Source organism: Micromonospora sp. NPDC048835 (genome assembly GCF_040649995.1).
In the GTDB taxonomy this organism is placed as follows: domain Bacteria; phylum Actinomycetota; class Actinomycetes; order Mycobacteriales; family Micromonosporaceae; genus Micromonospora.
The window spans coordinates 1-57,671 of the sequence record NZ_JBEZGM010000017.1 but is presented as its reverse complement, the minus strand read 5'-3'; the positions used below and the strand labels follow the sequence as shown (position 1 = coordinate 57,671).

The window sequence follows — 57,671 nt, the reverse complement described above, 5'->3', positions numbered from 1 at the left end:
GCCGGTAAGCGAACTCGTCGACCCGGTCAACCGGCTGCAGGTCCGCCACCCCAGCGGCTGGATCGGGCCGGCGTTCTCGGCGCGCGGAATGCTCGTCTGGGGTTTCACCGCCGGGGTGCTCGCCACCCTGCTCGAAATGGGCGGCTGGGCCCGTCCGTGGTCGCGCAGCCGGGTGGTGGAGCTTCCGCCGACCGGGGCGACGCCGGCCCCGTCCGCCGGCACCGACGAGGCTGACGAGAACGCCCTACGCTGACCGCGCGGTCACCTTCCGCAAGCGATGGTCATCCGGCGGGCACACTGCCCGTACGCTTGACCCGTGTCCGTCGTGGATCTCGTCCTGCTCATGCTCATGCTCGTGTTCGCGATCAGCGGATACCGCCAGGGTTTCGTCATCGGCGTCACGTCGTTGTCCGGCTTCTTCCTCGGTCTGCTGCTGGGGCTCCAGCTCGGGCCGATGTTCGCCAGACAGTTCGTGGACGCCGGCACCCGCGTGTTGATCTCGCTGGTGGCCATCTTCGGGCTGGCGGTGGTCGGGCAGGCACTCGCCGGCTGGCTCGGCTCGCACCTGCGCAAGACGATCACCAGCGACGTGGGCAAGCGGGCCGACGACGTCGGCGGGGCGTTCGTCTCGCTGTTCGCGGTGCTCCTTCTTGCCTGGCTGGTCGCTGTGCCGCTCGGCTCGTCCTCGGTGCCCTGGCTCGCCGCGTCGGTCCGCAACAGCGCGTTGATCACGGTGGTCAACCAGATCCTGCCGGAGCGGGCCCATCAGTTGTCCACGGCGTTGGAGGACACCGTCGACACCGACGGGTTCCCGGACGTCTTCGGCGACCTCGCGCCCACCCGGGCCCGGCAGGTCGACCCGCCGGATCCGGCCCTGGCCGGCTCGCAGGTGGTGGTCAGTGGCAAGCAGTCGGTCGTCAAGGTGCTCGGCTCCGCGCCGAGTTGCTCACGCCGGATCGAGGGTTCCGGCTTCGTGTACGCGGACGACCGGGTGATGACCAACGCGCACGTCGTGGCCGGCACCCGGTCGGTCGCCGTGGAGTTGGGCGGCGAGCGCTACGACGCCAAGGTGGTGGTCTACGACCCGAACCGGGATCTGGCGGTGCTGCTCGTGCCCGGGCTGCCCGGCCCGTCCCTGCGGTTCGCCGCAGGCAACGCGGGTAGCGGCTCCGACGCCATCGTGCTCGGCTTCCCGCTCGACGGCCCCTACAACGCGCAGTCGGCGCGGGTCCGGGACGTCGACCGGATCAATGGCCCGGACATCTACGCCTCCGCCAAGGTGACCCGGGAGGTCTACACGATTCGGGCGCTGGTCCGCAGCGGCAACTCGGGCGGTCCGCTGCTCTCCGCCAACGGTCTGGTGCTCGGCGTGATCTTCGCGGCGGCGTCCGACGACCCGAACATCGGCTTCGCGGTGACGGCGGCCGAGGCCCGCCCGGTGGCGTTGGCCGGGGCTGAACGCAACCGGCAGGTCGGCACCGGCGAGTGCACCTGAGCGGCGCCGCGGGGTCAGCTCAGCTCTGGGCCGGCAGGGTGGGACGCCCGACGGTCGGCAGCTTCGCGCGCCCCCACCGCAGTCCTCGGTCCAGCACGGCACGAGCCATGATCGCGACGCAGGTGCCTCCGTTGATGAAGGACGCGACCACGTCGCTCGGGTGGTGCATCCCCCGGTACATCCGGGTCAGGGCCACCCCGAGCGGCACCATCAGCAGCAGCGTCCACCAGGCGACCTTTGCCCCGGTGCTCCGTGCGCGCAGCGCCATCAGCACGGCGATGCCCACGTAGAGCGCCACCGCCGCCGAGGTGTGCCCGGACGGGAAGCTCGACGTGGGCGGCGAGACGTCCATGTGCTCCACGGCCGGTCGCCGCCGGTCGATCGCCATCGTGGTCAGCAGGAAGACCAGCGCCTGAGCGGTCACCGCCGCGCACAGGAACAGCGGTTCCCGCCAGCGCTTCAGCCAGAGCCGTAGCGCCAGGGCCACCAGCACGGTGACCACGACGATCATCTGGGTGCTGGCCAGTGTGCTGAACACCAGCGAGACGTTGTTCCACCCACCGGTGCGGTCGGCGGCCAGTTCCCGGTTCACCGTGTCCTCCACGGTGAACGGCCAGATGCTGGCGAACACCCGGGTGACAAGCACCCCGAGCAGCACCATGAGCCCCAACAGGAGGGACACCGGCAGCAGCACCCGCCGGACGATCTGGACCGCGGTCTCGGACATGGGTCGGCCAGTACCCTGCCGGCCGCGTCGTCACTCCTCAGGCGGCACCCGGATGCCGCTCGACCTCGGGAGCGACGCCGTCACGGGTCGGCCGGACCGGCCGGAGACCGGTGTCTGCCCGCCAACTGGTGAACGCGGCGGTGGTGGCCGCGACCACCGCCACCCCGAGCAGCCAGCCGCCCACGACATCGCTTGTGAAGTGCACGCCGAGCGCCACCCTGCTCAGCCCGGTCACCACGGTGAGCAGCACCAACGAGACCCAGAGCGCGGCCCGCGCCGCCCCCCGCCCGGCGTACGGGAGGAGCACCAGCAGCAGCACCCCGGCGGTCAGGGTGGCGTTCAGCGCGTGCCCGGAGGGGAACGAGTAACCGGCGGCCCGGGCCACCGGGTCCAGCAGTTCCGGCCGGTCCCGGCCGACAAGCAGCTTGAGCAGCGGACCGACCAGGCCGCCGACGACCATCGTGGTGGCCGCCCAGAGCGCCAGCCGGCGGGCTCCCCGGCGCAGCAGCCAGACCACCAGGAGCAGGGTGACGGCGCGCAGCGGCATCGGTGCGAACACCTCGCTCCAGACCCGCATCAGCGCGACCCAGGCCGGGTGCTCCTGTGCATAGCCGTGCAGCGCGTCGGTGACCGTCGTGTCCAGCCGGTGCAGCGGTGCCCAGGCACCGAGCACCAGCAGTGTGAGCAGCGCAAACGGCACCAGCACCAGGAACGCCGCCGCTGCGGCCAGGGTGAGCCGTAGGCCCAGCGCGTGATCCGGGTCGAATCGGCGGTGCCGCCAGGACGGCTTGCCGGCGGGGACGAGGGTGGGCGGCCGGTGCGTACTCATGGGTCCGTTCTACCCGGCCGGGCGGTCGATCAGGCCTGCCGGCCGCTCGTGGTCAACGGGGCCGCTGGCGGAGCCGGCGGACCATCAGGGCCGCACCGCCGAGCAGCGCGACGAGGAGCACGACCCTGATCCACAGTTGCTCCGGCGCGGACGTGTCCTGGCCGCCGGCAGCCCGAGCCGTCCACCGGCTCTGCTGACCGGACGCGGCGAGACCGAGTGGGTCGCTACCGGCACCGGCCACCGGATCGTCGTCGACCGAGCCGGGCGCCGGACCGAAACCGCTCACCCCCGGCGACGTCTGGTCGTCGAGCGGGTTGACCGTCACCGGCGGCACCTGAGCGGTCAACGCGGCCACCGGGTCGACCACCCCGTACCCGAAGCGGTCGTCCCGCCCGGTCGGGCCCAGGTCCCGGGCGGTGGCCAGCAACCGGTTGACCACCTCACCCGCGGGCATCTGCGGGTAACGGGACCGGACCAGCGCGGCGGTCGCGGCCACCAGCGGCGCGGCGAAGCTGGTGCCCTGCACCCGCCAGTACCCGCCGGGGGGCTTGGCCCCGACCAGCCCGCTTGCGGGAGCGGTGAGCACCGTGGCCCGACCGGTGATCGACCCGGACCACAGATTGTCGCTGCCGCGTTCGAGACCGGCGACGGCGATCACCCCCGGCTCGCGGGCCGGGTACCAGACCTTGGAGTTGGTGGAGGTGGCCAGGTTGCCGGTGCAGGCGACCACGACCACGTCCCGGACGAACGCGTAGTCGAGGGCGGCGGCCAGGGCCGGGCTGTCGCCGCTGCCGCCGAGCGACAGGTTGATGACGCGGGCGCCGTTGTCGACAGCCCAGCGCACCCCCTGGGCGACGATCAGGGCGTCGTCGTAACGGTTCTCCTCGTCCAGCACGCGGACCGGCAGGATCCGGGCGTCCGGTGCCAGGCCGACCACACCCCGCTTGTCGTCGCTGCGCCCGGCGATGAGGCCGGCGACGGTGGTGCCGTGGCCCACCGGATCGGGGCCCGGGGCGCCGCCGTTGGCCACCAGATCCTTGCCGGGCAGCACCTGGCCGACGAGGTCGGGGTGGTTGCCGTCCACCCCCGAGTCGACGACCGCGACGGTCACGCCCCGGCCGGTCGAGCTTCGCCACGCCGTCTCGGCCTGCAACTCGTCAAGTTGCCACTGCTCATCGCGGACCTGGTCGGTGCGGGCGAAGGTGTCGCCGGGGGCGAACGCCATCGGCGCGCCGGCGAGCTGTCCGCCGTACGTGGGCGTGGCGACGGGCACGGCCGCCGCGGTCGGGGCCACGACGGCGAGCGCCGCGGCCACGCCGAGCAGCGCCCGGCCGGTCGCTCGTCGGGCCGCTGACGGACCGCCGTACCGCACCCCAGTCACATCCTCAGCCATTCATCCCGACGGAACCATGACGATCGGAGATTACCGGTTTCCCCACCCGTCACGGGAAGAACCGGCGAGTCAGGTCACTGTGGCGGTAATTGCGCCAACTGAACGAGGCGTACGCCCTCCCGCCGGGTGACCAGCCGACCACGCCCGGGCGGCAGCGGTCCGGGCCGCACCGGCCCGACCAGTGCGCCCTCCTCGGGGCTGCCCGCCATCACCAGGCCGGCGGTGGACAGCTCCCGCAGGCGCTGCACGATCGGCTCGTACTGCGCCCGGCCCGCCCCACCGGACCGGCGGGCCAGCACCAGGTGCAGCCCGATGTCCCGCGCGTGCGGCAGGTGCTCCTCGAGCGCCCGCAACGGGTTCGCCGGCCCCGCCGCCACCAGGTCGTAGTCGTCCACGAGCACGAACAGCTCCGGCCCCGACCACCAGGACCTGTCGCGTAGCTGTTGCGGGGTGACCTCCGGCCCGGGGGCCCGCCGCTCCAGGTAGCCGGCGGCCGACTCGATCAGGTCGGCGGTGTGCGCGGCCGCGGTGCCGTACCCGATCAGGTGTGGCGTCTCGATGGCGCCGAGCAGGCTGCGCCGGTAGTCGACGAGGATCACCCGGGCCTGTTCGGGGGTGAACCGGGTGATGATCGAGGTGGCCAGTGCGCGCAGGAACGACGACTTGCCGCACTCCGAGTCCCCGAAGACCACGAAGTGCGGCTCGGTGGCGAAGTCGAGCAGCACCGGGCGCAGGTCCGCCTCCGCGATGCCGATCGGCAACCGCAGCCCGGTCGCCGATGCGAGGTCCAGATCGGTGTACGGCAGCACCGGCGGGAGCAGCCGCACCCGGGGCGCCGGACGACCCGTCCACCCGTCGGCGGCTCGCTTGACCAGATCGGCGGTGTCCCCGCTGGCGGCACCGAGCTGCGGCAGCGCGGTGAGGAAGTGCAGGCCTTCCGCGGTCACCCCACGGCCGGAGCGCTCCGGAACGTTCGCGGCCGCCCGCCGGGCCACGAGCGAGTCGGACGGGTCACCGAGGCGCAGCTCCAGCCGTGAGCCGAACAGGTCCCTGATCGCCGGCCGGAAGTCCAGCCAGCGCAGCGCGGTGGCGACCACGTGCACCCCGTACGACAGGCCCCGGGTGGCCAGGTCGGTGACGAGGGGCTCCAGATCGTCGTACTCGCCGCGGATGGTGCTCCACCCGTCGATCACCAGGAACACGTCGCCGTACGGGTCGGCGCCCGGCTGACCGGCCATTCCCGCCGCCCGCCGCTGCCGGTACGCGGACATCGACTCCACGCCCAACTCCGCGAAGCGGCGCTCCCGGTCGACGAGCAGGGTGGTCATCTCGCCGACGGTGCGTCGTACCGCGGTCGGGTCGGCGCGACCGGTCACCCCGCCCACGTGCGGCAGGTCCCGCAGCGCGGCCAGCCCGCCGCCGCCGAAGTCGAGGCAGTAGACCTGCACCTCGGCCGGCGTGTGGGTGAGCGCCAGCGCGCAGATCAGCGTGCGCAAAGCGGTGGACTTGCCGCTCTGCGGCGCCCCGACCACCGCGACGTGCCCGGCGGCGCCGTCCAGCGCCAGCCAGAGCAGGTCCCGGCGCTGCTCCAACGGCTTGTCCACGACCGCCATCGGCACCCCGAGTGCGCCGTGCAGCTCCGGGTTGCCCACGGTGAGCCCGCGCGTCGGGTGCACCTCGACCGGCCCGAGCAGCTCGTCCAGGGCCGGCGGCGGACCGAGCGGCGGGAGCCAGACCTGGTGCGCCGGCGGGCCCTGGCCGACCAGCCGGTCCACCAGCAGGTCGAGCAGCGTCCCGCCGCCCTCCTCCTCGGCCACCACGGGCACGACCGGGGCTGCCGGCTCGGGCACCGGCACGACGTGGGTGGTGAAGGTGAGCAGCCGCGCGCCGCCCTCGGCGGTGACGCCGCCCGGGGCGGCCCGACGCCGGACGGCACCGGAGACGTACGCGGCCTTGAAACGGGCCAGCGGGTCGGTGCCGGCGCGCAGGTAGCCGTGGCCCGGCGAGCGGGGCAGCTCGTGCGCGTCGGCCACGCCGAGCACCGTCCGGGACTCCAGCGCGGAGAAGGTGCGCAACCCGATCCGGTACGACAGGTGGGTGTCCAACCCGCGCAGCCGGCCCTCCTCGAGACGTTGGCTGGCGAGCAGCAGGTGCACGCCGAGCGACCGGCCCAGTCGACCGATCTGCACGAACAGGTCGATGAAGTCCGGCTTGGCGGAGAGCAGTTCGGAGAATTCGTCGCAGATCAGCAGCAACGACGGCAGCGGGGCCAGCGGGCTCCCGGCCGCCCGGGCCCGCTCGTAGTCGCGCACGCTCGCGAAGTTGCCGGCCCGCCGCAGCAGCTCCTGGCGGCGGACCAGCTCCCCGTTGATCGCGTCCACCATGCGGTCGACGAGCGGCAATGCGTCGGCCAGGTTGGTGATCACGGCGGCGGTGTGTGGCAGCCGGTCGAACGAGGCGAACGTGGCGCCACCCTTGAAGTCGACGAGGACGAAGTTGAGCTGCTCCGAGCTGTGCGTGGCGGCGAGCCCCAGCACCAGCGTGCGGAGCAGCTCGGACTTGCCGGAGCCGGTCGCTCCGATGAGCAGGCCGTGCGGGCCCATGCCGTCCTGGGCGGACTCCTTGAGATCCAGCTCGATGGCACCGCCGTCCGTGCCCACCCCGATCGGCACCCGCAGCCGGTCCCGGGCCGAGCGGGGCAGCCAGCCCTGTTCCGCCGTGAAGCTCTCCGGATCGCCGAGACCGAGCAGCTCGGGGAGGCCCAGGTCGGCCTGGAACGGGGCGTCCGGCCCGCGGGCCGTGCCGGCGAGCCGCAACGGCGCCAACCGTCGGGCCACCGCCTCGGCGTCGGCCAGGTCGAGCTGGTCGGCGGTGCCCACCTCGGCGTGCCCGTCGGACGACCACGAGTGCAGCCGTCGGCCGTGCAACTCCAGCAGCAGCGCGTACCGCTCCAGCAGTCGGGGCGGCGGGGTGTCCAGGTCCAGCACGGTGACCGCGTCGATGCCGCCGTCGCCGGTCAGGTCACTGGCACCGGTCAGGTCACCGCCGTCGAGCACCACCACCACGTGCGGACCGTCGGTGGCCGGGCCGGACGGGCTGAACCGGGACCGGGTGGCCAGCACGTCGGCAAGCAACGACTCCAACTCGGCAGCGGAGCTGGTGACCAGCCGTACCGGGCCGAGCGCGTCGGTGCGGCCGGGGTGGTGGGCGTGTGGGAGCCACTTCACCCACTCCCAGCAGGCGCGGCGTTCCGGCCCGGCGCAGACCGCGACGAGCAGCTCGTCGGGGGCGTGGAAGACCGCCAGCTGGATCAGCACGGCCCGGGTCAGCGCCTGGGCGGCCGGGTCGCCGGTGGGTGGTCCGCCGGTGGTCGCCGTGGTCGCCCGGCCGCGGCCGGCGGGACGCACGTGCACCCGGGCGAAGCTGCGCAGCGACAGCGCCACCGGCAGGTCCGGCACCACGGAGTACGAGTCGAGGAAGCGGCGGAGCGCGCCCGCCGTCATCGGCTCCAGCTCCTCCAGCGGACGGGTCACCGGTGGGACGAGTGGGGTGGCCAGGGTCTGCGGCCCGACGGCGACCCGCACCACGGCGAAATCCGGGTCGGCGGGGCGGCGCTCCCAGACCCGGTGGCTGTCCACGGTCGACCAGAGCCGGGCCGGATCCGGGTGCCGGTAGTAGAGCCCGGCACGTTGCTGGCCCGCGGTCCGCCGGACCCGCCGTCGCAGGGTCGCCAGGTGGCGCAGGTACTCCCTGCGGGCGGCCATCATCTCGGACTTCTTCGGGGTGCCGGAGGCGCTGCCCCAGGACGTCACGAGCATCGCCAACGAGGAGAGCCCGAACATTCCGCCCACCACGTACGAGTAGGCACCGCCGCCCCGACCGAACATCATCGCCATCGCGACCGTGCCGCCGAGCATGGGCAGCAGCATGAGCATCTGCTGCCACCGCCCGCCGGCCACCGCGGGGATCTCCGGCGGCGCCTCGACCGCCAGCTCACCGGCGGGGATCTCCGGTGCCGGTCGGCGCGGTGGGCGCTTGATGACGACTGTGGCCACTCGGCCTCCTGACTGCGCTGGGTAACCCGAGCCTGGCTCATGGTAGGTAAAGTCCTGTCGTCCGCGCAGCCTCCGATCCCCCTCGATATGGAGACCAGTCGATGACTACCGGGCTGGCACGCGTCACCATCAGCGCGCCGCAACGACGGGTGGACGTCGCCCTTCCGGAGCAGGTACCCCTGGCCGAACTGCTGCCCGACGTGCTCCGGCACGCCGGGGTGGGGTTGGCCGACGACGGCGAGCAGCACGGCGGTTGGGTGCTCCGCCGTACCGACGGGGCGTTGCTGGTGACGGCACAGGCGCTGCTGCCGCAGGGGGTCCGCGACGGCGAGGTGCTGCACCTCGTACCGGCCCGCGCGCACTGGCCCGAGTTGGAGTACGACGACGTCATCGAGGCGATCGCCGACGGTGCTCGCCGCCGTGGCGGCGCCTGGTCACCCACCGCCACCCGGACGGCCGGTCTGGCCGGTGCCGCCGTACCGCTGGCGGTCGGACTGCTCGCGCTGTTCGCCGGGGGGCCGACCCACCGCGCCGGTTGGCTGACGGCCGCCGTGGTGGCGGTGGTGCTCACCGTGGCCGGCACGGTGGCCTCCCGCGCCAACGGCGACGGCACCGCCGGCGCGACGCTCGGCGGCTACGCGCTGCCCTACGCGTTCACGGCCGGTGCCCTGGCCGTCGGCTCCGGCGACCCGGTCGGGCCGTTCGGCCCGGCGCGTTGGGTGGGCGCTGCCGAACTGCTCGCCGGCTCGGTCGCGCTGCTGCTGGTGGCGTTGATCGGTCTTCTCGGGGTGGCCAGCCGGCTGCGGGTCTTCGTGGCAGGTGGCACGGTCGGCCTGATCGGCGCGGGCGCGGCGCTCGGCGGGCTGCTGACGACCACCGCCGGTACGGCGGCGCTGCTGCTCAGCGCGCTGGTCTTCGCCGTCGGCGTGATCCCGCTGCTGGCCATCCGGCTGGGCAAGCTGCCCCTGCCGCCGGTCACCCTGCCGCCCTCGACCCCGGTGCAGGAGCCGGAGCGGGCCCGGGATCTGCCCGATCGGGGCCGGGTGTACGCGGCGGTGATCCGCACCGAGGAGATGCTCACCGGCATGCTTATCGGTCACGCCCTGCTGACGGTGGCCACCGCGGTCGTTCTCGTGGTCGCCGGTGGCACGGCCGGCCGGGTGCTGGTGGCGGTCACCTCGGCCGTGCTGCTGCTGCGCTCGCGGCTGTTCGTGGCGCTGCGACACCGGGTGCCGACGGTGCTCGCCGGGCTGGCCGGCTACGCGGCGCTGGGTGCCGTGCTTGTCGATCGGGCCGACGAGACCGGGCGGTTGGTGCTGGTCCTGGGCGGGGCGGCGCTGGCCCTGGTGGCGGTCGCCAGCGGCACCGGGTACGCCCGTCGGCCGGTCTCGCCGTACCTCGGGAGGGTCGCCGACCTCACCGACACGGCCCTGGTGGTCGCCGTGGTCCCGATCGCCTGCGCGGTGCTCGACCTGTACGACAGGGCCCGAGGGTTGCTCGGTTGAGCGACCCTCGGGCCCGGTGCGTCAGCGCTCGTCAGTGCAGGGACTCGCCGCGCGCCTCGGCGTCGCGGGCCCGCTGGTAGGAGGCGTGGATCTCGGCCTCGGCCTCGGTGCGGCCGACCCAGGTCGCGCCCTCCACCGACTTGCCGGGCTCCAGGTCCTTGTACACCTCGAAGAAGTGCTGGATCTCCAGGCGGTCGAACTCGCCCAGGTGGTGGATGTCGCGCAGGTGCTCCTGGCGGGGGTCCTCGTAGGGCACGCAGAGGACCTTGTCGTCCCCGCCCTTCTCGTCGGTCATCCGGAACATGCCGATGGTGCGGCAGCGGATCAGACAGCCCGGGAAGGTCGGCTCGGGGACCAGCACGAGGGCGTCCAGCGGGTCGCCGTCCTCGCCCAGGGTGCCCTCGATGAACCCGTAGTCGGCCGGGTACTGGGTGGAGGTGAAGAGGGTGCGGTCCAACCGGATCCGGCCGGTCTTGTGGTCCACCTCGTACTTGTTCCGGTGACCTTTGGGGATCTCAACCGTCACGTCGAAATCCATCTGCACGCTCCCTCGTCTGCCCACGCTGGCTAACGGAACCACTGGCGGCCCCCCGGACAGGTGAATGCCCACCCGCCGACTCCGGCCGCCGCATAGTCTTCGGACCGAAGTAGTGTCACCCAAGCCGATTTTCGCTGGGGGAGGAGGGGGTCGTGGGGAGGGAAGATTCACACTACCGCCCGGACGGGGGCTCCGGGCACGGTACCGGACGATCCGGCTCCGGCAGTGCCAAGGGTCGGGTCCCGGTGCCCGAGGCCCACCTCCCACGGGCCCCCGAACCACCGACCCCGGCAGCGGAGACGGTGCCCGAGCGGCCCCCGCCGCTGCCCTGGCGCCCACCGGCCGGCCCGGCGTCGCCCCCGCCGAACAATGGTCGGTTCCCGACCACCGGCGGTGAGCGGCCGGTGAGCGGCCCGCCGCGCGGCAGTGCCACGGTCCCGGTCAGCCCCGCGCCGCTCAGCCCGTCGTTCGATCCCGGATCGGCCGCCGCCGCCGGGGTCCCCCCGGTGGGGCCGCCGATCTCCGCGTTGCCGGCAAACGCCGCACCCGCACCCGCACCCGCCACGCCCGGCCGCCGGAGGCGGCTGCCGGTGGTGCTGGCCGCCGTGCTCCTGCTGGTGCTCGCCAGCATCGGAGTCGTGATCACCCGTCCCGGTCCGGTCGCCGGGTGGCTTGGCGACGACGCCGGTTCCGGTCCGAAGGCGGCCGGCGTGACCCCGGATCCCGCCCCGGCGGACGTGCTTGCCGGCCCGGACCCGAACGCCCCGGTGCCCACCCCGGACGGGGTTCGTGCCGTGCTCGACCCACTTGTCGGTGTCGCCACCCTGGGTGACCGGGTGAACGTCTCGGTCGCCGACGTGATCACCGGCCAGACGCTGTTCGCCAAGGGGGCGGACGACGGCACCGTCCCCGCCTCGGTGACCAAGCTGGCGACCGCGGTGACCGTGCTGGCGGCCCGAGGGCCCGGCTACCGGATTCCCACCCGTGCGGTGGCCGGCGCGAAGGCCGGCGAGGTGGTGATCGTCGGTGGCGGCGACCCGACCCTCTCGATCGACAAGAAGGGCTACTACCCGGGTGCGGCGCGCCTCGACGAGCTTGCCGCGCAGGTGCGTACCGCGCTCGGCGGCACACCCCCGACGAGTGTCACCGTCGACGGCTCGCTCTACTCCGGCCCGGTCTACGGCCCTGGCTGGGACGACGACATCCCCACCGGGGGGTCGGGTGGCGCGGTGACCGCGTTGATGACCGACGGCGCGCGTACGGACCCGGGCGTCGAACACGGGTCCGCCCCGCGGTTCGCCGAACCGGACCTGGCCGCCGGCAAGGCGTTCGCCCGGTTGCTCGGGGTGCCGACCGACACCGTGAAGCGGGGTACGGCTCCGGCGCAGGCGGCGGCCGGCGCCAACCCGGCACCGGGCGCCGAGCTGGGTGCGGTGCAGTCTCCGCCGTTGATCCGGCTCGTCGACGTCATGATCAGCGAGAGCGACAACCTGGTGGCCGAGGCGCTCGCCCGGCAGGTCGCGCTGGCCCGCAACCAGCCCGCCTCGTTCGACGGTGGCGCCGCCGCCATGGACGCCGAGGTGGCCGAGCTGGGCCTGCCCGCCGACGAGATCAGCGTCTCCGACGGCAGCGGCCTGTCCCGGCGTAACCGGATCAGCCCGTCGCTGCTGACCGACCTGATCCGGTTGGCCGCCAGTCCGGACCATCCGGAGTTGGCAGGCGTCTTCGGTGGTCTGCCGGTGGGCGGTTGGTCCGGGACCCTGAACGAGCGCTACCGCAACGCGGCGGGCACCGCTGCGGGGGCGGGCAGCGTCCGGGCCAAGACCGGCACCCTGACCGGTGTGCACTCCATCGCGGGCCTGGTCACCACCGCCGATGGGCGGCTGTTGGCCTTCGCGGTGCTCACCGACAAGGTGCCGGGTGACCGGGAGACCGCCCAGCCGGCGCTGGACCGGATCGCCGCCGCGCTGGCCGGCTGCGGCTGCGGCTGACCGTCACGGGCCGGGCTGCCGGGCACGCCATCGGCGTCGATCGAGGGCGCGAGCCCGGGCCGGGGTGTCGCGGCGCGGGTACGGTGGGTTCATGGCGCAGTTCGTGGACTGGGATCTGGCCGCCGCTACCGCGGGGGCGTTGAGCAAGTCTGGCCCCCGCGTGTCGTACGCCGAAGCCACCGACGTGGTCGGCGACCTGCGCCGGCTGACCGACGAGGCGGCCGGGCACGTGGCCGACTACACGGGCCTGCGGGCGCAGGTGTCGCATCCGCCGGTCCGGGTGGTCGATCGCCGCGACTGGGCCGCGACGAACATCGCCGGGCTCCGCGAGGTGATCACCCCGCTGGTGAGCCGGCTCTCCGGCGACAAGCAACCGGGCGCGTTGACCGAGGCGATCGGGTCCCGCCTGACCGGGGTGCAGGCCGGCACGGTGCTGGCGTACCTCTCCGGCCGGGTGCTCGGGCAGTACGAGGTCTTCTCGGCCGAGCCGGGCCAGTTGCTGCTCGTCGCACCGAACATCGTCGAGGTGGAGCGCAAGCTCGGCGCCGATCCCCGCGACTTCCGGCTCTGGGTGTGTCTGCACGAGGTCACCCACCGCACCCAGTTCACGGCCGTGCCGTGGATGCGGGCCTACTTCCTCAGCGAGGTGCAGGCGTTCGTCGACGCCTCGTCCAGCGGCAGCGAGCACCTCGTCGAGCGGATGCGGCGTGGGGTGGCCACGTTGTCCGAGGCGGTTCGCGACCCGGACAGCCGCACCAGCGTGCTGGACATCGTGCAGACCCCGGCGCAGCGGGCCGTCCTGGACCGGCTCACCGCGTTGATGACCCTGCTGGAGGGGCACGCCGAGTTCGTGATGGACGGCGTCGGCCCGCAGGTGATCCCGAGCGTGGAGCGGATCCGGGCTTCGTTCAACCGACGCCGGGAGGCGGGCAACCCGCTGGAGAAGGCGATCCGCCGGCTGCTCGGGGTGGACGTCAAGATGCGCCAGTACGCCGAGGGGCGCAAGTTCGTGCACGGGGTGGTGGAACGCGTCGGCATGGACGGTTTCAACTCGATCTTCAACTCCCCGCTGACGTTGCCTCGACTGTCCGAGTTGGGCGACCCGGACGCCTGGGTCGCCCGGGTGCACGGCCCGGCCGGCACCATCCCGGCCGCTGGCTGATCACCCGCCGGTGGCCGCGCTCGCTCCGCCGGTGGCCGCCGTCCGGGTGGCGGTCCGCCGTGCCCTGGCCGGCCTGCCGTCCGGCGGTCCGGTGCTGGTCGGCTGCTCCGGCGGTGCCGACTCGCTGGCCCTCGCGGCGGCCACCGTGTTCGTGGCGCCCCGGCTGGGCCGCACCGCGGTGCTCGTCAGCGTCGACCACGGCCTGCAGGACGGTTCCGCGGAGCGTGCCGAGGCGGTGGCCGCCTGGGGGCGGGAGATCGGGTTCGCGTCGGCGACGGTGGTCCGGGTGGAGGTGGCCGGGCGTCCCGGCGGGCCGGAGGCCGCCGCCCGCGAGGCCCGCTACCAGGCGCTGACCGAGGTGGCGCGGCAGCAGAACGCGGTAGCGGTGCTCACCGGGCACACCCGCGACGACCAGGCTGAGACAGTGTTGCTCGCGCTCGCCCGGGGCGCCGGCCCGCGAGGGTTGGCCGGGATGCCCTCCCGGCGGGACCTGGGCGGGGTACCGCTGCTGCGCCCGCTGCTGGACATCGGTCGGGAGCAGACGCGCGCCGCCTGCGCCGTGCTCGGTCTCACCCCGTGGCACGACCCGCACAACACCGATCCGTCGTACGCCCGGTCGCGGGTGCGGGCCGACCTGCTGCCGGCGCTGGTGCGGGCGCTCGGACCGGGTGTGGTGGACAACCTGGCGCGTACCGCCCGGCTGCTTGCCGCCGACAACGCCGCGCTCGACGAGTTGGCCGGGACGGCGCTGGCGGCGGCCCGGTGCCCCGACCGTGGGCTGTCCGTGCCGGCGCTGCTCGGCCTGGCTCCCGCCGTACGCGGCCGGGCGTTGCACTCCTGGGCCCGCGAGCTGGGCGCGCTGCCCGGTGCCCTGTCGCATCGGCACGTCGCCGCTCTGGACGCCCTGGTGACCGACTGGCACGGTCAGGGGCCGACCGACCTGCCCGGCGGCATCCGGGTGCTCCGCCGGGCCGACCGGCTGACCCCCGTCGTCCCCGGCTGAGACCTCTGCTCAGCTGCTGTGCGCCCGGTCCCGGAAGGTGGTCCGGTAACCGTGGGGGGTGGCGCCGACCCGGCGGGTGAAGTGGTGGCGCAACGCGGCGGCGTCGCCGAAGCCGGACTGGTCGGCGACCGCCTCCACGCTCAATGGGGTCTCCTCGAGCAGCCTCCGGGCGAGGAGCACCCGCTGGTTGGTGAGCCAGTCGTGCGGGGTGGTGCCGGTCTCGGCGCGGAACCGGCGGGCGAACGTGCGGGGCGCCATGCCGGCGCGGGCGGCCAACTCCTCCACGGTGATCGACCGGTCCAGGTGACCCATCAGCCACTCCAGCACCGGCTCCAGGGTCGGCGCCTCGGGCGCCCTCGGGATGGGCGCCTCCACGTACTGGGACTGGCCGCCGTCGCGATGCGGTGGGACCACCATCCGCCGGGCCAGCCGGGTCGCGGTGGCCGAGCCGTGCTCCTGGCGGATCAGGTGCAGGCAGGCGTCGATGCCGGCCGCCGTTCCGGCGCTAGTGAGCAGTCGACCGTCCTGGACGTAGAGCGAGTTGCAGCGCACCCGGGCGCGCGGGTGTCGCCGTTGCAACTCGTCCACGTACCGCCAGTGGGTCGTGCACTCGCGGTCGTCGAGGAGACCGGCCTCGCCGAGCAGGAAGGCTCCGGAGCAGACGCTGAAGAGGTGCGCGCCGCGGGCGTCGGCCCGGCGTAGCGCGTCGAGGACCGGCCCGGGGACGCTCGTGCCCTGGCTGTGCGCGGGGATGGCCACCAGGTCGGCCTCGTCGACCGGACCGAGGTCCGCGTTCGGGGTGAGGTGGAAGCCGGACGAGGTACGCACCGGAGCGCCGTCCGGGCTGCACACCTGGAAGCGGTAGGCGGGGAAGTCGTCGGCCGTGCGGTCGGTGCCGAACACCTCGGCGAGTACGCCGAGCTCGAAGGGCGCGACCTGATCGAGGGCGAGTACGGCGACCGAACGCAGCATGTGACGAGGGTAACCCGACAGGTGGCAGGAAATCGATGACCAATGGCATTCCTGCCACTGTCCGGTCGGGTCGAGTGGGCGCAGACTTGTCTCAGTCCGGTGCGCACCGGCGGCGAAACCGACAGCAATCATGCGAAAGTGAGCGCCGCCATGGAGTTCCTGCTCTTCCTCCTGTTCCTCGTCCTGCTCGTCGCCGCCTCGGCCGCCGGGCTCACCACCGACAGTCACGATTCGGCCGACTGGAAGCCAAGCGACGGTGGTCGCCGCTGGCGGTCCCGCACCAACTGATGTGTTAAGCGCTGTTTGCCCAGAAAATCCTTGGCGGGTCCGCGCCAAAAGGTGCGGCCCCGCCGACGGAGGCCATCCGACGTACGGCAGGCTAGGAGTCATGGCTGACGGCTCCTGGTACGACGCCGACATCGACCACGTGATCATTTCTGAGGCGCAGATCCGCGAGAAGACGGCGGAGCTGGCCAAGCAGGTCTCCGCCGACTACTCCCACGTGGGTGACGGGCTGCTGCTGGTGTGCGTACTCAAGGGCGCGGTGATGTTCATGGCCGACTTCGCCCGGGCGCTGGGCCGTAACGGTCCGCCGGCGGAGCTCGACTTCATGGCCATCTCGTCCTACGGCCAGGGCACGACCTCCTCCGGGGTGGTCCGCATCCTCAAGGACCTGGACCGGGACATCGCCGGCCGGCACGTGGTCGTCGTCGAGGACATCGTCGACTCCGGGCTCACGCTCTCCTGGCTGCTGCGCTACCTCGAGTCGCGCTCGGCCGCGAGCGTCGAGGTGGTCGCCCTGTTCCGCAAGCCGGACGCGGTGAAGGTGCCGGTCCCGGTGAAGTACGTCGGCTTCGACATCCCCACCGAGTTCGTGGTCGGGTACGGCCTCGACTTCGGTGAGCGCTACCGGGAACTGCCGTACGTCGGGGTGCTCAAGCCCGAGGTCTACGCCCGCTCCTGACGACGGGCCCGACCCCCGGGGCGGCCCACCGGTCGGCATGAGCCCGACTCGCATCGGCATCCATCAAGCCGACGTTCAGCGCGCTCTCAGCTGATGCGGTTACCGTGTACCACGGTGGCCCGGAGGTTACTCCGCGCTCGAACCCCTCGATCGCGTGACCGGCGCTCGGGTGGCCGAGCCGGACTCCCCGCCACGCCGGCTTCCACCCGGGCTCGCCGTACGTTGGCTGCGGGGCTGGTGGGCCTGCCCACGGTGTGCGTCGTCGATGTCGAAGGCGCGCCGAGTGTGCGGGTCCGCAGTTTCGCTGCTGGCGTACCCGGTCTTTCGAAGGTGCACGACTGCGGGGCTCGCAAGCTCACTCCTCGCGTACACCGCTGTGATTGTGTACGACTGCGGGGCTCGCAAGCTCACTCCTCGCGTACACGGTGTACCGTCGAATGACCGCGGCGCGGCAGTTTTCGCGCCTCGGGGTCGAGGCCGGCCCGCACGGCGGCTCCGGCCGCCGCTCACCGCGGCGACACCATCAGACGGTCAGGACGTCGATCAGGAGGATGCGGGCGCCCCGGCGCTCGACAACAGTATGGAACGTACGCGTTTCTTCCGCCGACCGGTGGTCTGGATCATCCTGGTCATCCTCGGCGCCGTTGTGCTCAGTCAACTGTTCACCAGTGGTCCCAGCTACCACCGGGTGGACACTTCCGTTGCGCTCGACCAGCTGCACACCGCCAAGATCAACAAGGTGGTCTTCCAGGACAAGGAGCAGACGCTCCAACTGGACCTGGCCCAGAAGACCAAGTTCGGCAAGACCGAGACCAACAAGATCGAGGCACAGTTCCCGTACCAGGCTGGCGACCAGATCTGGAACGAGGTGCTGGACGCCAAGGCGGCCAACCGGGTCACCGGCCCGGCCGACGCCAAGGTCTCGTCGGACAGCATCTGGGTGAGCCTGCTGGTCAACCTGCTGCCGATCGCGCTGCTCGTGCTCCTGCTGCTGTTCTTCATGTCGCAGATGCAGGGCGGCGGCTCCCGGGTGCTCAACTTCGGCAAGTCCAAGGCCAAGATGATCACCAAGGACACTCCGAAGACGACCTTCGCGGACGTCGCGGGTGCCGAGGAGGCCGTCGAGGAGCTGCACGAGATCAAGGACTTCCTGCAGAACCCGGCGAAGTACCAGGCCCTGGGCGCCAAGATCCCGAAGGGCGTGCTGCTGTTCGGCCCGCCCGGCACCGGTAAGACGCTGCTGGCCCGCGCGGTCGCCGGCGAGGCCGGCGTGCCCTTCTACTCCATCTCCGGCTCCGACTTCGTCGAGATGTTCGTCGGTGTCGGCGCCAGCCGGGTCCGCGACCTGTTCGAGCAGGCCAAGACGAACGCCCCGGCGATCGTCTTCGTCGACGAGATCGACGCCGTCGGCCGGCACCGTGGCGCCGGCATGGGTGGCGGCCACGACGAGCGGGAGCAGACGCTCAACCAGCTGCTCGTCGAGATGGACGGCTTCGACACCAAGGGCGGGGTCATCCTGATCGCCGCCACCAACCGGCCGGACATCCTCGACCCGGCGCTGCTGCGCCCGGGCCGGTTCGACCGACAGATCCCGGTGGACGCCCCCGACATGGAGGGCCGTAAGGCCATCCTGCGGGTGCACGCCAAGGGCAAGCCGTTCACGCCGGACGTCGACCTCGACTCGGTGGCACGACGCACCCCGGGCTTCAGCGGCGCCGACCTGGCCAACGTGATCAACGAGTCGGCCCTGTTGACCGCCCGTAAGGACCAGCGGGCGATCTCCAACGACTCGCTCGAAGAGTCGATCGACCGGGTCATCGCCGGTCCGCAGCGACGGACCCGCGTGATGAGCGACCAGGAAAAGAAGATCACCGCGTACCACGAGGGTGGGCACGCGCTTGTCGCCTGGGCGCTGCCGCACGCCGCGCCGGTGCACAAGGTGACGATCCTGTCCCGTGGTCGCTCGCTGGGCCACACCCTGGTGCTCCCGACCGAAGACAAGTACACCCAGACCCGCGCCGAAATGATCGACACCCTGGCGTACGCGCTCGGCGGTCGGGCAGCCGAGGAGCTGGTCTTCCACGAGCCGACCACAGGTGCCGGCAACGACATCGAGAAGGCCACCCAACTGGCCCGCGCGATGATCACCCAGTACGGCATGAGCTCCAAGCTCGGTGCGATCAAGTACGGCACCAGCGGGGACGAGCCGTTCCTCGGCCGCAACATGGGCCACGAGCGGGACTACTCGGACTCGGTGGCCGCCGAGATCGACGGCGAGATGCGGGCACTGGTCGAGCTGGCGCACGACGAGGCCTGGGAGATCCTGGTGGAGTACCGGGACGTCCTGGACAACATCGTGCTCGAGCTGATGGAGAAGGAGACCCTCTCCACGGCCGACATGGCGCGGATCTGCTCCCGGGTGGTCAAGCGCCCGCCGCTGGCGCCGTACAACGGCTTCGGCAAGCGTCAGCCGTCCACCGAGCCGCCCGTGCTCACCCCTGCGGAGAAGGACAAGCTCAAGGCGCAGGCCCAGGCCGACGGCGCGCAGGCGTCGGTCGGCGGCGGGACACCGTCGAACAACTCGGACGGCACGCACTGAGCAACGACCCGACGGCCAGCTCCCCGCACCGGGAGCTGGCCGTCTCCGCGACCGAACCCGACGGCGACGACGACCTGGACTACGTCGCCGCGCGGCTGATCAGCGGCAAGCTGACCGGTCGCCCCGTCGAGGACGCCGTCGACCTCGGCCGGATCGAGAAGGCCGTCCGCGAGATCCTGATCGCGGTCGGCGAGGACCCGGACCGCGACGGGCTCCAGCAGACCCCCGCCCGGGTCGCCCGCGCGTACGCCGAACTCTTCGCCGGCCTGCGGGTCGACCCGGCCCAGGTGCTCAGCACCACCTTCGAGGCCAACCACGAAGAGCTGGTAATCGTCCGCGACATCGACGTGATGAGCCTCTGTGAGCACCACCTCCTGCCCTTCCGCGGCAGCGCGCACATCGGCTACATCCCCGGCCCCGACGGGCGGATCACCGGCCTGTCCAAGCTGGCCCGACTCGTCGAGGTCTTCGCCCGCCGACCGCAGGTGCAGGAGCGGCTCACCTCGCAGGTCGCCGACCTGCTGATGAGCAAACTCGCACCACGCGGCGTCGTCGTCGTGCTCGAGTGCGAGCACATGTGCATGGCGATGCGCGGCATCCAGAAGTCCGGTGCCAAGACCATCACGTCGGCCGTACGCGGCATCCTGCAGTCGGACTCCAAGTCGCGGGCCGAGGCGATGGCGCTGATCATCCCCCGCTGACCCCTCGACGCAGCACGGCCGGCCGGGCGGCTCAGCTCGCGAGCAGAGCCAGCAGCAGGCCGGCCGTGGCCAGCACCGCCGGCACCAGGCACACCAACGCGCCGAAACGCACCGTACGGTCCAACCGTTCGGTGGGGCTGACCCGGAACAACCGCCCGATCCCGATCCAGCCAGCCACGAACGCGACCGCCGGCATCGGCAGCCCGCAGATCAGCGCCGCCACACTTGCCGGCCCCACCCCCGTCGCCGCCAGAACCACGACCTGGATCAGCGGCACCACCAGCGCGAACGGCCCGTACACCAGGAGGTTGCGCGGTCGCGCGGGCCAGGACCCCGGCCGGAACCCGCGGCGCGCCGCAAGCGCCGCGTCCGCGGCCTCGGCCCAGCCTCGCCCGGCCCGCAACGCCGCCAACACGGCCGCCGGACCACCCGCCATCGACCGGGCCGCCTCGGTCAGTTCCGGCGGCGACGGAACCAGAGAGATCGCCGGTACGCCCAACTCCCGCAGCCGTTCCTGCTGACTCGCCAACCCGGTACGGACCACAGTCAACTCCTCCCGGGCGGCCTCCGCCGACCGGGCCTGCTCACCGGCGGCGGCGGACGCGCTTCGGCGTACCCCGTCCAACTGGCGGGCGGCCGCAAGATACTCCACCCAGGCCGCGCCGGGTTCGGCCGTCGGCGGGATGGCGTCCACTGGCGCCGCCGCGGCGGCCCGCTGCCGCCCCGGCCCGGTCGCCGTCGCGTTCGGATTCACCTCGACACCCTCCACCCGCGCCACCCGATCAGCCGGCCTCGTCGGCGAACGGCACCAGGACCGTGCCCCGCTCGTCCGGGCCGTCCCAGAGCACCGCCCGGTCGGGGCGTGCCTGCCACTCGACCGGCCGACCGAAGACCGCGGTGAGCTGCGCGACCGGCACATCCAGCACCGCCACCGCAGCCAGCTTGTCGACCTCGCCCGCCGGCTCGAACAACGCGGCGAACGGCGGCACCGCCCGCCACCAGCCCAGCAGGTGTCTCCCCGCCGGAGGCCCGTCCCGCAGGAGTGACCGCAGCCGGTCCACCGGCAGCTCCCGAGGACCCGGCCGGTCCAGCCCGAACACCACCAGATACGTCGGCAGTTCGTCGGCCTCGTCCGCGAGCAGCGTGGGAAGATCCACCACCTCGGCCGGATGCCGGGTCGCCAACTCGGCCGTCAACGCCTCCGCCAACGCCCGGGCGCCCGGGTCCGGTGCTGCCACCAGGAAGCGGGCGCTACCCGGTGCGTGGTGAGCCGCAGTGCTCCGCGCCGCCGTCGCCAACAACCCGCCCGCCGCAGTGCCCGAGCCCAGCACCGCGAGGTTGCGGCCGGCCGCCGGCCCCAACGGTACGGCGACAGTCGCGCGGCCCACGCCCACCGCCCGACCCAGCAGAGCGGCCGGCCCGTGCGCCTGCCCCGCCAGGGCCGCCCGCTGGCGCGGATCGTTGCCCAGCAGCGGCCGGGCCCAACCCGCGAAGACCACCGGCGGCACCGACCCGGACGGTCGGGCCGCCCACAACTCGTGCCGCAGCTCCGCCACGACCTCCGGATGATCCTGCGGGTCCGGGTGACGGATCAACCGTTCGTGACCCCGGATCGCGCCCCGAGGGCCGCCCAACCCGCCCGCCGTGTTCACCACCGCGCTGCCCACCGGCAGACCGGCCGCCGAGTCGTTCGTCGGCTCCAGCACCGGACTGCCTCCCGGCAGCGCCACCCGAACCGGGAACTGCCCGAGCACCGAATCCCGATGACCGGCATCCGCGCGGGTACTCAACCCCAGCTCGCCCGCGCCGGCCAACACCAGGTGCACGCCGTACGCCCGACCGGCCCGGGCCAGACCATCCACACTCGCCGCCACCTCGGTGGCCAGCCGGTCCCGCTCAGCGAAGAGCAGCGGCACATTGTCCACCACACAGACGATCCGCGGCAGCGGCTGGTGCTGACGCAACTCCGCGAAGCGTTGCCCGCCGGCCCGCGCACCCGCCTCCGCACGCCGCTGGACCTCGGCCGTCAACTCCTCGAGCAGATCCCGCACGTACTCCCGGTCCGCGGCCATCGCGGCCGCGCGCACCTGCGGAACCCACGAACGGTCCCGCTCGGTCTGCAGGAACTCCACGAAGGACTCGCCGTCGCCGAGATCCGCCAGGTACAACACCAGATCGTCCGGGCCGTACCGGGCAGCCAGGCCGAGCAACGCGGTGGTCAGGAACGCGGCACGGCCCGCCGCGGACCTGCCACTCACCAGCCAGTGCGGAGTCAACTCGGTGAAGCCCAACGGCACCGACCGGCCCCCGGCATCGCCGACAGTCGTGGTCAACCCGTCGGCCGAGTCCGACTCCCACAGCCGCTCACCGGTCGGCGGAAGCAGAGCACCCAACGCCAACCGCGAACCCGCCTCCACCTGCTCGGCGAGCCGCCGGCAGACCGCGTCGACAAGCTCCGCCGGCGGGTCCGACTCGACGAAGACCGGCGAGTTCAGACCACTCGGCGGATCAGCGCCCGGCCCGGCGAACGACGCCCCCGGCGGGTCACCGAGCAGCGCGTACGAATTACGCAGCGCCAGCGGCGTGGTGCGCGGCAGCGGTGCCCGAGCCGAGTACGGGCCGGCCGGCGGCCAACCCGCCACCACCAGATGCAGACCAGCGGCCGGCCCCTGCTCGGCCAACGCCTCGATCCGCGCCAGATCGGTCGGGCCGGTCGACTCCGGCAACGCGGCCACCACCAGCAACAACGTCCGATCGTGCCGCCGCCGCCCACTCGCCCCCGGCGTGACCCACTGCTCCGCCTCGGTCAACACCGCACGCAGACCGGCCACATCCACCGCCGGCGGCGGCAGCAGACCAGCATCCGCGAGGGCCCCGAACGGCGTCAACGCCGCCCCGGTGGCATCCACCGCGCGAACCAGCAGCGAACCCGCCGGTGCCGCACCCAACAACCGCAGGAGTACGGCCCGGAGCAACCCCGCCACCCGCGGCTCCCGAGCATCAGCGTCCACGCTGAGGTGACCCGTGCCGACAAGAGGCACCAGCGCGGGGAAACGAGCGTCATCCAACGGCGCCGCAGTGCCGACCCGAACGAACAGTGGCGGACCATCACCCGCCGGCGAGTCCACGGTGAGCGAGTCCAGTGCCGCACCCGACCAACCCGGAGCCACCGACGCGGCAGCCGTCCGGAGGCGATCGGCCACCTCGTACTGTCGACGTTGATCCGCCGGAGCCGGCCGCGTCTCATCCAGGATCCCGGCAGCTGCGGTAGCGACGGCCGTAGCCCGACGATGCAGGGCTGCGGCGCGGTTCGTGCGAGCCTTCGGACCGGCCACCGCGTCCACCCCCTCTACCCGAGGTTGGCAACCCCTCCCCGAGCAGAGACGGTATCCCAGCCGAGGGCGCACCTCCGGGAGGTGCCCCGGCGCTGCGCCGGTGTTGTCGTGGATCTCACCAGTGGAGAGGGGTCCGTCACGATCCGCTGGATCTGAGGCATTGGCTCCGGAGCGTCCAGCCGATAACTTCAGGAGGTGGAATCAGTGCAGCCCCCCGCCGGTTCCCAGGTCTCCCGCGTACCGGCCCAGCGGACACCGTCCGAGCAGCTGCCGCCCGCCCCGGCACCGCCGGCACCGCCGCCGCCCCGCCGCCGGATGCGGACGGTGCTCACGGTCGTCGCTGGCGTGCTGGCCCTGCTCTGCCTCGGCGGGGTCGCAACGGCCTACGTCTGGTACACCCGCGCCTCGACCCCCGACCGCAGCACACCGGACGTGGTGGTGGCCAATTACATTCAGTCATTTCTAGCAGATCGGAATGACGCGAGAGCGAGCGAATTCACCTGTAAGGGTGGTGCGGATATCGACGACCTGCGGCTTCTCCGGGAGGATTTGGAAGCGCGTGAACTTCGGTTCACTGCGAAGATCTCCACAAGTTGGGAGAGTTTCGCTGTTCAGCGGCAGGGTGATTCGGCCAACGTGGAAGTTGACCTTGTACTGTCGGCTTTTGTGGATGGGATATCGCAGAGTGATCGCCAGCGGTGGCGATTTGAAACACGGCATGAAGACGGCTGGCGGGTCTGTAAGGCGAATCGATCTTGAGAAAGACTACTCAATCCAAAGCAGATGAACTGGCACCTCCAGAGTGGTGGGTGACTGGCCACGCCCGGCCCAGCGATACCACTCGACCTCCGGTGTGATTCGCACGCAGATGTCGCCTTCGGCACCCGAGTAGGTCTCGGTGACCGCTCGAAGGTCGCGGTGCTCCAGTCCGCCCTCGACGTGTACCACCCGCCGTCCGGTCACCGCGTCCGCTTCGAAGACCGGCGTCGGGGCGGGGTGCGCCGGACCGTCCAGCGAGACCAGTCGAATGCCCGTACGGACGCTGTCGGCCTGCGGCCGGGTGCCGACGGTCTCCACCCAGACCCGCTCAACCGGAACCAGCGGCGCGAACACCTCGACCTGTTCGGCCTCTGCCCGGTACCACTCGTGCTCAGGTATTACCGGCACGTAGGTCCGGGCGCTCTGCACCACCCGGTCGTCCGCGCGCAGGTCGCCACGCCACCCCAGTCCTGGCAGCCCGACCAGCACCCGCCGCCCGCGTAGCTCGACCCGCTCCGTCGCGGGAACGATGGCCAGCGGTCGCGGCGGCTGCGGCGCCCAGTCGGGATGGTCGGCGAACGGGTCGGGCAACGGTCCGGTCATACCCGTGGTGCCCTTACTCGGCGGCGCGCAGCGGGGCACCCCGCTCGCGCATGAAGGGGGCCGGGTTCACAGCGCCGGAGGCGTTGCGGTTGTTGCGCAGGTGCACCTCGAAGTGCAGGTGCGGGCCGGACGAGTTGCCACTGCTGCCGACCTTTCCGATTACCTGCCCGGCTGTCACGGTCTGATTTTTTTTGACAAAGGGCTGCACCACCATGTGGCAGTACCGGGTGATGTAGCCCCCGGCGTGCAGCAGGTCGACGAACCAACCGCAGCCCCCCTTACCGGGGAACCCGTCCACGTTGCAGTCCTGTCGGCCGCGGTGGTCCTCGTCGCAGGTCGAGACCAGCACCCGACCGGTGGCTGCCGCGCGGATCTCGGTGCCCTTGGCCGCGCCGATGTCGACCCCGTTGTGGCTGGGCCGGCTCGCGGTGCGGAAACCGGAGCCGACCCCGCCGGGGATCGGCGCGGTCCAACCGGAGGCGGCGATCTTTCCGCGCTCGGCTGCGTTGCACACCGCCTTGCCGTTGATCTCGACGGTGCGGGCCGCCCCACCGGCCAGCGCGTCCACGAGCCGGCTGGCCACCTCTTCGTGTTTGGCGTACGCGTCCGGGTATGCGCTGACCTGCACCCGCTGCGCGACCACGGTGAGCGGCCGGCCCTCCCAGTTCTCCACCTTGACGAGCTTCTCGTAGAACTCGCGGGCCGCGTACGCGGGGGTCAACCGCTCGGCGACGGTGCCCCACCCCGGCCGCTGCTGGAACAGGCCCAGCGAGTCGTGGTCCGCGCCAACGCCCTCGTGCGGTAGGGCCAGGGACGCGGATACCCCGCTGTTCGCCAGGTTGCGCAGGGCGGACTCCTGCATAGCGGTGGCGAGTGCGACCACCCAGCCTCGGGACGGTACGCCCATGTCCTGACCGACCTTGATGATGATCGCGGCATTGCGGACCTGGGTGTCGCCGTACTCGGTGAACCGCGGCAGCTTGCCCGCGATGTTCACCGCTCGGACCGGTCCGCACTCCATGCTTGCCATGGCGTCGCCGTTCTCGGCGTCGTCGCCGCCAAGCCCGGTGAGGAAGAACGCCGCAGTCCCGCCGGTACAGCAGAGCAGGAGCAGCACCCCGGTGAGCACCGAGGCGATCACGCCGAGCCGGAGAGGCCGACGGCGGGTTCGGGCGCTACCAACGTCGTTCATGGCCGCTCCCAGTCCAGAACGTCTACCAGCCAACCTTCGTCGGAGGTGACCAGCTCCAGCCGGAGCCCACCCGTATCGAGGGGAAGGAGCAACTCGACGAACGTTTCGGTCCGCTCTCGCATGGCTGCCGGACCGGTGACCTTCTCGGCGGGCACGCTCGCGGGCTCGGCACCGCTCAACTTCTCTCTGAGCGCTGGCGTGATGAGTGGCCGTAGGCCAGCCTGCCACTCTTCAGTGGTCATCCCCGGGCGGCCCAGCCAGGCCTTCGCGAAGCGGTCGGCGGTCTGTTCTGGCGTTCGGGCGCCGGGCGACGTCACGGGGGACGGCGGGGCCGCGCTGTTGAGTAGACCGTCGTCGCCAGCTGTCGGGTCCACGGTGATGATCGGTCCATCTGGACGGTTGCTCAGCCCGTCGGCGGAGTCGACCGGGCTGGAAACCAGCCGGGCGGCCCCGAGCACGCCGACGACCACCACCCCGATCGCCAGTGCAATGCCCAGCCGGGACCGCAGCGCTCGGGTGAAGAGGAACTCCAACGCCCGTCGCATGACCGTCACCTCGCCTCTGAGCGCACCCGGGGTCCGGTGCGATCCGGTGCTCGCTCGGTGGATCCCGGCCGGTAGACCACGAACGACGGGTTCTCAGCCGGTACATCCGGCTCGGTCCAGGTCGCCGGCTGTCGACGTCGGGGCTGTGGAGCGACCCGGCGGCTGCGACCCTTGCTCTCCTCTGTCGACGCCTCGTCGGGCCGCTCTCGGCCGTCGGGGCGCACCGCCTCTCGCCGGCTCTCGGCAGCGGCGGTCGGCACCGGAACCGGATCCTCACGCCGCGCCTCCGGACGTAGCCGGGTCTGCTCGGCGTCGGGGGACCGGCGACGTCCGCCCAGCGGCTCTGCAGTGCCGCCCGGCTCGGCCACGTCCAGCCGGGCGGCGGTCCGCATGTCGCGGAAGAACCGGCGGTGCCATGACCCCGCCGAACTGACCGCTTCGCTGCTGTCCTTTCCGCCGAGTTGGGTGATCCGCCGGTACGGCCGCAGCAGCAGCCACCCGACCACTCCGCAGAGCCAGACCAACACGACCTGAAGCCAACCCGGCATGGTGGGTGTGCTCATGATCAGGTCGACGGCGAACAGATAGATCGCGGCCCCGGTGCCGAAGATGGCGATGTTGAACAGCGCGGCGACCACGGCATTGGCCAAGCGGCGCAGCCCGGCGCTGGCCGGACGAAGGAGGCCGATCGTGCCGAGAATCGGGGCAGCGATAACCGCCCACCGGAAGATCAGGAAACCGAGCAGCACGAGTACCGACGCGGTCAGGTCGAACATCGCGAAGAGCACAGCGGCGAGTACGGCGATGAACCCGGAGCCAATCCGATCCATGTCGCGGGAACCCGTCAGGAACTCGTACGCCTCCGGGTCCTCAGTCTCGATCTGCTCCGCGATCGTCATCCACTGCCGCTGCTTTGCCTTGATCACTACATCACGGGTGGCGGGATTGGAGCGGACTGATTCCGCCTCACCCCAGCTCAGCGACTTGGCGTCGTAGAGCGCCCGCCCGTATTTTTTGGCGGTCTCGCTGTCGGCTGAGCCAAGCACGCCACGCAGCCAGTTGCGGTAGAGCATTGATTCAGTAGCGGTATCGCTGGCCCGCACGGCCGGCGGGCGCTTGTCGACGCAGGCGTCCGGATTCGGAAGAACACACTTATCCGTTGGGATGTCTTTTGACGCCGGACCTAGAGCGTCATGCACGACACCGAGTGAGGTGATCAGGGTGCCGTCGGCGATGTTCGCCGACTTGACTGGCCAGGCCGCCAACGCGGTGACTGCCACCATCACCAACAACGCCCACCCTGCCGTCGTCATCGCATTGCTCATGTCCGACTGACGGGACCGCCAGAGCAGATAGAGGCCCACCACACAGAGCGTCACGATTCCGAAGACACTGAATACCTTCTGGTAGACGGCCTTGGTGGCCTTCTCCACCAGCGGGTCGGCCCAATTCCACATCGAGCGGGGGTCCCACGCTCGCTCCCGCAATGCGTTCGAGGCGCCTACCACCGCTGTGGCGATCATGAGCTCACCGTTGGCAACGGTGGTGGTGAATTTGTAGTCGGGGTGGAGGATGGCAGAGGCGCAACCGCCGTCCACCCGGTACGTGTTAAAGCTGTAACCGCCGTAGCCATAGTCGCTGTAGATGCCCTTTGGCCCAGGCAACTTGGACGAGTCCGGACGGGATGCGAACCAGCCTGCGAGGCCAGAATCCGGGGCGGACGGTACGGGGGGCTTCCGGCACTCGATTTCTCCCTCGCCGACCTGCTTCAGCTTCGCTAGGCAGGCGCGGAAGTCGGCTTGCCATTCGGCGGTCGTGCAGAGGTCGGCGCGGGCCTGGGCGGCGGGCGGTGCGGCGGCTGCGGCCTCCGCGCCGATCAGCGGCCAGGTGAGGGTGGCCCCGGCCAGTACGCCAAGGGCGAGCAGGAACGAGACGGTCCTTGCCCAGGCCCTAGCCATGTCACGCCTCCAGATCCGGGAGGGGGATGCTCGGCAGGACTCCGGCAGCCGCGGCGATCGCGGCGGGCGTCGTGTCGAGGTGGTCCAGCAGCCCTTCGACGTACGAGACGTCGACTCGGACCTTCTGCACCCGGCCGTCGACGTCGCGCATGACGAACTCGCGGAAGCCGAGGCGGGAGGCTGAGTTGGTGTCGGCGGCGGAGAGCGAGGCGAGCGTGGCCTCGTATCCGTCGTTGACCGGCACCCGCAGTAGCCGGAGGGCTTCGGAGGCGATCTCGGCGTCTTCGGCGATGCGGCCGACGAAGACGGTGGAGACGAGGTTCTGTACGTCGAGGCCGAGGATGTCGCGGGGGTTCTGGGAGGCGACGAGCGCGGCGAGGTTCCACTTGCGGGAGTCGCGGGCGAGTCGTACCAGGAAGGAGCGCCCGGAGCGCCAGCCTTCCATGAAGTGCGCCTCGTCGAGACCGACGAGCTTGCGGGACGACATCGATCCGCCGTAGCAGCGTCGGACGGCGAGCCGGTGCGCGGTGTGCAGCATCGGCAGGGCCAGCGCCTCCTCGGCGGACCAGTACTCGCGTTCGATCTTGAGGTCGGGCAACCGTAGGCCGGCCATGGTGATCACGGTGAGTGCCGCGTCGGCACCGAGCAGCCCCTCCGGCGGTCGGCCGAAGAAGAGCATGGCCAGCGGCATCTCGGCGGTGTCCAGCAGCAGGTTGGCCAGTTCCTTGCCGGCGTCGTCGTCGAGTCGCCCGAGGCAGCTCACCACGTCGTCGAGGGTGGAGGTCTCCTCGGCGGGAACCTGGCGCACGGCGTGCCGGAAGAGGGTGGCGGTGGACGCCTCCCTGGCCACCTGCGGTGGAACGAGCATCATGCAGATGTCCTGGACCAGCATCCGCCGCTCGGCTCGGGCGTTGGAGACCGCGATCTCGAACTCCCGGTCACCGGCGGCCCCGCTGCCGAACTCGGAGCGCAGCGGCGTGGGGATGAGCGAGTAGGGTGCCAGGGTGCCGTGCTCCGAGCCGGTCAGGTTCAACACCCGGGAGTACGGCCGAAGCTCGGGCATCGCGCAGAGGCGGGCCAGTGGGCCGGACGGGTCGAGCAGGGTCACCTGGACACCTCGGCGGGCGGCCAGGTAGCCCAGGGCGCCGAGCAGGGTCGACTTGCCACCACCCGGTTCGGCGACGAAGACCGCGAGCCCGGAGCGTTCCCGGACCTCCATGGGGAAGTGCAGGTCGAGGAAGACCGGGCGGCGGCAGGTGCCGGCGGTCCGGCCGATCAGGTCGCCCCGCCGGTCGCCCACGTTCGATGCGGCCTGGGGCAGCGCGGCGGCGAGCAACGGCACCGGCATGCGCCGGACGTAGCCGGTGTTGGCGATCGGCTCGCCGGGAATGAACTCGCGGGCCAGCCAGTCCTGGTTCTTCGGGTGCTGTAGCGAGATGCGCAGCTCCCGGGAGTAGAGCTGGATGAGCCGGCGGGCCCGCTCCAGGCACTCTTCCCTGGTCCGGCCGCCGACGGCGATCCGGTGCCAGCCGTGCGCACGGGCCGAGTCGACCGGCAGACCGGTGGTCATCTCGTCACCGATCACCAGCGCGCGCTTGGCCAGTCGTTCCAGCTCAGGAGGCGCGTCTATGCCGTGCTCGGCGTAGTCGAGCTGCTGCGACCGGATCATCCGCAGCCGGTGTTCGAGATTGCGGAAGGAGTCGTTCGAGCCGAGGATGTCGACGCGGGTGGAGATCTCCATCGGCCAGGGCAACCGCTCGTGGAAGTGCAGCCAGGGCTCGTGTCGCTCCGGGATCTCCAGCGGCTCCATCCGGCCGACGGCGAGCACGGCGACGTGCCGCTCCTCACCGGTCATCCGGTTGACCAGCTTGACCGTCGAGCCGTACGGGGTGCGGTAGCGTTCGACCTGCTCGGTCATGGCGAGCAGGTCGCCGCGCTCCCAGCGCCCGTCGGTGACGGGGGAGAGGGTGCTCGGGGGCGACATGCACAGCGCCACCGAGCGGTAGAGCAGCCACTCCAGCTCCTGGGCGGTGACCCGCCGCCCGCGCATGCCGAACGCGCCGAGCACCTCGTCGAACTGCTCGACGGTGCGGCCCAGCTTGCGGCGTTCGCCGTCGGCGGTGCCCCGGCCGAAGGTGCGCAGCAGCCGCTCGGTTAGCGAGTCGCCGAGGGAACGGCGGGCGAAGGTGACACCCAGGTAGGTCTGACCTTCGGCGTGGTTGACCGCCATCAGGTGCCGTTGGGCGGCGACCAGGTGGTCGGCCCAGCCGGTGGTGCCGGGCACGTCGGGAAGCGGCGCGGAGGTGTGGGTGTCGATGGTGCGTGCCCACTCGTCGGCGGGGAACGGCCGGGTGGTGCGGCGCAGGTGCAGTCGGAAGCCGGCCAGGCCGGCGTACTGCTCGGAGATCGCCGACAGCAGCGCCTCGCGTTCGGCGTCCGGCCGGAACGCCCAGCGGACCTCGGGCAGCCAATACCAGGCCGTGACGGTGTTCGGTGTAAAGGTCAGGTGGCCGGCGATCTCGGTGATGGCCAGCTCGACCGACGGGTCTCGATCTCCGAACTTGATCTTCGGGGCCCGGACCCGGGTCGGCTTGATCGGCCGGTCCGGTCGACTCGCCGTGCGCTGTCGGGGTGCGGCGACCTCCTTGCCGGTGCTCCGGGGTCGCTCCGGGTCGGTGGCGCGTCGCGCCGTGCGCTCGAGGGCTGGCCGATCCGCCGATGCGATCATGGCCGGTTGCTCCGGCAGGGCCGTGGCCCGGCTGGCGGCGGCCGTCGGCTGGGGCTGCGCCTGCACCGCCGGTCGGGCCGCCGGCGTGGCTGAGGCGCGGCCACCCGGCGCGGTGCTGGCGGGTCGGCGGGCGGGTGCGGCGGTCGCGGACGGACTGGCGACGGACGGATCGGGCTCATCGGACGGACGCAGCAGGGGCCGTCGATCGCCGGCCTGGTGCGGCACCCGGGAGTCGCCGGCCGGGTGGCCGCCGCCGTGTCGTGGCTCGACGGCTCGGCCGCTGCCGCCTGACTCGTCGGAGGGCGTCCACGGGGGTTCCACCTCGGGGGCCGGCCGGGCCGGAGCGGCGGCTGGCGGCTGATGCGGTATGGCCGGCTGCTCGCGGGTGCTCGGGCCGGCGGTGACGGCTCGGGCGGTGCCGGGGCGACCACCGCCGCCGAAGAGGTCCAGGAAGGGGGAGTCGATGTCGGCGTTCTCGCCGGCCGACACGGCGGTGGGCTCGGCCGGTGGCGTCCGACGGGAGACCGGTCGGGGCGCCTGGAACACACCGACGGCGCCGTGCCCGGGCGACGTCACCAGGGCGGGGTCGAGGGCGACCTCGTCCTCGCCCTCGGTGTAGTCGAACGAGTGCGCTCGGTGACCGGCCGGCGCACCCGGGCGGCCGACCGGGGAGCCCGGCGTGGAGGAGCGGCTCATGCGAGCGCCTCGACGACCGTCGGTTGAACCGTGCCCGCGCCCCGCGACGAACCGATCGACGTACGTCCGGTCATGCCAGCTCCTCCCGAATCCTGATCCGGCTGCCGACCAGGCGCGGATCGCGCTGCTCGACGGCCGGCTCCCGGGTGCGTCGCCAGTCGGTCAGCGCGGTGCGGATGACCACCCGCGCCGGCCGATCGGGGTCGACGTGCCGGAAGATGAACGACGTGGTCACGATGGCGAGCGCGATCTCCCAGGCTGGGAAGAGCTCGACCGTCAACGTGAACAGCCAGTGGATGAACATGTAGAGGGGGACCAGCAGCATGAAGAGCCCGTACTGGGCGTAGGGCAGGTGGACCGGAAGGGTGTAGCCGGGCGGCCCGAGGTAGACCAGGCGGGCCCGGTAGATGTCGTCGTCGGTGCGCAGCCGCATCTGGTGAACGCGCCTATTCGAAGATCAGGTCGATCAGGTAATCGCCGACGAAGAAGAGTGTTGCCGCCCCGGCGATGAAGGCGAGACCGACGATGGCGATCGCGGAGCTGGTCAGCACCTTGGAGATCTCGCCTCGGCTGGCACGGCCGATGAAGATGACGCCGAGGACGGCGAGCAGGATCGGCGCGATCTTGCTGGCGAAGAAGGTGACCACACCGTTGGTGTCGATCCCCTTCGGTGCCGGCTCAGCGAGCGGAGCCGACGCCAGGGTGGAGAGCGCGTGGGCGACGCCGGACGACGCCGTCTCCATGAGCTCGAAGGCGATCACTGGAACCTCCCCATAACGCGGCCGGCGATGCCGCGGCGGTGCAATAGGCGAACCTGGCGGGAAAAGTGCTCCACAGGGCACAGCGTTCTTGACCCTGTGTTCGTTACTCACCACAGAGCGTGGCGAGGTTTGGGCGGTTTTCCCCCGCTTCGGCCCTCCCTCCATGCTTCGCCATCTCGATGCTGGCCAATTCCAAAGCGTACGGGCCGCCCCGGATTGCGACAAGCTGTGAAGGGCCTGCCCGATGCTGCCCGAATGACCGATCGTACACCTGTTCTAATCGCCACGTCAGGGATGGTGGCGCGGAGCCGACCCGGGCCGGCCGGTAGCGCCGCCGCGCCCGGTACCGTCTAGCCGTGACCGATCTGGTGCGGGCCTCGGGCCCGGTGGTGATGGGCGTCCTCAACGTCACACCGGACTCCTTCTCCGACGGCGGACGGTACGCCGACCTGGACGCTGCCGTCGGACACGGCGTCCGTCTGCGTGACGCCGGTGCGCAGCTTGTCGACATCGGCGGCGAGTCGACCCGTCCGGGCGCCGAGCGGATCGACGCCGCGACCGAGGCCGAGCGGGTGTTGCCGGTCATCCGTGAGCTGACCGCGGCCGGCGTGGCGGTGAGCGTCGACACCAGCCGCGCGCGGGTCGCGGATGCGGCCCTGGCCGCCGGTGCTGCGGTGGTCAACGACGTCTCCGGTGGCCTGGCCGACCCGGACATGGCCCGCGTGGTCCGTGACGCGCACTGCCCCTGGGTGCTGATGCACTGGCGGGGGCACTCCCGAGCGATGCGCGAGCTGGCCACCTACACCGACGTGGTGGTCGACGTCCGGACCGAACTGGCCCAACGGATCGACGCGGCGCTCGCCGCCGGGGTGGCCGCCGACCGCCTCATCATCGACCCCGGGCTCGGTTTCGCCAAGACGGCCGCGCACAACTGGGAACTCAGCGCCCGCCTGCCGGAGCTGCTGGATCTCGGCTACCCGCTGCTCTTCGGCGCCAGCCGTAAGTCGTACCTCGGCGGGTTGCTCGCCGGCCCGGACGGCACGCCGCGACCGACCGCCGAGCGGGAAGCGGCCACCGTGGCCACGAGCGTGCTCGCAGTCGCCGCCGGCGCCTGGGGCGTACGCGTGCACGACGTGCGGGCCACCGCCGACGCGCTCGCCGTGTGGGCCGCGACCGGCAGCCCCCGCCTGGCAGCGACGCACGACAGGCGGCGAGCGCACCACGATCACGAACATGGGGTACGAGGATGACGAGGGACCGGATCGAGCTGACCGGGCTGCGGGCGCACGGCCGGCACGGGGTGTACGACTTCGAACGCGCACAGGGGCAGGACTTCGTCGTCGACGCCGTCCTCGAACTTGACCTCGGCCCGGCCGCCGCCACCGACGACGTCACCGCCACCGTGCACTACGGCGAGCTGGCCGAGAGTCTGGTGGCGGTGGTGACCGGCGAGCCGGTCAACCTGATCGAGACCCTCGCCGACCGGCTCCTCGCGGTCTGCCTCTCCGACGAGCGGGTCGACACCGCGACGATCACCGTGCACAAGCCGGAGGCGCCGGTGCCGCACACCTTCACCGACGTGGCCGTCACCATGACCCGGACGCGTGCCAGGTGACCCGGGCCCTCCTCTCGCTCGGCAGCAACCTGGGCGACCGCCTGGAGCACCTGCGGACGGCCGTCGCCACGCTCGGCGACGCGGTACTCGTGCTCTCCGGGGTGTACGAGACTCCACCGTGGGGCGACACCGAGCAGCCCGCGTACCTCAACGCGGTGGTGCTCGCCCAGGACGAGAGCGCGACCCCGCGCGACTGGCTGGAACGGGCCCGCGACGCGGAGCACGCGGCCGGCCGGGTCCGCGACCCGCGGCGGCGGTTCGGGCCGCGCACCCTCGACGTGGACGTGATCATGGTCTGGGGTGACGACGACGAGCCGGTGCTCAGCGACGAGGAGGAGTTGACCCTGCCGCACCCCCGGGCGCACCTGCGCGCCTTCGTGCTGCGTCCGTGGATCGACATCCAGCCGTACGGTCGACTGCCCGGTCACGGCTGGCTGACCGACCTGCTGACCGCCGGCCCTGCGGCGGACGACGCGTTGCAACTGCTTCCCCGGCCGGAGTTGGCGTTAGAGTCGACGGCATGACCGAGCGGAACCGGCCGGCATGACGCAGGCGAAACCCCCACCCCGCGGGTCGGGCCCGGATCGGTCCCGGATGGGCCCCACCCGCATCTCGACCCTGGTCGTGGCCGGCCTGGCTGCGGCGGCGGTTGCCTGGCTGTTGATCAGCAGCCTCTACTACAGCGGCATTCCCCGGCTGCCCTGGCTGCCGGTGGTCACGCTGGCCGGGCTCGCCGTGCTGGAGGCGTACGCCGCGATCAACACTCGAGGTCGGATCGAGCGCAAGCCGGGCCGGGACCCGGTCAATCCGCTGATGGTTGCCCGCTTCGTGGTGCTGGCCAAGGCGTCGGCACTTGCCGCGTCGATCTTCGCGGGCTTCTACGCGGGGCTCACCGGCTGGCTCTTCGTGGAGACCACCCGCGCCGCGCTCGACGACCGACCGGCCGCCGGTGGGGGCCTGCTCGCCTCGCTGGCCCTGGTCGGCGCGGCCCTCTGGCTCGAACGTTCCTGCCGCGTGCCGGAACGTCCGGACGACGAACGCGAGCAGGACCCACGGGAGAGTCGCCCCGGCCAGCGCTGAGCAGGGGGTTACGCCCGGCTCCGGGCGCGGGTACGGTGCCTGCGATCGGAGAGCAAGGGCCGCCCAGGGTCCGTCCGCGCGCCGGACTGGGGACGGCCGGCCACTGGGAGGCGGCGTCATGGGGTACGAAGAAGCGGGCCGGGACCGGTCGCCCGAACCCTCGTCGGGGGTGCCGGCCGCCGTACTGGAGAACGTCTTCGACGACCCCACCCATGGTGAGCCCGGCCGGGACCGGATCGGCGTACACCTGGGGTGGGAGCTGCTGCTGCTGGCCGGGTTGGCGGCCGTGAGCTGGTTGCTCTGGCAGGAGGACCCGGCCGCCGTGCGCGACGGCAACCTGCGCACGCTGCTGATCGACGCGGTCGGGCTGGGGCTGCTCGCCCTGGCCGCCGGTCTGAGCCTGCGTACGGCCGCACCGAACCTGGCCATCGGCCCGGTCGCGGTGGCGGCGGCCCTGCACTACGCCGAGCAGGGTGATCGGGGCCTGCCGGCGTCGATCGGCCCGGCCGTGGCGGTCGCCGCGCTGGGTGGGCTCGTGCTGGCGCTCGCCGTGGTGGTGCTGCACGTGCCGGGCTGGGCCGCCAGCCTGGCCGGCGCCGCCGCGGTCGTGGTGTACATCGAACGCCGGTCGGCGCCGGTGCTGGTGCAGGGCGACTACGACCCGTCCAGCAGCGCCGGCTACCTCTTCGCCGGCTTCGCCGCGGTGGCCGTCCTCGGCGGCCTGTTCGGCGCGATCCGGGCGGTCCGTCGACTCGTCGGCAGGTACCGGCCGATCGCCGATCCGGCCCGTCGGCGGGGCGCGGTTGCCGCTGTGGTGACGGCCGTCGCGCTCGTCGTCTCCACGGTGCTGGCCGCCCTCGCCGGTGTCCTGCTCGCCGCCAACGACCCCGGGCCGGTGGCACCCACCACGGGGCTGGACTGGACGGTGCTGGCGATCGGCGTGGCGCTGCTCGCCGGCACCAGCGCGTACGGCCGCCGGGGCGGTGTGTTCGGCATGGTGCTGGCCGTCGGCCTGGTCACCGTCTTCCAGGTGTACGCGCCCGAGCGCGGGTGGACGCTGAGCAACTGGGTGGTCGGCGGGGCCGCGCTCGGCGTCGGGCTGCTGGCGACCCGGCTGGTCGAGACGCTCGGGCGGCCCCGACCGGGCAGCCCCGAGCGGCTCGAACCGGTAAGCGACGGCACGATCAGCTCGGGCTGGACCATGCCGCATCCACAGCCGGTCGACAACTGGCCTCCGACCGTGCCGACCCAGGCCGCGCCGCAACCCGTCGACCCGTGGCGGGACCCCCGGTGGGAGGACGGCCCGCGGCGGTGGGACACCGACGAGCGGTGAGCCGCGTCGCGTCCGCCGAGCCGGAGCTGATCTCGACCGTTAGGCTCGGCGACATGACCGACACACCTGCCGCCACCCCCGGCGGAACCTCGTTCCAGGAGCTCGACGCGCTGTCCACCGAGGAGCTGCGGGAGCGGGCGTTCGCCCTGGCCCGGGAGCGTCGGGACGTGGGGTTCTACTGGTCGGTGCTGCGGCACCTGCCGAACGCGGACGAGGCCACCGTGCTCGACGGCGCGCCGAACTCGATCGGCCCGACGATCGACGAGGCAAACGCGCTGTGGCGGGAGCTGACCGGCCACGGCTACGAGGAGTCGGCGCCGCTGCTGCGGGCCGCCTTCATCGACTACCTGATGAAGCACTGAGCCGCTCGGGCCAGCCCAGGTCGGCCCGAGCCACCGGTTCGGGGCCTGGGCGGATCACGTCGTTCCTGCACCGCTCCGGCCCGGTCAGCCGCTACGGCACGGCCGCCGGCACCGGCGCGCTCGCCGTGTTGCTGCTTGTCGGGATCTGCGGCAGTCCGGCGTACACCGGCTGGGCCGCCACCCTGACCGACCCGGAGTCGGCCGGCGCCTTCTACGCGCGCCTACTGGCGTGGCCGGCCTGGCGGCTCGACGCGGACGGGCAGGCCGGCGGGTTGTTCGCCGCCGACCTGCGGGCCGTGCTGCTGGTGGTCCTCGCGGTGACCCTGCTCTACCTGTTGCCCGCCGCCCAGGTCGCCCGGGTGCCCGGCCCGGTCAGCCAGTTCTTCTCGGGCTGGGCCGCCTACGTGCTTGCCGGCGGCCTCGCCGCCGTGCTGGCGGCGCTGCTCGGCCCGGCACCGTCACTGCTGGGCGCCCTCCAGGACGCCAGCGCCGGTGCCGGTTACGGCTTCCTCACCGGTTGGATCATCGGCATCGCCAGCCTCGGCGGTCGGGCCTGACCCGACCGAGGCAGTCGCGCCTGACCCGAGAAGGTCGCGCCTGACCCGGGGTGGGGTCAGCTCGTCGGGCGGCCCAGGTCGAGGAGACGTTGACGGCTGAGCGCGCCCACCGGCCGGCCGGCATCGGTGACGAGGAGCCGGTCCCGGCCCGAGGTGAGCAGGGCCGCCAACGCGTCGTACGCGGTGCCGTCCACCGCGACCGTGGGCAGGTCCGCTGCGGCGTCGTCGGGCACCGGCTCCAGCGCCTCCCGGTCCAGTGGGGTGACCGCCAGCCGGCGGATGCCCCGGTCCGCGCCGACGAACTCGCGTACGAACGGGGTGTCGGGTGCGCCGAGCAGCGCGGCCGGTGTGTCGTACTGCTCCAGGTGCCCACCCTCGGAGAGCACCGCGATCCGGTCGCCGAGTCGGACCGCCTCGTCGAGGTCGTGGGTGACCAGCACGATCGTCTTGCGCACCTCGGCCTGGAGGCGCAGGAACTCCTCCTGGAGGCGGGCCCGGACGATCGGGTCGACAGCCGAGAACGGTTCGTCCATCAGCAGCACCACCGGGTCGGCGGCGAGCGCGCGGGCCACCCCGACCCGCTGCCGCTGGCCACCCGACAGCTCGTGCGGGTAGCGACCGCCGAACTCGGCCGGGTCCAGCCCGACCAGATCGAGCAGCTCGTCGACCCGGGCGCGGGTCTGGCCCTTGGGCCAGCGGAGCAGGCCCGGCACGGTGGCCACGTTCGCCCGTACCGTCTGGTGTGGAAAGAGACCGACGTTCTGGATGACGTACCCGATGCGACGGCGCAGCCGCACCGGGTCGACGTCGGTGACGTCCTCGTCGCCGAGTGTGATGCGACCGGCGGTCGGTTCGATCAGGCGGTTGATCATCCGCAGCACCGTCGACTTGCCGCAGCCGGACGGGCCGATCAGCACCACCAGCTCGCCGGCCCGGACGTCCAGGCTGAGGTCCCGGACGGCCTCGGTGCCGTTCGGGTAGCGCTTCTGGATGCCGGTCAGGGAGATCGACGCCGCGCGAGGGGATTGGGTCACGTCGGCAGCCTCCGGGGTAACGTCCACGTATGTCCTTCCGCCTGAGCTACCGGGCCGACCCGGGTAACCCCTGGTTCTCCTGGCAGTACGTGCGGGACAACTCTGACACGATCCTCGCCGCCGTGCGCGAACACGCCTCCCTCACCGGGCGAGCGGTGTTGATCGCGGTGCTGATCGCCCTGCCGTTGTCCGTGCTGGCGTACTGGGTCCGTCCACTCGCCGGTCCGATTCTCGCCGTCAGCGGGGTGGTCTACACCATCCCGTCGTTGGCGCTCTTCGCGTTCATCGCCCCCTACCTGGGCACTGGAACGACCACCGTGCTTGTCGGGCTGGTCCTCTACGCGCTGCTGCTGATCGTGCGCAACGTGGTGGCCGGCCTCAACCAGGTGCCCCCGGAGGTCCGCGAGGCCGCCGAGGGCATGGGTTACGGCCGGTGGCGGCGGCTGTTCCGGATCGACCTGCCGCTGGCGTTGCCGGGCATCGTGACCGGCGTACGGCTGGCGACCGTCTCGACGGTGGCGCTGGTCACGGTCGGGGTGCTGGTCGGGCACGGCGGCCTCGGGCAGTTGATCTTCGCGGGCTTCCAGAACAACCTCTACAAGGCCGAGATCATGACCGCCGCCCTGCTCTGCGTGGCGCTCGCGGTCGTGCTCGACCTGCTGCTCATCCTGGTCGCCCGACTGGTGACCCCCTGGTCCACCCGGAGGGCACGGTGACCGTCGCGGCGAACCCGATCGGGCAGGCGATCACCTGGATCAACGACCCACTGAACTGGACCAACCCGGGCGGCATGCTGGACCGGCTCGGTGAGCACCTGACGATCTCGGCCCTCGCGGTGGCGCTCGGCTGCCTGGTGGCCTGGCCGCTCGGGCTCTGGCTGGGGCACCTCGGCCGAGGCGGCGGCCTCGTGGTGCTGATCTCAAACGCCACGCTTGCCATCCCCACCCTGGCGTTGCTGACCATCCTGCCGGTGGTCTTCGCCAGCGGCTTCGGTAAGACGCCGGTCGTGGTGGCACTCGCCGTCTTCGCGGTGCCGCCGCTGCTTGCCAACGCGTACACCGGGGTGCGGCAGGTGGACCCGGAGGCCCGCGACGCGGCCCGGGGGATGGGTCTGTCCGGTGGGCAGTTGCTGCGCCGGGTGGAGTTGCCGCTCGCGGTGCCCTATCTGGCGGCCGGCTTCCGCACCGCGGCGGTGCAGGTGATCGCGACCGCGGCGCTGGCGTCCTTCGTCAACGGCGGCGGCCTCGGCCAGATCATCCGGACCGGCTTCGGCATCGGTATCGCGGCCGGCGGGGGGCAGATCGTCGCCGGCGGGGTGCTGGTGGCCGGGCTGGCGCTGCTGGCCGAGGTGGTCCTCGGCGGTGTCGAACGGCTGGTCACCCCCAAGCCCCTGCGGCGTGGGCGGCAACGCTCCGGGCGGCCCCGCGCCGCAGATGCCACCGGGAGCGCCTGACCCGTCCGGGTGAGCCCACGTCGAGCCGCCGACCCCCGCCCGTCCGGTCGGTGACGATGAGGTGACGAAGTCCATCCCAGGTTGTCGGTCGGCCGCGGACCATGTTGGGTGGATATTCGCGGGCGGCCGACAGTCAGGATCGCCCGTCGGACACGCGGCCGGCCCGGGACGGGTCGCGCCGGGACACGGAAGGCGGGCACATGCGCGCACGTACACGTCTGGCGATCGGGGCGGTAAGCGCCGTCGCCGGGGCAGCGCTCCTCACCGGCTGCGGTGACGCCGGCTCGTCCGGCACCGACGCACCCGCGACCAGCGCCTCCGGTGCCGGGTGCGCCCCGGTCGCCGGGCAGCAGCTCATCGCTCTGCAGGACGACAAGAAGCTCCAGAACTCCGACAACGTCATCCCTGCGGTCAACAGCAAGGCGGCCAACCCGCAGCTGATCGCCGCACTGGACAAGGTCTCCGCCGCGCTGGACACCCCGAAGCTGATCCAGCTCAACAAGGCCGTCAACGAGGACCGCAAGACCCCGAAGGTGGCGGCCGAGGAGTTCGCGTCGGCAAACAACCTCACCGCCGGCATCGCCAAGGGGCCGGGCGGCGACATCACGGTGGGCGCCGGCAACTTCGCCGAGAGCCAGATCCTCGGCGAGTTGTACCGGATCGTGCTGAGCAGCGCCGGCTACCAGGTCAAGGTGCAGCAGATCGGCAACCGGGAGCTCTACGCGCCGGCTCTGGAGAAGGGCGAGATCCAGGTCGTCCCGGAGTACGCGGCGACCATGGCCGAGTTCCTCAACACCAAGGCGAACGGCCAGAACGCGCAGCCGGTCTCCTCACCCGACATCAACACGACGGTGACCGCGCTCAAGGCCGAGGGCGACAAGGCCGGCCTCACCTTCGGCACCCCGGCCGCCGCGCAGGACCAGAACGCCTTCGCGGTGACCCAGGCCTTCGCCGACAAGTACGGCGTGCGGACCCTCTCCGAGCTGGCGGCGAAGTGCTCCGGTAGCGCGACCGTGCTCGGTGGCCCGCCGGAGTGCGAGCAGCGTCCGTTCTGCAAGCCGGGCCTGGAGAAGACGTACGGGCTGTCGGTCGGCAAGTTCTCCTCGCTGGACCAGGGCGGGCCGCTGACCAAGAGCGGGCTGCGCGACGGCTCGATCAGCGTGGGCCTGATCTTCTCTTCGGACGGTGCCTTCGCCACCAGCTGACCCCGCACCGCACGCTCTGTGGACGCCCCCGCCCCCGACCGGGCGGGGGCGTCCGCGCGTTCCGGGACCCCGTTCCCTCCGACGGATTACGTGGGTAGGCTGCACATCCATGCCAGCCCCGGCCACCCCCGACGCCCGGCGTCAACCCGCACTGCTGACCATGCTCTTCTGGGCGGGCGTCGCTCTCGCGCCGGTGGCGGCGCTGATCCTGTTGGTGGCCGACGGCAACGGCCCGCTGCGTTTCGCCGCGGTGCTCGCCATCGTCTCGGTGGTGCTGATCGGCCTCTCCATCGCGCTGCGGTCCGACGGCGAGGGCGACTCGGCGCGGGTGGACGAGCTGTTGGACGAGATCGAAGGGCTTCGCCGGGAGCTGCGCGGCGAGATCGGGGCCGCCGCGCAACGCGGTAATCAGGCACTCGACCAGGCGCAACGGGCCCACGAGGCGATCGCCGCCGTGCGCCGTCGGCTCGACGTCAGTGGCGCCGCCCTCGCCGGTGCCGCCCCCGCCGCCGAGCCGGCAGGCGCCGGGCGGGCGCGGGTGTCGGCAGTCGAGCCGCAGGCGGACGACGCCCCGGTGGCCCGGAGCCGGGTCCCGGTCCCCGGTGACGCGCCGGCCGGCCGCGCTCGGCCGTCCAGCCCCGACGACGCACCCCGGTGGGGCCGCTCCGAGCACGCGGACGACGACGAGCCGGCGTACGCACGGGAGGCCCCCGAGCCGCCGGCCTCCACCGGGGTGTACGGCGGAGAGCGCCCAGCCGGCGTGTACGGCGGAGAGCGGCCAGCCGCCACGTACGGCTCGGCCCGCCCTCGGGAGCACGACCGACCCGAACCGACGCACCGGCCAGGGGTGGTCCGGCACACCGAGACCGTGCACGTCACCACCCGGCACACGGTGGTCGACGGCGGCGCGGCCGAGTCGGCTGGGCGCTACGGCGGCGGGTACGCCGGTCAGTGGACCCCGCCCGCGCAGGAGTGGACCCGGGGCGGCGACCCGGACGAGCGCCCCCGTCCGGCCGGCCGAGCGAGAAGCGCGCCGGAGGACGCCTCCAGGGCCGGATACGGCGACGAGCCGGGCTGGGCGGGCCGCCGCGACGAACCGGAGCGGACCGATCGGCGCGACGCGTACGCCCGACCCGACGAGTCCACCCCGGAGGGCCGGTCGCACCGCGCACCGGGCCGTCAGGTGGCGGACTCCTGGGACGGCCAGGATGATCGGGGCTGGTCGGAGCAGCACGACCGGGCGGGTGCCGCGGCGCCGCAGCCCGGGCCGCCGCTGCGGGCCGACGACACCGGCGAGTACTGGTCGCAGCTACGGGCCGGTGATCGGTGGGCTGCCGTCCGCGACGACGAGAACGGCCGTGAGCTGCGGGTGGGCGAACGCCGGGCCGAGGTGCACGCCGACGCCACCGGCACCGAGTACCGGATGGCCGACCGCTGGGCCGCCGTCCGCCACGAGGAGCCGCGCCGGCACGAATCCGCCGGCCGCTACGAGGAGCCGCGCCGGCACGAGGACGCTGGCCGCTACGAGGAGCCGCGCCGTTACGAGGAGCCGCGCCGGCACGAATCCGCCGGCCGCTACGAGGAGCCGCGCCGCTACGAGGACGCCGGCCGGTACGAGGAGCCCCGCCACGATCGTGATGGTGGCCGGCGGGCCGAGCCGGGAAGGCCGGCGCTGCCGGTGGGTGGTGTGCCGGTGCCGGACGAGTGGCGTCCACCTCGCCAGCGCGGCCACCAGGCGGAACCCGCGCCGGAGCGGGCCGGCCGGCGGCGGGTCGACGAGCGTTACGGCTACCCGCCGCAGGACGACGTGCCCCGTGCCGGGGGCGCACCGCCAGCCGACCACTGGCGGTGAGCGGTCAGGCTGCCCTGGTCACTTGTCGATGTCGCCGACCACGAAGAACATCGAGCCGAGGATCGCGATCAGGTCCGGGACCAGGCAGCCGGGGAGCAGGGTGGCCAACGCCTGCACGTTCGCGTACGAGGCGGTGCGCAGCTTCAACCGCCACGGCGTCTTCTCGCCCCGGGACACCAGGTAGTAGCCGTTGATGCCGAGCGGGTTCTCCGTCCAGGCGTACGTGTGCCCCTCCGGCGCCTTGAGCACCTTCGGCAGCCGGGTGTTGATCGGACCGGTCAGCCGGTCCACCCGGTCGAGGCACTGCTCGGCGAGGTCCAGTGACGCGTACACCTGGTCGAGCAGCACCTCGAACCGGGCGTGGCAGTCCCCGGCGCTCTTGGTGACCACCGGCACGTCCAGCTCGTCGTACGCCAGGTAGGGGTCGTCGCGGCGCAGGTCCAGGTCGAGCCCGGAGGCGCGGGCCACCGGCCCGGACGCCCCGAACGCGGCGGCGTCCGCGGCGGACAGCACCCCCACGCCGACGGTACGGGCCAGGAAGATCTCGTTACGCCGGATCAGGTGGTCCAGGTCGGGCAGTCGTCGGCGTACCTCGCCGATCGCCGCCCGGGCCCGCCCGGTCCACCCGTACGGCACCTCCTCCTTGAGGCCACCCACCCGGTTGAACATGTAGTGGATCCGGCCGCCGGAGACCTCCTCCATCACCGCCTGGATGGTCTCCCGCTCGCGGAACGCGTAGAAGATCGGCGTGATCGCCCCGATCTCCAACGGGTACGAGCCGAGGAACATCAGGTGGTTGAGCACCCGGTTCAGCTCCGCGAGCGCCATCCGCAGCCAGGTGGCCCGCTCGGGCACCTCCATGCCCATCAGGCGTTCCACGGCGAGCACCACGCCCAGCTCGTTGGAGAACGCCGAGAGCCAGTCGTGCCGGTTCGCCAGCACGATGATCTGCCGGTAGTCCCGCACCTCGAAGAGCTTCTCCGCGCCCCGGTGCATGTAACCGACGATCGGTTCGCAGGCGACCACGCGTTCGCCGTCGAGCACCAGTTTCAACCGCAGCACACCATGCGTGGAGGGGTGCTGCGGGCCGATGTTCAGCACCATGTCGGTGCCGAGCTGCTGGTCACGGGTGCCGGCGACCAGGCCGGCGCCGGTGCCGACGGTCAGTTCGCGGAGGGCCCCGGCGTCGGTGGTCATGCCCGTCATCGTGCCACGGTCGACCCGAGCGGGATGCCTACCGGCTGCCGCAACCACAGGTGCCCGCCGAGCCCGCCCGGGTCGGTCAGCTCGGCCACCGCCGACGCGGCGGCCAGCGCCCGCACGTAGCCGACCGGGTCGGTGCCGGCCAGGCTGAGCGGCGGTCGCCCGCCGTCGGCCCCGAGCGCCCGCAGCGCCTCCCGCTGCACGACCAGGGAGTACGCGCACCGCGCGACGACCGCACCAGCGGACGCGACCGAGTCCATGGCCACGTGCGCGGTCACATCGCTCGACCCGTCAGGCACCGGAGGCACCTGCCGCCCACCCCGGTACCCGGTCAACGTCCCGTCGACAGGTCGCGCGTCCCGCAGGTGCCCGTAGTCGACCGCCACCGCGAGCCCTCGGCTGATCTTTTTCACCGCGTCGGCCCAGGCTTCGTCCCTGGTCCGTCCGATCTCGGCGCGCTGCCGGTTGCGGTGGGGGGTCTCGCTTGTCGCATCCGCCCAGGTCACCCCTGGGCTTGGAGCACCGTCCATACTGGGCGGGCTCGTGGGGCTGGGCCACCACTTCGTCAGCCAATCATGATCATCAAGGCTGACCGGCTCACCGACTGATTCGGCACCGGTGTCGGGGTCGACCAGCACATATCGCCAGCCGTCTCCGGCGTGTACGGCCACGTCCAGTGGGACGTTGTCCAGCCATTCGGTGGCGATCAGCAGTCCAGTGATCTTGGTGGGGATCTCGGCTGTCCAGTTGATCTCTTCTGGCAGATTTTCCGGGCGGGGTGCGTACTCGACTGCTGTGAAGCGCAGGCGATCGGCGAGCGATGGACGGGCGGCGATCGACGACGGCCCCTCGGGTGCCGGACGGGCGGAGGCCGTGGGAATTCCCACCATGACCTTGACGGACGCCAGCAGAGCGTCCAGCAACTCCCCACGCCCGGCGCCCACGTCGACAACGTCGAGCCGGTCAGGGTGGCCGAGGGCAGCGTCCACCTGTTCAAGGAGGCGCAGCACGGCGGTCGCGAAAGCTGTTGACGCGTGCACGCTGGTGCGGAAGTGGTCGGCCGGCCCGGTACCGGCGACGAAGAAGCCGCCCGGCCCGTATAGCGCGCTGGCCATGGCGTCCCGCCACCGGATCGGCATCAGCGCGTTCCGCGTTGCGCGTGGGGTCACCGTGCCGACCCTACGGTCGCCAGTGCGGAGGCGAGTCGGGATCCCCACGTCCGCCGACGCCGGCCCGCGTCGATCAAGGAGTCGTGGTTGGCGACAAATACCTTGTTCGGTGGTAAAACAGGCACCACTACTCCATGATCGACGCGAGCCGGGCTGGGGCTGCAGACGGGCGTTCCGGGGGTGGTGAAGGTTTTCACACATGCTTGTCCGGGTTCGGTGGGCCGGGCGCATACTTGCGATCGACCGGTACCCCTTCTCGAGGACTGGATCGTCGTCATGAGCGCACCGTTGCGCCCGCGTCCGGCCGCCCCGCACGGGCCCGCCGCACCGTGGGATCGCGCCACCTCCCGTCTGCTCACCGTCGGTGTCGTTGGCGCCGGCCGGGTCGGCGCCGTGCTGGGCGCCGCGCTCGCCGCCGCCGGGCACCGGGTGGTGGCCGTCTCCGGCGGCTCCGGTGCCAGCCGCGCCCGCCTCGCCCTGCTGCTGCCCGAGGTGCCCCGCCGCCCGGTAGCCGCGGTGGCCCACGCCGCCGCTGACCTGCTGCTGATCGCGGTGCCCGACGACACCCTGGCCGGTGTGGTGGCCGACCTCGCGGAGCGGGGTGCGCTGCACCCGGGCCAGATCGTCGCGCACACCTCGGGGGCGCACGGCCTGGCCGTGCTGGGCCCGGCCGCCGCCGTCGGCGCGCGACCGCTCGCTCTGCACCCGGCGATGACCTTCACCGGTACGCCGGACGACCTGACCCGGCTGGACGGCATCTCGTACGGGGTGACCGCCCCGGCGGAGTTGCGCCCGCTGGCCGCCCGGCTGGTCGCCGACCTGGGTGGTGTGCCGGAGTGGGTGGCCGAGTCGGATCGTCCGCTCTACCACGCCGCGCTGGCCCATGGCGCGAACCATCTGGTGACCCTGGTCAACGAGGCGACCGACCGGTTGCGGGACGCCGGGGTGTCCCGACCGGAGAAGGTGCTCGCCCCACTGCTGCGGGCCGCCCTGGAGAACGCGCTGCGGCTCGGCGACGACGCCCTGACCGGGCCGGTCTCCCGTGGCGACGCGGGTACGGTGCAGCGGCACCTGGTGCGGTTGGCGGCCACCGCACCGGAGTCCGTGCCCGCGTACCTGGCGCTGGCCCGTCGTACCGCCGACCGGGCGATCGCCGCCGGCCGGCTGCGGCCGGTGGACGCACAGTCGCTGCTCGGCGTGCTTGCCGACAGCAGTCGGGAGGTGGCCGCGTGAGCGCGAGGAGTGAGCCGTTCTTGCGAGCCCCGCAGTCGCGAACCGAGGTGTCGCTGTGAGCGCGAGGAGTGAGCCGTTCTTGCGAGCCCCGCAGTCGCGAACCGAGGTAGGGCCATGACCCAGGTGGTGCACACGCGCGTCGAGTTGGCTGAGGCCCGGGCCGGGCTGAAGGGCACGGTCGGGGTGGTGATGACCATGGGCGCGTTGCACTCCGGGCACGAGATGCTGCTGCGCGCCGCCCGGGAGCAGGCCGACCATGTGCTGGTGACGGTCTTCGTGAACCCGTTGCAGTTCGGGCCGAACGAGGACTTCGACCGCTACCCGCGCACGCTCGACGCCGACCTGGAGGTGTGCCGGCGGGCGGGCGCGGATCTGGTCTTCGCCCCGTCGGTGGCGGACATGTACCCGGACGGGCAGCCCCGCGTACGCCTCGACCCGGGTCCACTCGGCGGGGAGTTGGAGGGGGCGAGCCGTCCCGGCTTCTTCCACGGTGTGCTCACCGTGGTGCTGAAACTGCTCCAGCTCACCCAGCCCGACCTCGCGTTCTTCGGTGAGAAGGACTACCAGCAGCTCACCCTGGTCCGGCGGATGGTCCGCGACCTGGACGTGCCGGTCGAGGTGGTCGGTGTGCCGACCGTCCGGGAGCCGGACGGGCTGGCGCTCTCCAGCCGTAACCGCTACCTGAGCGGGCCGGAGCGGGCCGCCGCGTTGAGTCTGTCCGCCGCGCTGCGGGCCGGCGCGCGGGCTGCCGACGACGGTCTGGACGCGGGGGCGGTGCTGACCGCCGCGCACGCCGCGTTCGGCGCGGGTACGCCGGGTGCCCGCCTCGACTATCTGGTGCTCACCGATCCCGAGTTGGAGCCGGGGCCGGTGTCCGGGCCGGCCCGGCTGGTGATCGCCGCCTGGGTGGGTGCCACCCGTCTGATCGACAACGCCGCGATCCAGCTCGCCCCGCGCCCCTGACCCGGCCGCACCACCCTCCACCACGAAAGGCCCTTCCGATGTTGCGGACCATGCTCAAGTCGAAGATCCACCGAGCCACGGTGACCCAGGCCGACCTGCACTACGTCGGTTCGGTGACCGTGGACGAGGACCTGCTCGACGCCGCCGACCTGCTCCCCGGCGAGCAGGTGGCGATCGTGGACATCACCAACGGTGCCCGGCTGGAGACGTACGTGATCCCGGGCGAGCGGGGCAGCGGTGTGATCGGTATCAACGGTGCCGCCGCGCACCTGGTGCACCCCGGTGACCTGGTCATCCTGATCTCGTACGGGCAGATGGACGACGCCGAGGCCCGGTCCTACCGGCCGCGGGTCGTGCACGTCGACGCCGACAACCGGGTGATCGAGTTGGGTGCCGATCCGGCCGCGGCGGCCCCCGGCACGGCCGGGAACCCGGTACCCAGCCCGCTGGCCGTGTCCGGAGTCTGATCGCGCGTACCGCGATTCCGGTCTGTTACCGGAAGGTCATTTCCGGTTACTCTGGGCACGCTGGCGGAAGCCGGTCGGTGGCTGGGGGAGGCCGCGATGCGCCGTGCCATGACGACCCTGTTCGCCACTGCCGTGACGGCAGTGCTGCTGGTGGGCTGTGCCGGGTCCGGGGGCCTGGACGGCGATCTGACCGACGACTGGGCGGCGCTGCCGGCGCCGTCGGCGTTCACCCCGGCCGCCGGGGTTTGTCACGCCGCCGACTTCACCGATCTGGTCAGCCTGGCGAGCTACGAGCCGGTGGACTGCGCGGGCCCGCACCGTCTGGAGACGGTGCACGTGGGGGCCTTCCCGGTCGAGCGGACGACCGCTCCGGCGGGTGGTTCGGCCGAGCTGCGGGGCGCGTTCGCCGAGTGCGACACCCGGGCGACCGGCTATGTGGGTGACGACTGGCGGTCGGGTCGGCTGCGGTTGTCCGTGGCGTTGCCGAACGGGCCGGGCTGGGCGGCGGGTTCCCGGTGGTTCCGGTGCGACCTCACCGAGCTGACCACTGTCGAGGCGGCGGCGACCGTGGTGGTCCGGTCGGGCAGCCTGCGGGACGCGTTGAAGGGGGCCACCGGGCTGCGCCTCGGCTGCCAGCAGACCCGGGGTGGCGCCGGCCGGGGTGTGCAGACACTGACCCCGGTGGAGTGCGGCAAGCAGCACGACGCCGAGTTCGTCGGGGTGTGGCGTGCACCGGCGATGGCGTACCCGACCCGGGACGCGGACTGGGCGCCGCTCTACAACGGTTGTCGCAGCGTCCTGGCCCGGTACGCCGGCGTACCGGACGACACGAACCTGCGTTTCCGCAGCGGAGTGGTGGTCCGCCCGGCTGGGGCGGGGCGGTGGAAGGTCGGTGATCGGGGGGTCCGGTGCTACCTGTGGCTCAGCGACCGTACGGTGGCCGCCTCGCTGAAGGGCGCGGGCCCGGCTGGTCTGCCGGTTCGGACGAAGTGACCACCGCCTGACTGTCGACGCGGCGCGGCGGGCGCCGGACGGGGTCGCCCAAAACACTCGTCCCGCCCCCGCCGCCCCGGGCGAGGATGGTTCGGGTTGACTGGGGGGATGGACCTCCCGACCGTCGACCTGCCTGCCCTGCCCGCGCTGCTGGCCGCGCCCGCGCCTGGCTGGGTGGAGACCACCGACGTGATCGTGGTGGGGTCCGGCGTGGCCGGGCTGACCGCGGCGCTGCACCTGCGTGAGGCGGGTCTGCACGTCACGGTGGTCACCAAGGTCAACATCGATGACGGCTCGACCCGATGGGCGCAGGGTGGCATCGCCGCCGTGCTCGACCCGGCCGACACCCCGGCCGCGCATGCCCGGGACACCGAGGTCGCCGGGGTCGGGCTGTGCGACCCGGCGGCGGTCCGGGTGCTTGTCGAGGAGGGCCCGACCCGGCTCCGTGAGCTGATCCGGGTCGGCGCCGAGTTCGATCGCCATGCGGACGGCTCGCTGATGCTGACCCGCGAGGGCGGGCACCGGGCGGACCGGATCGTGCACGCCGGCGGGGACGCCACAGGCGCGGAGGTGCAGCGGGCCCTGCACGCCGCGGTGCAGCGCGACCCGTGGATCCGGCTGGTCGAGCACGCTCTCGTGCTGGACCTGTTGCGCGCCCCGGGTGACGGCCCGGACGGGCTCGGCAGGGCCTGCGGGATCACCCTGCACGTGCTGGGTGAGGGCAGCGAGGACGGCGTGGGCGCTTTGCTGGCCCGTGCGGTGGTGCTCGCCACCGGCGGCATGGGGCAGATCTTCGCGGCCACCACGAACCCGGCGGTCTCCACCGGGGACGGCGTGGCGTTGGCGATGCGCGCCGGCGCAGCCGTGACCGACGTGGAGTTCGTCCAGTTCCACCCGACCGCCCTGATCACTCCGACCGGGGCAGGGGTGCCGGGGGCCGGGCACGCGCAGCAGCCGCTGGTCTCGGAGGCGTTGCGGGGTGAGGGCGCGTACCTGGTGGACGCGGACGGCAAGCGGTTCATGGTGGGCCAGCACGAGCTGGCTGAGCTGGCCCCCCGGGACGTGGTGGCCAAGGGCATCCACCGGGTGCTGCTGGCCACCGGCGCGGACCACGTCTTCCTCGACGCGCGGCACCTGGGCGGCGACTTCCTGGCCGGCCGGTTCCCCACCATCGTGGCGTCCTGCCTGGCGATCGGGGTGGACCCGGCGACCGACCTGATCCCGGTCGCGCCGGCCGCCCACTACGCCTCCGGCGGGGTCCGGACCGACCTGCGGGGCCGCACCTCCATCCCGGGCCTGTACGCCTGCGGCGAGGTGGCCTGCACCGGCGTGCACGGCGCGAACCGACTGGCAAGCAACTCGCTGCTGGAGGGTCTGGTCTTCTCCCGGCGGATCGCCGAGGACATCGCCGCCGGTCTGCCCGAGCAGGTCCAGCCCGCGGACACCGGAGCCTGGCGTGGGGGTGCGGGCTGGGTGTTGCCGGCGGAGGTGACGCCGACCCTGCAACGGGCGATGACCCGGGGGGCCGGGGTGCTCCGATCCGCGGCCACGCTCGCCGACACGGCCGCGACGCTTACCGAGCTGGGCGTCGCCCGGGGTCGGCCGAGGACCGCCGACTGGGAGGCGACGAACCTGCTCACCGTGGCGTCGACGCTTGTCGCCGCCGCGTACGCGCGCGGTGAGACCCGGGGTTGCCACTGGCGGGAGGACTTCCCGACGGCCGACGAGCGGTGGCTGGGCCATCTGGTCGGGTCGTTCGGGGCGCAGGGCCGGGTGACGCATCAGTGGGAGGGAAACTCGTGATCGAGTCGACGGAGACGGTGTTGCGGGCGGCGGGGCTGGATCCGGCGCACGTACGGCGGGTGATCGAGAGCGCGTTGGTCGAGGACCTGGGCCCGGACTTCCTCGACGTCACGAGTGTGGCCACCATTCCGGCGGAGCAGACCGACACCGCCGAGCTGGTGGCCCGCGCGGACGGGGTGGTGGCCGGGATGGCGGTGGCCGCCGCGGTGTTCGAGCTGGTGGGAGAGGTGACGGGCTTCGGTCGTACCGTCGAGGTGTCGGTCCTGGTCCGCGACGGCGAGCGGGTGGCGCGCGGCGACGTGCTGGCGACGGTGACCGGCCCGACCCGGCTGCTGTTGACGGCCGAGCGGACGGCCCTCAACCTGCTCTGCCGGATGTCCGGGGTGGCCACCCACACCCGGGCCTGGGCGGACGCCCTCGCCGGCACGAAGGCGATGGTGCTGGACACCCGCAAGACGACGCCGGGCCTGCGGGCGCTGGAGAAGTACGCGGTGCGGGCCGGCGGTGGCACCAACAAGCGGATGGGCCTCTACGACGTGGCCATGATCAAGGACAACCACAAGCTGGCGGCCGGGGGCATCACGGCGGCCTACCGGCGGGTCCGGGAGGCCTTCCCGGAGGTGCCGGTGCAGGTCGAGGTGACCACCGTCAACGAGGCGGTGGAGGCGGTGGAGGCCGGGGCGGACTTCCTGCTCTGCGACAACATGACGCCGGAGGTGCTGACCGAGGCGGTGGCGGCGGTGGGTGACCGGGCGGAGCTGGAGGCGACCGGCGGGCTGACCCTGGAGGTGGCCGGCCGGTACGCGGCCACCGGCGTGGACTTCCTCTCGGTGGGTGCGTTGACGCACTCGTCGCCGATCCTGGACATCGCGCTGGACCTGCGCACCCGGTAGTTGTCTAGGCTGCGTGCGTGCTGCTCTGCATCGACATCGGAAACACCAACACCGTGCTGGCGACCTTCGAGGGCGACAAGCTGGTGCACTCCTGGCGGATCAAGACCGACGCCCGTTCGACGGCGGACGAGCTGGGCCTGATGTTCCGGGGTCTGCTCGCCGGGGACAACGTCGAGATCACCGGTGTGGCCGCCTGCTCGACGGTGCCGGCCGCGCTGCGGTCGCTGCGCACCATGCTCAGCCGCTACTACGCGGAGGTGCCGAGCGTCGTGGTCGAGCCGGGGGTGCGGACCGGGGTGCAGTTGGCGATCGACAATCCGAAGGAGGTGGGCTCCGACCGGGTGGTGAACACCCTGGCGGCGTACACCCTCTACGGCGGTCCGTCGATCGTGGTGGACTTCGGCACCACCACCAACTTCGACGTGATCAGCGAGCGCGGTGAGTTCCTCGGCGGGGCGTTCGCCCCGGGCATCGAGATCTCCTTCGACGCGCTGGCCGCCCGGGCCGCCCAGTTGCGCAAGGTCGAGGCCACCAAGCCCCGCTCGGTGATCGGCAAGAACACCGTGGAGTGCCTTCAGGCCGGCCTGTACTTCGGCTTCGCCGGGCAGGTGGACCGGATCGTCGAGCGGATGACCGAGGAGTTGGGCGAGGTGCGCGCGGTCATCGCCACCGGCGGCCTCGCCTCCCTGGTGATCAACGAGTGTCGCAGCATCACCCACCACGAGCCGATGATCACGCTGATCGGCCTGCGGATGGTCTACGAGCGCAACCTCTGACCCGGCCGCCGTCGAGCGCGGGCCGCCGCGCGCGGCCTCAGCGCCGCCGGGCGCGCAGCACAAGCGTCTGGTACGGCAGTTCGATGGTGTCCCGCCCGGCCAGAGCCGGGTGGGTGTCCAGAAGCTCGCCCAGTTCCCGCTCGACCCGTCGCTGGTCCTCGGCTGAGGCGGTAAGCCAGTACGAGCGGGTGCGGACCATGCCGAGCAGGTCAGTCGGCGCGAGCGTGGCGCGGTGCGGGAACTCGCGCTGCTCGATGGCGTCGAACGACGGGCCGAAGTCGGCGTACTCGCTGATGACGTGACGCGCCGACTTGTCCCCGAAGTGGGCGATACGCCCCAACTCGGCGACCCAGTCGACGCTGTCGTCCCGGATGTTCCAGATGGGGGCGAAGGTGCCACCGGGACGGAGCACCCGGGCGACCTCGGCGTGCGCGGGCTCCCGGTCGAACCAGTGGTACGCCGTCCCCGCCAGCACCGCGTCCGCAGCCGAGTCGGGCAGCGGCACGGCCTCGGCGCTGCCCGCGAGCGCCGTCGTGCCCGGGGTGCTCGCGGCGAGCTGGGCCCGCATCTCCGGGTCCGGTTCGACGGGTACGACCTCGTGGCCCAGAGCCAGCACGGCGCGGGTCAGGATGCCGGTGCCCGCCGCGAGGTCGACCACCCGGGCTGCGCTCAACCCGTCGAGCGCCCAGCGGACCGCAGCCTCCGGATAGCGTGGTCGTAACCGGTCGTATTCGCTCGCGGCGGCACCGAACGACAGGGCGTGAGTGTGATCGACCATGGCGGGCAGGTTATCCCGTAACGGCCTCCGGCGCGCTTGAGTACGCTCGGCCCTGACCCCCTGTATCTCCGTGACGAGGAAGCGTGCCGTGACCGAGCAGAACCCCGTGCCAGTGGACCCCGCCGACGACCTTCCCGAGCAGATGAAGGTCCGCCGGGAGAAGCGGGACCGGATGCTCGCCGAGGGCGTCGAGCCCTACCCGGTCGGCTTCCCCCGCACCACCACTTTGGCGCAGGTCCGGGCGCGCTACGCCGACCTGCCGACCGACACCGCGACCGGCGACCAGGTCGCGGTCACCGGCCGGGTGATCTTCGTACGCAACACGGGCAAGCTCTGCTTCGCGACGCTGCGGGACGGCGACGGCACCGAGTTGCAGGCGATGCTCTCGCTGGACCGGGTCGGGCCGGAGCGGCTGGAGGCGTGGAAGCGCCTCGTCGACCTCGGTGACCACGTCGGCGTCACCGGCGAGGTGATCACCAGCCGCCGGGGTGAGCTGTCGGTGCTGGCCCAGCAGTGGGACATGACCGCCAAGGCGCTGCGTCCGCTGCCCGTCGCCCACAAGCCCCTCTCCGAGGAGGCGCGGGTCCGGCAGCGTTACGTCGACCTGATTGTCCGACCGCAGGCACGGGAGATGGTGCGCACCCGGGCCGCCGCCGTACGCAGTCTGCGCGATTCACTGCACGGTCAGGGCTTCATCGAGGTGGAAACTCCGATGTTGCAACTGCTGCATGGCGGCGCGACGGCCCGACCGTTCGTGACCCACAGCAATGCGTTGAGCACCGATCTGTATCTGCGAATCGCGCCCGAACTGTTTCTCAAGCGCGCTGTGGTCGGCGGCGTCGACCGCGTCTTCGAGATCAACCGCAACTTCCGTAATGAGGGTGTCGACTCTTCGCACTCGCCGGAGTTCGCGATGCTGGAGACGTACCAGGCGTACGGGGACTACGACACGATCGGCGAGTTGACCCGCAATCTTGTGCAACAGGCGGCGATCGCGGTGAGCGGCTCGACGGTGGTGACCCACGCCGACGGTCGGGAGTTCGACCTGGGCGGTGAGTGGCGGTCCGTGACGCTGTTCGGCGTGCTTTCCGAAGCGCTGGGTGAGGAGGTCACCGTTCGCACCGAACGCTCCCGCCTGGTCGAGTACGCGGACAAGGTGGGATTGGCCGTGGACCCGAAGTGGGGCCCGGGCAAGTTGGCCGAGGAGTTGTTCGAGGAACTGGTCGTTCCCGGCCTGGAGGCGCCCACCTTCGTTCGGGACTACCCGGAGGAGACCAGCCCGCTCACCCGGGCACACCGCAGCGAGCCGGGGCTTGCCGAGAAGTGGGACCTCTACGTCCTCGGTTTCGAGCTGGGCACCGGGTACTCCGAGCTGGTCGACCCGATCGTGCAGCGGGAGCGGCTGGTGGCCCAGGCGCAGCTCGCGGCTCGCGGCGACGACGAGGCGATGCGTCTCGACGAGGACTTTCTTCGGGCGATGGAGTATGGAATGCCGCCGGCCGGCGGTATGGGAATGGGAATCGACCGCCTGTTGATGGCCCTGACCGGGCTCGGAATTCGGGAAACGATCCTCTTCCCGTTGGTCCGCCAGGAGTAGTCCCACCCGGGCTCGCGCAGAGCCGTAACGGCATCCTATTGACGCGACGAGCGGCGCGGGGGTTATTGTGCTCTCGTTAGCAGGAGCACCCTGCTCGAAAGGATTGTGGGACGTGGCCAAGCAAATCATTCACAAGCTGGTCGATGACCTGGACGGCGGGGACGCGGACGAGACCGTCAAGTTCGCCCTCGACGGCGTTCAGTACGAGATCGACCTGTCGAGCGCCAACGCCGCGAAATTGCGTGATGCATTTGCCTCGTACGTCGGTGCCGGCACCAAGGTCGGCCGGGGCGGCGTGGTGATCGGCGGGCGGGCTGCCCGCGGTCGGGGTGGCGCGACCGCCGATCGCGAACAGAACAAGGCGATCCGGGAGTGGGCCAAGAAGGCCGGCAAGGACATCTCGGACCGGGGTCGTATCCCCCAGGAGATCGTGGACGAGTTCCACGCGAAGCGCTGATCCCTCAGCAACTCGGTGGCCAGCCGCCACCGCAGGCGACACCGACGCCGGGCCGGAGAACTCCTCCGGGCCGGCGTCGCCGTATCCGCTGACGGCCAGCGCGGCGTTCTGCGGTGGGTGACGTCGTGTCCAGTTTCGGGCGTGGTCACGCTCCTGGGGTGGGGCGTGGTGTCCGTTTCGAGCCGGGAAGTATTCCGGGCGGACCGGCGTTGTCCACAGCCAGTGGACCAGCAATCCACAACCTGTGGACAACCTCCCCCAGGGTGGACGTGGCAGTCGTCGCGACCGCCGGTGGGCCCTCCGGAGGCCTCCGGAACGCTTCCGGGCCCCGGATCGGGCTTCGGTCGAGCCGGTCGGATTTCGCTCTGCGCGTAGCGACAGGGCTACCGGAACACCTCCTGAGCGCGGACGGTTGTGCAAAACGACGTGGAACCGACCCAGAGCAGAGACACACGACCTCAGCTGAGTCGGTCGGCGACGATAGAGTAAGGAGGCACGGACGCCCGTCCTGGACGTCCGCGCACCGGCCCCGCCAAGATCTTGACCATCAAGGCGCACGGCACGTGAGGAGCACGAGGGCATGTTCGAGCGGTTCACCGACCGAGCGCGACGGGTTGTCGTCCTGGCCCAAGAAGAGGCCCGGATGCTCAACCACAACTACATCGGTACGGAACACATCCTGCTGGGCCTGATCCATGAAGGTGAAGGCGTCGCGGCAAAGGCCCTGGAGAGCCTCGGCATCTCCCTGGAGGGCGTCCGCCAGCAGGTCGAGGAGATCATCGGCCAGGGCCAGCAGGCGCCGAGCGGGCACATCCCGTTCACGCCGCGGGCGAAGAAGGTGCTGGAGCTGTCGCTGCGCGAGGCGCTGCAGCTCGGCCACAACTACATCGGCACGGAGCACATCCTGCTCGGGTTGATCCGTGAGGGCGAGGGCGTCGCCGCCCAGGTGCTGGTCAAGCTCGGCGCCGACCTCAACCGGGTCCGCCAGCAGGTGATCCAGTTGCTTTCCGGCTATCAGGGCAAGGAGCCGGCCGCTGCGGGCGCCGCGCCGGGTGAGGCCGCGCCGTCGACCAGCCTGGTGCTGGACCAGTTCGGCCGTAACCTGACTCAGGCCGCGCGTGAGGGCAAGCTCGACCCGGTCATCGGGCGGGAGAAGGAAATCGAGCGGGTCATGCAGGTGCTCTCCCGCCGGACCAAGAACAACCCGGTTCTGATCGGTGAGCCCGGCGTCGGTAAGACCGCCGTGGTGGAGGGCCTGTCCCAGAAGATCATCAAGGGTGAGGTGCCCGAGACCCTCAAGGACAAGCAGCTCTACACGCTTGACCTGGGTGCGTTGGTGGCTGGTTCGCGGTACCGGGGTGACTTCGAGGAGCGCCTGAAGAAGGTGCTCAAGGAGATCCGCACCCGCGGCGACATCATCCTGTTCATCGACGAGATCCACACCCTGGTGGGTGCGGGTGCCGCCGAGGGCGCGATCGACGCGGCGAGCATCCTCAAGCCGATGCTGGCCCGTGGCGAGCTGCAGACCATCGGTGCCACCACGCTCGACGAATACCGCAAGCACCTGGAGAAGGACGCCGCTCTCGAGCGCCGGTTCCAGCCGATCCAGGTGGGTGAGCCGTCGCTGGCCCACACCATCGAGATCCTCAAGGGTCTGCGTGACCGGTACGAAGCCCACCACCGGGTGAGCATCACCGACGCGGCGCTCGTGGCTGCCGCGACGCTTGCCGACCGGTACATCTCCGATCGTTTCCTGCCGGACAAGGCGATCGATTTGATCGATGAGGCCGGTGCGCGGATGCGGATCCGTCGGATGACCGCGCCGCCGGACCTGCGGGACTTCGACGAGCGCATCGCTCAGGTGCGTCGTGACAAGGAGTCCGCGATCGACGCGCAGGACTTCGAGCGCGCCGCTCAGCTGCGGGACAAGGAGAAGCAGCTCCTGGGTCAGAAGGCGCAGCGGGAGAAGGAGTGGAAGGCCGGTGATCTGGACGTCGTCAGCGAGGTTGACGACGAGCAGATCGCCGAGGTGCTCGGCAACTGGACCGGCATTCCGGTCTACAAGTTGACCGAGGAGGAGACCTCACGTCTGCTGCGTATGGAGGACGAGCTGCACAAGCGCGTCATCGGGCAGGAGGACGCGGTCAAGGCGGTGTCGAAGGCGATCCGGCGTACCCGGGCGGGTTTGAAGGATCCGAAGCGCCCGTCGGGTTCGTTCATCTTCGCCGGCCCGTCGGGTGTGGGTAAGACCGAGCTGTCCAAGGCCCTCGCCGAGTTCCTCTTCGGTAGCGAGGACGCCCTGATCCAGTTGGACATGTCCGAGTTCCACGACCGGTA

The 57,671-nt window shown here is 72.0% G+C and carries 51 protein-coding genes (1 of these 51 running past the window's edge); 32 read left to right on the top strand and 19 right to left on the bottom strand.

What is annotated here, in order from left to right:
• Positions 1-253: the final stretch of a CoA pyrophosphatase gene (locus AB0C15_RS20935; RefSeq protein ID WP_357354312.1), read on the top strand. The gene continues 440 nt to the left of window position 1, outside the view; 253 of the gene's 693 nt are visible here — the last part of the coding sequence; its start codon lies off the left edge, out of view; the stop codon is at positions 251-253.
• Positions 254-316: 63 nt separating this feature from the next.
• On the top strand, positions 317-1,495 hold the full coding sequence (locus tag AB0C15_RS20930) for a MarP family serine protease (protein WP_357354310.1): 1,179 nt from the start codon (positions 317-319) through the stop codon (positions 1,493-1,495).
• 19 nt (positions 1,496-1,514) lie between these two features.
• Here AB0C15_RS20930 and AB0C15_RS20925 read toward each other — a convergent pair whose 3' ends face one another.
• From AB0C15_RS20925 to eccCa, 4 genes are all read right to left on the bottom strand, one after another.
• On the bottom strand, positions 1,515-2,222 hold the full coding sequence (locus tag AB0C15_RS20925) for a phosphatase PAP2 family protein (RefSeq protein ID WP_357354308.1): 708 nt from the start codon (positions 2,220-2,222) through the stop codon (positions 1,515-1,517).
• 37 nt (positions 2,223-2,259) lie between these two features.
• Positions 2,260-3,051, bottom strand: coding sequence for a phosphatase PAP2 family protein (locus AB0C15_RS20920; protein ID WP_357354306.1), 792 nt, complete (start codon positions 3,049-3,051; stop codon positions 2,260-2,262).
• Positions 3,052-3,103: 52 nt separating this feature from the next.
• Positions 3,104-4,444, bottom strand: a complete 1,341-nt coding sequence (gene mycP / locus AB0C15_RS20915; protein WP_357354304.1) for a type VII secretion-associated serine protease mycosin — start codon at positions 4,442-4,444, stop codon at positions 3,104-3,106.
• A 74-nt stretch (positions 4,445-4,518) separates the two neighbouring features.
• Entirely contained in the window at positions 4,519-8,499 is a 3,981-nt protein-coding gene (gene eccCa, locus AB0C15_RS20910; RefSeq protein WP_357354302.1) for a type VII secretion protein EccCa, read from the bottom strand.
• 101 nt (positions 8,500-8,600) lie between these two features.
• Between eccCa and eccD the strand changes: the two genes are divergently transcribed.
• Positions 8,601-10,004, top strand: coding sequence for a type VII secretion integral membrane protein EccD (eccD, locus tag AB0C15_RS20905; protein ID WP_357354300.1), 1,404 nt, complete (start codon positions 8,601-8,603; stop codon positions 10,002-10,004).
• Between the two features lie 31 nt (positions 10,005-10,035).
• Here eccD and AB0C15_RS20900 read toward each other — a convergent pair whose 3' ends face one another.
• The gene (locus AB0C15_RS20900) at positions 10,036-10,542 is read right to left on the bottom strand and encodes an inorganic diphosphatase (RefSeq protein WP_145778583.1); all 507 of its coding nucleotides are present in this window, start codon (positions 10,540-10,542) and stop codon (positions 10,036-10,038) included.
• A 527-nt stretch (positions 10,543-11,069) separates the two neighbouring features.
• On the opposite strand from AB0C15_RS20900, the gene dacB reads away from it, so the two are divergent.
• From dacB to tilS, 3 genes are all read left to right on the top strand, one after another.
• Complete coding sequence (gene dacB, locus AB0C15_RS20895) at positions 11,070-12,533, top strand: D-alanyl-D-alanine carboxypeptidase/D-alanyl-D-alanine-endopeptidase (RefSeq protein ID WP_357354487.1); 1,464 nt, start codon at positions 11,070-11,072, stop codon at positions 12,531-12,533.
• A 91-nt stretch (positions 12,534-12,624) separates the two neighbouring features.
• Entirely contained in the window at positions 12,625-13,695 is a 1,071-nt protein-coding gene (locus tag AB0C15_RS20890) for a zinc-dependent metalloprotease (RefSeq protein ID WP_357354297.1), read from the top strand.
• Between the two features lie 10 nt (positions 13,696-13,705).
• On the top strand, positions 13,706-14,698 hold the full coding sequence (gene tilS, locus AB0C15_RS20885; protein WP_357354295.1) for a tRNA lysidine(34) synthetase TilS: 993 nt from the start codon (positions 13,706-13,708) through the stop codon (positions 14,696-14,698).
• Between the two features lie 9 nt (positions 14,699-14,707).
• Here the strand turns inward: tilS and AB0C15_RS20880 are convergent, their stop codons facing one another.
• Positions 14,708-15,670, bottom strand: a complete 963-nt coding sequence (locus tag AB0C15_RS20880; protein WP_357354293.1) for a helix-turn-helix domain-containing protein — start codon at positions 15,668-15,670, stop codon at positions 14,708-14,710.
• A 138-nt stretch (positions 15,671-15,808) separates the two neighbouring features.
• On the opposite strand from AB0C15_RS20880, the gene AB0C15_RS20875 reads away from it, so the two are divergent.
• The 4 genes from AB0C15_RS20875 to folE all read left to right on the top strand — a co-directional run bounded on the left by AB0C15_RS20875 (position 15,809) and on the right by folE (position 19,934).
• Entirely contained in the window at positions 15,809-15,958 is a 150-nt protein-coding gene (locus tag AB0C15_RS20875) for a hypothetical protein (RefSeq protein WP_357354501.1), read from the top strand.
• 100 nt (positions 15,959-16,058) lie between these two features.
• Positions 16,059-16,634 carry a hypoxanthine phosphoribosyltransferase gene (hpt, locus tag AB0C15_RS20870; RefSeq protein ID WP_266246949.1) on the top strand — a complete coding sequence of 192 codons (576 nt, stop codon included), beginning with the start codon at positions 16,059-16,061 and terminating at the stop codon, positions 16,632-16,634.
• A 580-nt stretch (positions 16,635-17,214) separates the two neighbouring features.
• Positions 17,215-19,233, top strand: coding sequence for an ATP-dependent zinc metalloprotease FtsH (ftsH, locus tag AB0C15_RS20865; RefSeq protein WP_357354291.1), 2,019 nt, complete (start codon positions 17,215-17,217; stop codon positions 19,231-19,233).
• Positions 19,234-19,268: 35 nt separating this feature from the next.
• The gene (folE, locus tag AB0C15_RS20860) at positions 19,269-19,934 is read left to right on the top strand and encodes a GTP cyclohydrolase I FolE (protein ID WP_357354485.1); all 666 of its coding nucleotides are present in this window, start codon (positions 19,269-19,271) and stop codon (positions 19,932-19,934) included.
• A 31-nt stretch (positions 19,935-19,965) separates the two neighbouring features.
• On the opposite strand, the gene AB0C15_RS20855 is transcribed toward folE, so the two are convergent.
• Positions 19,966-20,628 (bottom strand): hypothetical protein, encoded by a 663-nt coding sequence (locus AB0C15_RS20855; protein WP_357354483.1) that lies wholly within the window; start codon positions 20,626-20,628, stop codon positions 19,966-19,968.
• An 88-nt stretch (positions 20,629-20,716) separates the two neighbouring features.
• On the bottom strand, positions 20,717-23,278 hold the full coding sequence (locus AB0C15_RS20850) for an FtsK/SpoIIIE domain-containing protein (protein ID WP_357354289.1): 2,562 nt from the start codon (positions 23,276-23,278) through the stop codon (positions 20,717-20,719).
• Between the two features lie 195 nt (positions 23,279-23,473).
• Between AB0C15_RS20850 and AB0C15_RS20845 the strand changes: the two genes are divergently transcribed.
• A complete protein-coding gene (locus AB0C15_RS20845; protein WP_357354482.1) occupies positions 23,474-24,028 on the top strand; it encodes a hypothetical protein in 555 nt (184 codons plus the stop codon).
• A 6-nt stretch (positions 24,029-24,034) separates the two neighbouring features.
• Here the strand turns inward: AB0C15_RS20845 and AB0C15_RS20840 are convergent, their stop codons facing one another.
• The 7 genes from AB0C15_RS20840 to AB0C15_RS20810 form a co-directional block, all read right to left on the bottom strand.
• A complete protein-coding gene (locus AB0C15_RS20840; RefSeq protein ID WP_357354287.1) occupies positions 24,035-24,631 on the bottom strand; it encodes a hypothetical protein in 597 nt (198 codons plus the stop codon).
• Positions 24,632-24,644: 13 nt separating this feature from the next.
• Complete coding sequence (locus AB0C15_RS20835; protein WP_357354285.1) at positions 24,645-25,823, bottom strand: M23 family metallopeptidase; 1,179 nt, start codon at positions 25,821-25,823, stop codon at positions 24,645-24,647.
• Positions 25,820-26,377, bottom strand: coding sequence for a hypothetical protein (locus AB0C15_RS20830; RefSeq protein WP_357354283.1), 558 nt, complete (start codon positions 26,375-26,377; stop codon positions 25,820-25,822). Before AB0C15_RS20830 ends, AB0C15_RS20835 begins: the two co-directional genes overlap by 4 nt.
• A complete protein-coding gene (locus AB0C15_RS20825; protein ID WP_357354282.1) occupies positions 26,374-28,326 on the bottom strand; it encodes an MFS transporter in 1,953 nt (650 codons plus the stop codon). The genes AB0C15_RS20830 and AB0C15_RS20825 overlap by 4 nt, the downstream gene beginning before the upstream one ends.
• Position 28,327: 1 nt before the next feature.
• Positions 28,328-31,750, bottom strand: coding sequence for an ATP-binding protein (locus AB0C15_RS20820; protein ID WP_357354280.1), 3,423 nt, complete (start codon positions 31,748-31,750; stop codon positions 28,328-28,330).
• A gap of 70 nt (positions 31,751-31,820) precedes the next feature.
• Positions 31,821-32,183 carry a hypothetical protein gene (locus AB0C15_RS20815; protein WP_053654782.1) on the bottom strand — a complete coding sequence of 121 codons (363 nt, stop codon included), beginning with the start codon at positions 32,181-32,183 and terminating at the stop codon, positions 31,821-31,823.
• Between the two features lie 13 nt (positions 32,184-32,196).
• Positions 32,197-32,511: a hypothetical protein gene (locus AB0C15_RS20810; RefSeq protein ID WP_053654780.1), complete on the bottom strand. Its 315-nt coding sequence runs from the start codon at positions 32,509-32,511 to the stop codon at positions 32,197-32,199.
• 356 nt (positions 32,512-32,867) lie between these two features.
• Between AB0C15_RS20810 and folP the strand changes: the two genes are divergently transcribed.
• From folP to AB0C15_RS20775, 7 genes are all read left to right on the top strand, one after another.
• A complete protein-coding gene (folP, locus tag AB0C15_RS20805) occupies positions 32,868-33,761 on the top strand; it encodes a dihydropteroate synthase (protein ID WP_357354278.1) in 894 nt (297 codons plus the stop codon).
• The gene (gene folB / locus AB0C15_RS20800; RefSeq protein ID WP_357354276.1) at positions 33,758-34,126 is read left to right on the top strand and encodes a dihydroneopterin aldolase; all 369 of its coding nucleotides are present in this window, start codon (positions 33,758-33,760) and stop codon (positions 34,124-34,126) included. The genes folP and folB overlap by 4 nt, the downstream gene beginning before the upstream one ends.
• Entirely contained in the window at positions 34,123-34,650 is a 528-nt protein-coding gene (folK, locus tag AB0C15_RS20795) for a 2-amino-4-hydroxy-6-hydroxymethyldihydropteridine diphosphokinase (protein ID WP_357354274.1), read from the top strand. Before folB ends, folK begins: the two co-directional genes overlap by 4 nt.
• Before the next feature lie 19 nt (positions 34,651-34,669).
• Positions 34,670-35,206 carry a DUF3180 domain-containing protein gene (locus AB0C15_RS20790; protein WP_357354272.1) on the top strand — a complete coding sequence of 179 codons (537 nt, stop codon included), beginning with the start codon at positions 34,670-34,672 and terminating at the stop codon, positions 35,204-35,206.
• 103 nt (positions 35,207-35,309) lie between these two features.
• Positions 35,310-36,539 (top strand): ABC transporter permease, encoded by a 1,230-nt coding sequence (locus tag AB0C15_RS20785; RefSeq protein ID WP_357354480.1) that lies wholly within the window; start codon positions 35,310-35,312, stop codon positions 36,537-36,539.
• A gap of 53 nt (positions 36,540-36,592) precedes the next feature.
• Positions 36,593-36,901 carry a hypothetical protein gene (locus tag AB0C15_RS20780; RefSeq protein WP_357354270.1) on the top strand — a complete coding sequence of 103 codons (309 nt, stop codon included), beginning with the start codon at positions 36,593-36,595 and terminating at the stop codon, positions 36,899-36,901.
• A 125-nt stretch (positions 36,902-37,026) separates the two neighbouring features.
• Positions 37,027-37,458 (top strand): hypothetical protein, encoded by a 432-nt coding sequence (locus tag AB0C15_RS20775; RefSeq protein WP_357354268.1) that lies wholly within the window; start codon positions 37,027-37,029, stop codon positions 37,456-37,458.
• Between the two features lie 56 nt (positions 37,459-37,514).
• Here the strand turns inward: AB0C15_RS20775 and AB0C15_RS20770 are convergent, their stop codons facing one another.
• Complete coding sequence (locus tag AB0C15_RS20770) at positions 37,515-38,492, bottom strand: ABC transporter ATP-binding protein (RefSeq protein WP_357354266.1); 978 nt, start codon at positions 38,490-38,492, stop codon at positions 37,515-37,517.
• Between the two features lie 29 nt (positions 38,493-38,521).
• On the opposite strand from AB0C15_RS20770, the gene AB0C15_RS20765 reads away from it, so the two are divergent.
• The 4 genes from AB0C15_RS20765 (at position 38,522) to AB0C15_RS20750 (ending at position 43,002) form a co-directional block, all read left to right on the top strand.
• Positions 38,522-39,208 (top strand): ABC transporter permease, encoded by a 687-nt coding sequence (locus AB0C15_RS20765; RefSeq protein WP_357354264.1) that lies wholly within the window; start codon positions 38,522-38,524, stop codon positions 39,206-39,208.
• On the top strand, positions 39,205-39,945 hold the full coding sequence (locus AB0C15_RS20760) for an ABC transporter permease (protein WP_357354262.1): 741 nt from the start codon (positions 39,205-39,207) through the stop codon (positions 39,943-39,945). The genes AB0C15_RS20765 and AB0C15_RS20760 overlap by 4 nt, the downstream gene beginning before the upstream one ends.
• 200 nt (positions 39,946-40,145) lie before the next feature.
• The gene (locus AB0C15_RS20755; RefSeq protein ID WP_357354260.1) at positions 40,146-41,150 is read left to right on the top strand and encodes a glycine betaine ABC transporter substrate-binding protein; all 1,005 of its coding nucleotides are present in this window, start codon (positions 40,146-40,148) and stop codon (positions 41,148-41,150) included.
• 109 nt (positions 41,151-41,259) lie between these two features.
• Complete coding sequence (locus tag AB0C15_RS20750) at positions 41,260-43,002, top strand: hypothetical protein (protein ID WP_357354258.1); 1,743 nt, start codon at positions 41,260-41,262, stop codon at positions 43,000-43,002.
• An 18-nt stretch (positions 43,003-43,020) separates the two neighbouring features.
• Here the strand turns inward: AB0C15_RS20750 and AB0C15_RS20745 are convergent, their stop codons facing one another.
• Together AB0C15_RS20745 and AB0C15_RS20740 are read right to left on the bottom strand one after the other, a co-directional pair.
• Entirely contained in the window at positions 43,021-44,208 is a 1,188-nt protein-coding gene (locus AB0C15_RS20745) for an NADH-quinone oxidoreductase subunit D (protein ID WP_357354256.1), read from the bottom strand.
• Entirely contained in the window at positions 44,205-45,344 is a 1,140-nt protein-coding gene (locus tag AB0C15_RS20740; protein ID WP_357354478.1) for an SAM-dependent methyltransferase, read from the bottom strand. The genes AB0C15_RS20745 and AB0C15_RS20740 overlap by 4 nt, the downstream gene beginning before the upstream one ends.
• 306 nt (positions 45,345-45,650) lie before the next feature.
• Between AB0C15_RS20740 and AB0C15_RS20735 the strand changes: the two genes are divergently transcribed.
• The 7 genes from AB0C15_RS20735 to AB0C15_RS20705 all read left to right on the top strand — a co-directional run bounded on the left by AB0C15_RS20735 (position 45,651) and on the right by AB0C15_RS20705 (position 52,502).
• Positions 45,651-46,607 (top strand): Rossmann-like and DUF2520 domain-containing protein, encoded by a 957-nt coding sequence (locus AB0C15_RS20735; protein WP_357354254.1) that lies wholly within the window; start codon positions 45,651-45,653, stop codon positions 46,605-46,607.
• A gap of 114 nt (positions 46,608-46,721) precedes the next feature.
• On the top strand, positions 46,722-47,570 hold the full coding sequence (gene panC, locus AB0C15_RS20730; RefSeq protein ID WP_357354252.1) for a pantoate--beta-alanine ligase: 849 nt from the start codon (positions 46,722-46,724) through the stop codon (positions 47,568-47,570).
• A 38-nt stretch (positions 47,571-47,608) separates the two neighbouring features.
• Positions 47,609-48,037 (top strand): aspartate 1-decarboxylase, encoded by a 429-nt coding sequence (panD, locus tag AB0C15_RS20725; RefSeq protein ID WP_030327945.1) that lies wholly within the window; start codon positions 47,609-47,611, stop codon positions 48,035-48,037.
• A 96-nt stretch (positions 48,038-48,133) separates the two neighbouring features.
• Positions 48,134-49,030, top strand: a complete 897-nt coding sequence (locus AB0C15_RS20720; protein WP_357354249.1) for a septum formation family protein — start codon at positions 48,134-48,136, stop codon at positions 49,028-49,030.
• Between the two features lie 108 nt (positions 49,031-49,138).
• Positions 49,139-50,833: an L-aspartate oxidase gene (locus AB0C15_RS20715; RefSeq protein WP_357354247.1), complete on the top strand. Its 1,695-nt coding sequence runs from the start codon at positions 49,139-49,141 to the stop codon at positions 50,831-50,833.
• Positions 50,830-51,726, top strand: a complete 897-nt coding sequence (nadC, locus tag AB0C15_RS20710; RefSeq protein WP_357354245.1) for a carboxylating nicotinate-nucleotide diphosphorylase — start codon at positions 50,830-50,832, stop codon at positions 51,724-51,726. Before AB0C15_RS20715 ends, nadC begins: the two co-directional genes overlap by 4 nt.
• A 17-nt stretch (positions 51,727-51,743) precedes the next feature.
• Positions 51,744-52,502, top strand: a complete 759-nt coding sequence (locus AB0C15_RS20705) for a type III pantothenate kinase (protein WP_357354243.1) — start codon at positions 51,744-51,746, stop codon at positions 52,500-52,502.
• A 37-nt stretch (positions 52,503-52,539) separates the two neighbouring features.
• On the opposite strand, the gene AB0C15_RS20700 is transcribed toward AB0C15_RS20705, so the two are convergent.
• A complete protein-coding gene (locus AB0C15_RS20700) occupies positions 52,540-53,280 on the bottom strand; it encodes a class I SAM-dependent methyltransferase (RefSeq protein WP_357354241.1) in 741 nt (246 codons plus the stop codon).
• An 88-nt stretch (positions 53,281-53,368) separates the two neighbouring features.
• On the opposite strand from AB0C15_RS20700, the gene lysS reads away from it, so the two are divergent.
• The 3 genes from lysS to AB0C15_RS20685 all read left to right on the top strand — a co-directional run.
• Positions 53,369-54,877, top strand: coding sequence for a lysine--tRNA ligase (gene lysS / locus AB0C15_RS20695; RefSeq protein ID WP_357354239.1), 1,509 nt, complete (start codon positions 53,369-53,371; stop codon positions 54,875-54,877).
• Between the two features lie 112 nt (positions 54,878-54,989).
• A complete protein-coding gene (locus tag AB0C15_RS20690) occupies positions 54,990-55,334 on the top strand; it encodes an Lsr2 family protein (protein ID WP_036392792.1) in 345 nt (114 codons plus the stop codon).
• Between the two features lie 580 nt (positions 55,335-55,914).
• Positions 55,915-57,671: ATP-dependent Clp protease ATP-binding subunit (locus tag AB0C15_RS20685; RefSeq protein WP_357354237.1), on the top strand; the 1,757-nt coding region annotated here is incomplete at its 3' end.

Coding starts and splice junctions, on each gene's coding strand:
- AB0C15_RS20765 (WP_357354264.1), top strand. CDS start 38,522: ATGTCCTTCCGCCTGAGCTACCGGGCCGACCCGGGTAACCCCTGGTTC.
- panC (WP_357354252.1), top strand. CDS start 46,722: ATGACCCAGGTGGTGCACACGCGCGTCGAGTTGGCTGAGGCCCGGGCC.
- AB0C15_RS20740 (WP_357354478.1), bottom strand. CDS start 45,344: ATGCCGATCCGGTGGCGGGACGCCATGGCCAGCGCGCTATACGGGCCG.
- AB0C15_RS20700 (WP_357354241.1), bottom strand. CDS start 53,280: ATGGTCGATCACACTCACGCCCTGTCGTTCGGTGCCGCCGCGAGCGAA.
- AB0C15_RS20890 (WP_357354297.1), top strand. CDS start 12,625: ATGGCGCAGTTCGTGGACTGGGATCTGGCCGCCGCTACCGCGGGGGCG.
- AB0C15_RS20755 (WP_357354260.1), top strand. CDS start 40,146: ATGCGCGCACGTACACGTCTGGCGATCGGGGCGGTAAGCGCCGTCGCC.
- hpt (WP_266246949.1), top strand. CDS start 16,059: ATGGCTGACGGCTCCTGGTACGACGCCGACATCGACCACGTGATCATT.
- AB0C15_RS20735 (WP_357354254.1), top strand. CDS start 45,651: ATGAGCGCACCGTTGCGCCCGCGTCCGGCCGCCCCGCACGGGCCCGCC.
- ftsH (WP_357354291.1), top strand. CDS start 17,215: ATGGAACGTACGCGTTTCTTCCGCCGACCGGTGGTCTGGATCATCCTG.
- AB0C15_RS20815 (WP_053654782.1), bottom strand. CDS start 32,183: ATGCGGCTGCGCACCGACGACGACATCTACCGGGCCCGCCTGGTCTAC.
- AB0C15_RS20790 (WP_357354272.1), top strand. CDS start 34,670: ATGACGCAGGCGAAACCCCCACCCCGCGGGTCGGGCCCGGATCGGTCC.
- folB (WP_357354276.1), top strand. CDS start 33,758: ATGACGAGGGACCGGATCGAGCTGACCGGGCTGCGGGCGCACGGCCGG.
- AB0C15_RS20925 (WP_357354308.1), bottom strand. CDS start 2,222: ATGTCCGAGACCGCGGTCCAGATCGTCCGGCGGGTGCTGCTGCCGGTG.
- AB0C15_RS20750 (WP_357354258.1), top strand. CDS start 41,260: ATGCCAGCCCCGGCCACCCCCGACGCCCGGCGTCAACCCGCACTGCTG.
- AB0C15_RS20840 (WP_357354287.1), bottom strand. CDS start 24,631: ATGACCGGACCGTTGCCCGACCCGTTCGCCGACCATCCCGACTGGGCG.
- AB0C15_RS20825 (WP_357354282.1), bottom strand. CDS start 28,326: ATGGCTAGGGCCTGGGCAAGGACCGTCTCGTTCCTGCTCGCCCTTGGC.
- AB0C15_RS20745 (WP_357354256.1), bottom strand. CDS start 44,208: ATGACGGGCATGACCACCGACGCCGGGGCCCTCCGCGAACTGACCGTC.
- AB0C15_RS20835 (WP_357354285.1), bottom strand. CDS start 25,823: ATGAACGACGTTGGTAGCGCCCGAACCCGCCGTCGGCCTCTCCGGCTC.
- AB0C15_RS20920 (WP_357354306.1), bottom strand. CDS start 3,051: ATGAGTACGCACCGGCCGCCCACCCTCGTCCCCGCCGGCAAGCCGTCC.
- AB0C15_RS20780 (WP_357354270.1), top strand. CDS start 36,593: ATGACCGACACACCTGCCGCCACCCCCGGCGGAACCTCGTTCCAGGAG.
- AB0C15_RS20820 (WP_357354280.1), bottom strand. CDS start 31,750: ATGAGCCGCTCCTCCACGCCGGGCTCCCCGGTCGGCCGCCCGGGTGCG.
- AB0C15_RS20720 (WP_357354249.1), top strand. CDS start 48,134: ATGCGCCGTGCCATGACGACCCTGTTCGCCACTGCCGTGACGGCAGTG.
- mycP (WP_357354304.1), bottom strand. CDS start 4,444: ATGGCTGAGGATGTGACTGGGGTGCGGTACGGCGGTCCGTCAGCGGCC.
- AB0C15_RS20880 (WP_357354293.1), bottom strand. CDS start 15,670: ATGCTGCGTTCGGTCGCCGTACTCGCCCTCGATCAGGTCGCGCCCTTC.
- AB0C15_RS20900 (WP_145778583.1), bottom strand. CDS start 10,542: ATGGATTTCGACGTGACGGTTGAGATCCCCAAAGGTCACCGGAACAAG.
- AB0C15_RS20715 (WP_357354247.1), top strand. CDS start 49,139: ATGGACCTCCCGACCGTCGACCTGCCTGCCCTGCCCGCGCTGCTGGCC.
- panD (WP_030327945.1), top strand. CDS start 47,609: ATGTTGCGGACCATGCTCAAGTCGAAGATCCACCGAGCCACGGTGACC.
- eccD (WP_357354300.1), top strand. CDS start 8,601: ATGACTACCGGGCTGGCACGCGTCACCATCAGCGCGCCGCAACGACGG.